At 47.8% G+C, this 57671-nt stretch carries 53 protein-coding genes, 1 tRNA gene and 1 pseudogene (2 of these 55 cut by a window edge); 29 read left to right on the top strand and 26 right to left on the bottom strand.

Annotation, left to right across the window (positions count from 1 at the left end):
• Positions 1 to 362, top strand: partial view of a U-box domain-containing protein gene (locus V4534_08425; GenBank protein ID MES2504886.1) — the end only. Its footprint begins 613 nt before the window's first position; the window shows 362 of its 975 coding nt (coding positions 614-975); its start codon lies beyond the left edge, outside the window; it ends in the stop codon at positions 360 to 362.
• A 70-nt stretch (positions 363 to 432) separates the two neighbouring features.
• Positions 433 to 1644 (top strand): histidine--tRNA ligase, encoded by a 1212-nt coding sequence (gene hisS / locus V4534_08420; GenBank protein ID MES2504885.1) that lies wholly within the window; start codon positions 433 to 435, stop codon positions 1642 to 1644.
• On the opposite strand, the gene V4534_08415 is transcribed toward hisS, so the two are convergent.
• Together V4534_08415 and V4534_08410 are read right to left on the bottom strand one after the other, a co-directional pair.
• Entirely contained in the window at positions 1639 to 3453 is a 1815-nt protein-coding gene (locus tag V4534_08415) for a hypothetical protein (GenBank protein MES2504884.1), read from the bottom strand. The two genes, hisS and V4534_08415, sit on opposite strands and share 6 nt — an antisense overlap.
• Positions 3454 to 3489: 36 nt before the next feature.
• A complete protein-coding gene (locus tag V4534_08410; GenBank protein ID MES2504883.1) occupies positions 3490 to 4497 on the bottom strand; it encodes a phosphodiester glycosidase family protein in 1008 nt (335 codons plus the stop codon).
• Between the two features lie 156 nt (positions 4498 to 4653).
• Here V4534_08410 and V4534_08405 point away from each other — a divergent pair, with 156 nt between their 5' ends.
• Positions 4654 to 5787, top strand: a complete 1134-nt coding sequence (locus tag V4534_08405) for an ATP-binding protein (GenBank protein ID MES2504882.1) — start codon at positions 4654 to 4656, stop codon at positions 5785 to 5787.
• Here the strand turns inward: V4534_08405 and V4534_08400 are convergent.
• From V4534_08400 to V4534_08370, 7 genes are read right to left on the bottom strand one after another with little or no spacing between them, the layout of a single operon-like run.
• Positions 5758 to 6885: a citrate/2-methylcitrate synthase gene (locus tag V4534_08400; GenBank protein ID MES2504881.1), complete on the bottom strand. Its 1128-nt coding sequence runs from the start codon at positions 6883 to 6885 to the stop codon at positions 5758 to 5760. The genes V4534_08405 and V4534_08400 overlap by 30 nt on opposite strands.
• Positions 6886 to 6937: 52 nt before the next feature.
• Positions 6938 to 7486 (bottom strand): hypothetical protein, encoded by a 549-nt coding sequence (locus V4534_08395; GenBank protein MES2504880.1) that lies wholly within the window; start codon positions 7484 to 7486, stop codon positions 6938 to 6940.
• A gap of 22 nt (positions 7487 to 7508) precedes the next feature.
• On the bottom strand, positions 7509 to 9035 hold the full coding sequence (locus tag V4534_08390) for a YifB family Mg chelatase-like AAA ATPase (protein MES2504879.1): 1527 nt from the start codon (positions 9033 to 9035) through the stop codon (positions 7509 to 7511).
• A 20-nt stretch (positions 9036 to 9055) separates the two neighbouring features.
• The gene (gene recJ, locus V4534_08385; GenBank protein MES2504878.1) at positions 9056 to 10756 is read right to left on the bottom strand and encodes a single-stranded-DNA-specific exonuclease RecJ; all 1701 of its coding nucleotides are present in this window, start codon (positions 10754 to 10756) and stop codon (positions 9056 to 9058) included.
• The gene (locus tag V4534_08380) at positions 10740 to 11213 is read right to left on the bottom strand and encodes a methylated-DNA--[protein]-cysteine S-methyltransferase (GenBank protein ID MES2504877.1); all 474 of its coding nucleotides are present in this window, start codon (positions 11211 to 11213) and stop codon (positions 10740 to 10742) included. Before V4534_08380 ends, recJ begins: the two co-directional genes overlap by 17 nt.
• A complete protein-coding gene (locus V4534_08375) occupies positions 11210 to 12565 on the bottom strand; it encodes an NAD(P)/FAD-dependent oxidoreductase (GenBank protein ID MES2504876.1) in 1356 nt (451 codons plus the stop codon). The genes V4534_08380 and V4534_08375 overlap by 4 nt, the downstream gene beginning before the upstream one ends.
• Before the next feature lie 13 nt (positions 12566 to 12578).
• The gene (locus V4534_08370; protein MES2504875.1) at positions 12579 to 13094 is read right to left on the bottom strand and encodes a DUF507 family protein; all 516 of its coding nucleotides are present in this window, start codon (positions 13092 to 13094) and stop codon (positions 12579 to 12581) included.
• A gap of 125 nt (positions 13095 to 13219) precedes the next feature.
• Between V4534_08370 and V4534_08365 the strand changes: the two genes are divergently transcribed.
• A complete protein-coding gene (locus V4534_08365) occupies positions 13220 to 13690 on the top strand; it encodes a hypothetical protein (protein MES2504874.1) in 471 nt (156 codons plus the stop codon).
• Here the strand turns inward: V4534_08365 and V4534_08360 are convergent.
• Positions 13663 to 13736 (bottom strand) — tRNA-Gln (locus V4534_08360). The two genes, V4534_08365 and V4534_08360, sit on opposite strands and share 28 nt — an antisense overlap.
• A gap of 35 nt (positions 13737 to 13771) precedes the next feature.
• On the opposite strand from V4534_08360, the gene V4534_08355 reads away from it, so the two are divergent.
• Genes V4534_08355 through V4534_08335 form a run of 5 tightly spaced genes read left to right on the top strand, consistent with a single transcriptional unit; the run spans position 13772 to position 17914 of the window.
• On the top strand, positions 13772 to 14494 hold the full coding sequence (locus V4534_08355; GenBank protein MES2504873.1) for a hypothetical protein: 723 nt from the start codon (positions 13772 to 13774) through the stop codon (positions 14492 to 14494).
• Positions 14495 to 14500: 6 nt separating this feature from the next.
• On the top strand, positions 14501 to 15640 hold the full coding sequence (locus tag V4534_08350) for an aspartate kinase (protein ID MES2504872.1): 1140 nt from the start codon (positions 14501 to 14503) through the stop codon (positions 15638 to 15640).
• Entirely contained in the window at positions 15637 to 16686 is a 1050-nt protein-coding gene (locus V4534_08345) for a diacylglycerol kinase family protein (protein MES2504871.1), read from the top strand. Before V4534_08350 ends, V4534_08345 begins: the two co-directional genes overlap by 4 nt.
• Entirely contained in the window at positions 16683 to 17156 is a 474-nt protein-coding gene (locus V4534_08340; GenBank protein MES2504870.1) for a hypothetical protein, read from the top strand. The genes V4534_08345 and V4534_08340 overlap by 4 nt, the downstream gene beginning before the upstream one ends.
• Positions 17153 to 17914 (top strand): ABC transporter permease, encoded by a 762-nt coding sequence (locus tag V4534_08335; GenBank protein MES2504869.1) that lies wholly within the window; start codon positions 17153 to 17155, stop codon positions 17912 to 17914. Before V4534_08340 ends, V4534_08335 begins: the two co-directional genes overlap by 4 nt.
• Before the next feature lie 67 nt (positions 17915 to 17981).
• Here V4534_08335 and V4534_08330 read toward each other — a convergent pair whose 3' ends face one another.
• From V4534_08330 to V4534_08320, 3 genes are all read right to left on the bottom strand, one after another.
• Positions 17982 to 19073 (bottom strand): ATP-binding protein, encoded by a 1092-nt coding sequence (locus V4534_08330; protein MES2504868.1) that lies wholly within the window; start codon positions 19071 to 19073, stop codon positions 17982 to 17984.
• A gap of 137 nt (positions 19074 to 19210) precedes the next feature.
• Positions 19211 to 20455: a S8 family peptidase gene (locus V4534_08325; GenBank protein ID MES2504867.1), complete on the bottom strand. Its 1245-nt coding sequence runs from the start codon at positions 20453 to 20455 to the stop codon at positions 19211 to 19213.
• Positions 20456 to 20578: 123 nt separating this feature from the next.
• The gene (locus V4534_08320; GenBank protein ID MES2504866.1) at positions 20579 to 21634 is read right to left on the bottom strand and encodes a SpoIID/LytB domain-containing protein; all 1056 of its coding nucleotides are present in this window, start codon (positions 21632 to 21634) and stop codon (positions 20579 to 20581) included.
• Between the two features lie 89 nt (positions 21635 to 21723).
• Here V4534_08320 and V4534_08315 point away from each other — a divergent pair, with 89 nt between their 5' ends.
• Genes V4534_08315 through V4534_08295 form a run of 5 tightly spaced genes read left to right on the top strand, consistent with a single transcriptional unit; the run spans position 21724 to position 29853 of the window.
• Positions 21724 to 22626 (top strand): glycine--tRNA ligase subunit alpha, encoded by a 903-nt coding sequence (locus V4534_08315; protein ID MES2504865.1) that lies wholly within the window; start codon positions 21724 to 21726, stop codon positions 22624 to 22626.
• Complete coding sequence (gene glyS, locus V4534_08310) at positions 22627 to 24531, top strand: glycine--tRNA ligase subunit beta (protein ID MES2504864.1); 1905 nt, start codon at positions 22627 to 22629, stop codon at positions 24529 to 24531.
• A gap of 36 nt (positions 24532 to 24567) precedes the next feature.
• The gene (locus V4534_08305) at positions 24568 to 27663 is read left to right on the top strand and encodes a CusA/CzcA family heavy metal efflux RND transporter (GenBank protein ID MES2504863.1); all 3096 of its coding nucleotides are present in this window, start codon (positions 24568 to 24570) and stop codon (positions 27661 to 27663) included.
• A complete protein-coding gene (locus V4534_08300) occupies positions 27660 to 28892 on the top strand; it encodes a TolC family protein (protein MES2504862.1) in 1233 nt (410 codons plus the stop codon). The genes V4534_08305 and V4534_08300 overlap by 4 nt, the downstream gene beginning before the upstream one ends.
• Positions 28876 to 29853, top strand: coding sequence for an efflux RND transporter periplasmic adaptor subunit (locus V4534_08295; GenBank protein ID MES2504861.1), 978 nt, complete (start codon positions 28876 to 28878; stop codon positions 29851 to 29853). The genes V4534_08300 and V4534_08295 overlap by 17 nt, the downstream gene beginning before the upstream one ends.
• An 8-nt stretch (positions 29854 to 29861) precedes the next feature.
• Here V4534_08295 and nuoC read toward each other — a convergent pair whose 3' ends face one another.
• The 3 genes and pseudogenes from nuoC to ndhC form a co-directional block, all read right to left on the bottom strand.
• The gene (gene nuoC / locus V4534_08290) at positions 29862 to 31472 is read right to left on the bottom strand and encodes an NADH-quinone oxidoreductase subunit C/D (GenBank protein ID MES2504860.1); all 1611 of its coding nucleotides are present in this window, start codon (positions 31470 to 31472) and stop codon (positions 29862 to 29864) included.
• Positions 31453 to 31995 (bottom strand): annotated as a pseudogene (locus tag V4534_08285) (NADH-quinone oxidoreductase subunit B family protein). The gene nuoC and the pseudogene V4534_08285 overlap by 20 nt, the downstream one beginning before the upstream one ends.
• A gap of 16 nt (positions 31996 to 32011) precedes the next feature.
• Positions 32012 to 32386 carry an NADH-quinone oxidoreductase subunit A gene (gene ndhC, locus V4534_08280; protein ID MES2504859.1) on the bottom strand — a complete coding sequence of 125 codons (375 nt, stop codon included), beginning with the start codon at positions 32384 to 32386 and terminating at the stop codon, positions 32012 to 32014.
• 86 nt (positions 32387 to 32472) lie between these two features.
• Here ndhC and V4534_08275 point away from each other — a divergent pair, with 86 nt between their 5' ends.
• The 6 genes from V4534_08275 to V4534_08250 are packed head-to-tail and all read left to right on the top strand — an operon-like array spanning position 32473 to position 38171.
• Positions 32473 to 33756: a TolC family protein gene (locus V4534_08275; GenBank protein MES2504858.1), complete on the top strand. Its 1284-nt coding sequence runs from the start codon at positions 32473 to 32475 to the stop codon at positions 33754 to 33756.
• Entirely contained in the window at positions 33749 to 34483 is a 735-nt protein-coding gene (locus V4534_08270) for an efflux RND transporter periplasmic adaptor subunit (GenBank protein ID MES2504857.1), read from the top strand. Before V4534_08275 ends, V4534_08270 begins: the two co-directional genes overlap by 8 nt.
• Positions 34476 to 35210 (top strand): ABC transporter ATP-binding protein, encoded by a 735-nt coding sequence (locus V4534_08265; GenBank protein MES2504856.1) that lies wholly within the window; start codon positions 34476 to 34478, stop codon positions 35208 to 35210. Before V4534_08270 ends, V4534_08265 begins: the two co-directional genes overlap by 8 nt.
• Positions 35207 to 35959 (top strand): ABC transporter ATP-binding protein, encoded by a 753-nt coding sequence (locus V4534_08260; GenBank protein ID MES2504855.1) that lies wholly within the window; start codon positions 35207 to 35209, stop codon positions 35957 to 35959. The genes V4534_08265 and V4534_08260 overlap by 4 nt, the downstream gene beginning before the upstream one ends.
• Positions 35956 to 37065, top strand: coding sequence for an ABC transporter permease (locus tag V4534_08255; GenBank protein ID MES2504854.1), 1110 nt, complete (start codon positions 35956 to 35958; stop codon positions 37063 to 37065). The genes V4534_08260 and V4534_08255 overlap by 4 nt, the downstream gene beginning before the upstream one ends.
• Positions 37062 to 38171 (top strand): ABC transporter permease, encoded by a 1110-nt coding sequence (locus tag V4534_08250; GenBank protein MES2504853.1) that lies wholly within the window; start codon positions 37062 to 37064, stop codon positions 38169 to 38171. Before V4534_08255 ends, V4534_08250 begins: the two co-directional genes overlap by 4 nt.
• Here the strand turns inward: V4534_08250 and V4534_08245 are convergent.
• Positions 38168 to 39463 (bottom strand): alkaline phosphatase D family protein, encoded by a 1296-nt coding sequence (locus tag V4534_08245; protein MES2504852.1) that lies wholly within the window; start codon positions 39461 to 39463, stop codon positions 38168 to 38170. The two genes, V4534_08250 and V4534_08245, sit on opposite strands and share 4 nt — an antisense overlap.
• Positions 39464 to 39521: 58 nt before the next feature.
• Here V4534_08245 and V4534_08240 point away from each other — a divergent pair, with 58 nt between their 5' ends.
• Positions 39522 to 40769, top strand: a complete 1248-nt coding sequence (locus V4534_08240; GenBank protein MES2504851.1) for an APC family permease — start codon at positions 39522 to 39524, stop codon at positions 40767 to 40769.
• A 275-nt stretch (positions 40770 to 41044) separates the two neighbouring features.
• Here the strand turns inward: V4534_08240 and V4534_08235 are convergent, their stop codons facing one another.
• A complete protein-coding gene (locus tag V4534_08235) occupies positions 41045 to 42736 on the bottom strand; it encodes a long-chain fatty acid--CoA ligase (protein ID MES2504850.1) in 1692 nt (563 codons plus the stop codon).
• 62 nt (positions 42737 to 42798) lie between these two features.
• Here V4534_08235 and V4534_08230 point away from each other — a divergent pair, with 62 nt between their 5' ends.
• Genes V4534_08230 through V4534_08210 form a run of 5 tightly spaced genes read left to right on the top strand, consistent with a single transcriptional unit; the run spans position 42799 to position 47696 of the window.
• Positions 42799 to 43374 carry a hypothetical protein gene (locus V4534_08230; GenBank protein MES2504849.1) on the top strand — a complete coding sequence of 192 codons (576 nt, stop codon included), beginning with the start codon at positions 42799 to 42801 and terminating at the stop codon, positions 43372 to 43374.
• Positions 43375 to 43400: 26 nt separating this feature from the next.
• Positions 43401 to 43850, top strand: a complete 450-nt coding sequence (gene rpsF / locus V4534_08225; protein MES2504848.1) for a 30S ribosomal protein S6 — start codon at positions 43401 to 43403, stop codon at positions 43848 to 43850.
• A gap of 3 nt (positions 43851 to 43853) precedes the next feature.
• Positions 43854 to 44363 (top strand): 50S ribosomal protein L9, encoded by a 510-nt coding sequence (gene rplI, locus V4534_08220; protein ID MES2504847.1) that lies wholly within the window; start codon positions 43854 to 43856, stop codon positions 44361 to 44363.
• A complete protein-coding gene (locus tag V4534_08215; GenBank protein ID MES2504846.1) occupies positions 44338 to 46200 on the top strand; it encodes an aldehyde dehydrogenase family protein in 1863 nt (620 codons plus the stop codon). Before rplI ends, V4534_08215 begins: the two co-directional genes overlap by 26 nt.
• A complete protein-coding gene (locus V4534_08210; GenBank protein ID MES2504845.1) occupies positions 46197 to 47696 on the top strand; it encodes a GMC family oxidoreductase in 1500 nt (499 codons plus the stop codon). The genes V4534_08215 and V4534_08210 overlap by 4 nt, the downstream gene beginning before the upstream one ends.
• Before the next feature lie 15 nt (positions 47697 to 47711).
• Here the strand turns inward: V4534_08210 and V4534_08205 are convergent, their stop codons facing one another.
• The 7 genes from V4534_08205 to V4534_08175 form a co-directional block, all read right to left on the bottom strand.
• On the bottom strand, positions 47712 to 48614 hold the full coding sequence (locus V4534_08205; protein MES2504844.1) for an SPFH domain-containing protein: 903 nt from the start codon (positions 48612 to 48614) through the stop codon (positions 47712 to 47714).
• 56 nt (positions 48615 to 48670) lie between these two features.
• On the bottom strand, positions 48671 to 49372 hold the full coding sequence (locus V4534_08200; protein ID MES2504843.1) for a hypothetical protein: 702 nt from the start codon (positions 49370 to 49372) through the stop codon (positions 48671 to 48673).
• A gap of 6 nt (positions 49373 to 49378) precedes the next feature.
• Complete coding sequence (locus tag V4534_08195) at positions 49379 to 50179, bottom strand: trypsin-like serine protease (GenBank protein ID MES2504842.1); 801 nt, start codon at positions 50177 to 50179, stop codon at positions 49379 to 49381.
• 100 nt (positions 50180 to 50279) lie between these two features.
• Positions 50280 to 51854, bottom strand: a complete 1575-nt coding sequence (locus tag V4534_08190; protein ID MES2504841.1) for a S8 family peptidase — start codon at positions 51852 to 51854, stop codon at positions 50280 to 50282.
• A gap of 112 nt (positions 51855 to 51966) precedes the next feature.
• Positions 51967 to 52863 carry an EF-P lysine aminoacylase EpmA gene (gene epmA / locus V4534_08185; GenBank protein MES2504840.1) on the bottom strand — a complete coding sequence of 299 codons (897 nt, stop codon included), beginning with the start codon at positions 52861 to 52863 and terminating at the stop codon, positions 51967 to 51969.
• On the bottom strand, positions 52850 to 54076 hold the full coding sequence (locus tag V4534_08180; GenBank protein MES2504839.1) for a peptidoglycan DD-metalloendopeptidase family protein: 1227 nt from the start codon (positions 54074 to 54076) through the stop codon (positions 52850 to 52852). Before V4534_08180 ends, epmA begins: the two co-directional genes overlap by 14 nt.
• A gap of 82 nt (positions 54077 to 54158) precedes the next feature.
• Positions 54159 to 54482, bottom strand: a complete 324-nt coding sequence (locus V4534_08175) for an SCP2 sterol-binding domain-containing protein (protein ID MES2504838.1) — start codon at positions 54480 to 54482, stop codon at positions 54159 to 54161.
• 86 nt (positions 54483 to 54568) lie between these two features.
• Here V4534_08175 and V4534_08170 point away from each other — a divergent pair, with 86 nt between their 5' ends.
• Genes V4534_08170 through V4534_08160 form a run of 3 tightly spaced genes read left to right on the top strand, consistent with a single transcriptional unit; the run spans position 54569 to position 57127 of the window.
• On the top strand, positions 54569 to 55234 hold the full coding sequence (locus tag V4534_08170) for a hypothetical protein (protein ID MES2504837.1): 666 nt from the start codon (positions 54569 to 54571) through the stop codon (positions 55232 to 55234).
• On the top strand, positions 55212 to 56174 hold the full coding sequence (locus V4534_08165) for an ABC transporter ATP-binding protein (GenBank protein ID MES2504836.1): 963 nt from the start codon (positions 55212 to 55214) through the stop codon (positions 56172 to 56174). Before V4534_08170 ends, V4534_08165 begins: the two co-directional genes overlap by 23 nt.
• A 14-nt stretch (positions 56175 to 56188) precedes the next feature.
• Complete coding sequence (locus tag V4534_08160) at positions 56189 to 57127, top strand: dipeptide ABC transporter ATP-binding protein (protein ID MES2504835.1); 939 nt, start codon at positions 56189 to 56191, stop codon at positions 57125 to 57127.
• 12 nt (positions 57128 to 57139) lie between these two features.
• Here the strand turns inward: V4534_08160 and V4534_08155 are convergent, their stop codons facing one another.
• A protein-coding gene (locus V4534_08155) for a tetratricopeptide repeat protein (protein MES2504834.1) crosses the window boundary here: on the bottom strand, positions 57140 to 57671 show its 3' portion. It continues 173 nt past the right edge of the window; only the last 532 of its 705 coding nucleotides appear in the window; its start codon lies beyond the right edge, outside the window; it ends in the stop codon at positions 57140 to 57142.

Below are 57671 nucleotides of genomic sequence, written 5' to 3'. Positions count from 1 at the left end.
TCATCTCTTTCCCAAATATTACACTCAGACAAATGATAGCCGACCTGCTAGATGGCACGCCTGGAGAAACAATTCTGCAGAATTATCACTGTGCTATCTCTTTAGAGCCTTTCCAGTATCCAGCGGTTGCAAGTGACGGTCACACTTACGAACGCAATGAAATAACGCTCTGGATAGCCCAATTTCCATTTGGTCATGCGATTCGAAGTCCCATTCAGGGCTTGCCGTTAAGCGCGCGAACACTAATCAATAACTACTCCTTCGGCCAGCTCCTTAAACAGTTAAAGGCACATTATTTGGCCACAATTTCGGTCGCAGAAAATGACCGTTCAGATCCCATAATTGTCTACTCACCTGAATGAACTTAAGAGCCGCCGGAGCCTCCCTTTTCCAAAAGACGAGAGCATGCCATTCTTGCCATGTATGAAAGGCATGCCTGATTTATTTTCGACCGAATTGCAAACGAGACGCTTTATTATTGGCAAAGCGATTCACGTCTTTGAAAATTATGGCTTATCCGAAATTCAGACCCCCATTTTAGAAGAGTTAAGCCTTTTTGTTCGAAGCGTCGGCGAGTCCTCGGACATTGTTACGAAAGAAATGTACGCGCTCGAAGACCGTGATGGGACGATGATTTGCATGCGCCCAGAAGGTACCGCTGGTGCGGTGCGGGCGTTGGTACAAAACAACCTGCTGTCTGCAGAACAAGAAGCAAAGATTTTCTACACAGGCTCGATGTTTAGACGCGAACGCCCCCAAAAAGGCCGTTTGCGAGAGTTTTGCCAGGTTGGCGCTGAATTTCTAGGCTGTGCCAGCGCAAGCGCAGACATTGAGTTTTTGGCGATGGTGCATGACTGGCTGGCTTCTCTTCCCATTGGTCCAATCAAATTAGCGATCAACAGTCTGGGCGAGCCTGAAGAGCGCCAAGTTTTCATGCAAGCTCTACGCGCGTATTTCGAGCCTCTAACCGAACAGCTTTGTGCCGATTGCCAAAGACGCATGACGCAAAACACGCTTCGTATCTTGGATTGCAAAAACCCTAGCTGCATCTCTTTGGTTGAAAAAGCGCCTCGCATCTTGGATTTTTTTGGCGCTGACTCCAAAGGGCATTTTGAAGAAGTTTTGAATGGGTTATCTAAACTAGGCGTAGCCTACGAAGTGTCGCACAAATTGGTACGGGGGCTGGATTATTATACCCGCACCGTATTTGAATTCATCGCCGAATCGGGGCTTGGTGCTCAAAACACCGTGGCCGGCGGTGGTCGTTATGACGGTTTAGTCGAAGAACTCGGCGGCCCAAAAACCCCTGCCATCGGCATGGCAGCCGGCGTCGAACGCTTAGCAATTCTAATGCAAGAAAGCGGCTTCGCGCTTGCTGAGAAACGGCCTGATCTAAGCCTGGTCTATGCCGATGACATCGGCCGAGCGAAGGCTCTAGAGCTCTTATTCGCATTGCGACGCAAAGGTATGACGGTTGATTTCGAGCACAAACCTAAAAGCGTCAAAGCCCAAATGCGCAGAGCAGACAGGCTACGCGCCAAAGAAGTATTAGTGCTAGGCCAACGCGAAGTCGAAAGCGACAGCGCGAAGATTAAATCATTAGATTCCGGCGAAATGAGAGATGTAACCCTCTCCGCTCTATAACCGAAGGCTCTCGACGAGAGATTTAATAGCATCATATTTATAAACCGATTGTCCTGCGGGTTGCATATAGAATGGTCGTTCTGCTAGGTTGTAAGGTATTTTGACGCGTGAGGGCAAAAAGAATCGGCCTTCCAATTTATAAGGTTGAAAAGGACTAAAGAAAACATTCAGATTTCTACCGCTTTTGGGATCGATCTGAGGGACAACCTCAATCACTTTTGTCCAATCTCTCGACGTTATTCTTTCTCGCTTTCCAAAATTTGCTGGATTGAAAACCCCAATATCTGCCAGCAGCCTGCTAATCATATCCAAGTCTTCATCTGTCCAGACAATTCTAGCGTAAAGTTCTTGAAGAGCTTGCTGTTCGTGCAGACAGGTTTCATCTTGGCCGCAGCTGACAAGATGATGATGACGAAAATTACCTTTGACAGTTCGATCCTCAAGGCCGACCAAGATAGTTTGAAGCAACAAACCCATGCTCGATTTCGTGTTTCTCAGAATGATCGCGCCTGTATTAAGTGTGGCCCACGCCTCTGGATCCATGGCCACAATGAAATCTTTGTCAGGGTAAGCCTTTAAAAATTGTTCGATCATATCGCTGTTAGGACTGGCTACACCATCATCGTCAAGCCAAACAATGACTTTGTTTTCTGAGTCCTGCATGCGATCGAGCAACATCCAGATTTTGTTCCAATACGGAACCCAGGGCGCAGAAAGGCTGGAGCTAAAATACTCAAAGCGATAGCCGTTATTTCGAGCAAGGCTTGCAAATACTGGACTGGTTAGCAAAGGGAAACGCCTTTTAGGGTTGAGATCGCCCGCCGTAATAACCAAAATATTTTTTGCCTCAAGGCCAGGCATCACCTCCCGTTCAGAACCTTTTTTCACCATGCTGTGAAAGTGAAGACGGAGTTTTGTAGCGAATTGGTCGTATGCCCTCTGAATGTTTTCTCTTTGGTTTTCAGTTAGCCCAGGAAACAACGTTGACAACCTGCTAATTTCAGCTTGGGATAACTCTCCGTCATTGTCAGTATCCGCGAACAGTCCCCTTCTCTGCTCTTGTGTCAATTGGTGAGTCATTCGAATATGATAAAGTTTGGCAGCTATATCGCCTCTTGTTGCTGAGCCCAAGAATTGCTGCAGCTTTGGAACTTCAGCATCACTAATTTTAGCATCATGGTTCAGATCGAATTGCTTCCATGGATAGATAAATGGCTGCCAGCGTTCATACTTACCGGGTTTTCCTCCGGGAGGAAAATACTCACCCGAAAACAATCGCTGCAGTCGCTGGTTTTCATAGTCAATATGGCCCTGGGCTTCTGGTTGAGGAATACCATGCAAGTCGAGTCCTTTATCGAAATCTGTCAAATAGAACCTGGGGGCTTCAGGATTATCGTATAGGATATTGCCAAGATGAATGTCGCCCTGAGTGATGTTATGCTCATGCAATGTATTGAGGGCCGACAGCATCTGCTGCTCAAATTCTTGAGGAAATGCTTCAATGATACGGAGGTCAACCGGATGGAGTTCGGGCGTGATTTTATAGGAAATTAGCTGCCCATCTCGCTCACATACCCCACTGCTATAGATTGGCGGTGCCACGCCAAGCGTCCTGGCCTTTTCGGTCAGTTCAGTGTCATGACTCAAGTCTTGACCAACAACCTCTTTAACAACAGCAGAATAATTATGAAACTTGACCCGATAAACCTTCCCGGTGCCGCCCTGTGCAATTAATGACCCTCTTTTGTAGTAGAGATCACAGGAATTCTGTTCTGAGGATGAATGTTGCTGACAAGAAGCCAAAATCAACAGAAGGATTGGCACTAGGATTAGATTGCTCATTTTCTACCTCTCGCCTTTGGGAACAACGATAATCGCGTTGTGAATAGACCTGCCCTGGTAACCTAACGGGTAATCCGAGAAGAAACGATTTTCGTAAAACAGCGTCGTTGAAGGCCCACCATCGAGATTAATTGCAAATTGGCAGGCCTTGTTTTGTAGAAATTCGGCAAATTGTTTGATATTGGAATTTACAGAAATTGCTAACAGCAAACGTCCATATTTGTTTAGACACAAGCCTGTCCGCGGGGAAGAGTCTTCCCCCCTTATTGGGTTGAGTTGCCAAGGTTCAAAGCGAGCAACCTTTCCCTCCACAACGAGCGCAAGGTTACCTGCAATTGCAAAATCAAGATCTTTCCAAGCACTATCCGGCCGGTTAACATCGAAATTAATAAAGCGGAATCGAGGTTCCGCCCGATGACCAATATATTGATCCAGGTTTTCACTAAACCTCGGATCTATCTTGAACCGATGTCCATGTGGTTGAACTTTACCACCATCAACAAAAATCTTCCTTAAAATGCCATCAGGCACAGCATCGTCATCTAGTAGAGGGACTTGAACACTCGCTGATCCATTCATCTTTATGTCAAGATAGTGCTGAATGGCCACGTATCCGTAGACGGCTCCAAGACTATTCCATCCGATGGTAGGAGCCGGCAACAAGGAATCACCGAGCAAGCTCCCATGAGCAACCACAATGCTATCAGGACCCGCGAAAGGACTGAACAGCGAAGAGGCGTTCCAGAAACCTCCATTAATCCCAGCTATGCCATGATTTCTTTTGATGAGCTCTAAAGTAGTAAGTGACGTTCTGTTATCCTCTGGCGCAGCAACCTCGACATCGAAACTTTTTAAGTCGACCTCAATAACTTCGAACCGACCTTCGGAATAATAAACCATCCCGGCGGGCAAACTTGGTCCGTGCTCGTACTGAAACCCCAGCTTTTTAGGCGGATAAACCCATGGCTGAATCTCTCCTCTCAGTTCAAGAGATAACAAAACTGAAAACATAAATATACATATTAAATACGATATTTTCCGCACAATTTAACCGTAAATCAATATTATCTTTAAAGTCAAACAACTCTTTCCGAGTATTTTAGACACCTGTCAAAATTATTCGCGAGTATTTTTGACAGGTGTCTAAAATACTCGTATGCTCACCTAATGCATGATCGTTATTTAATGCCCCAAATCAAGAAAGACCTTTCGAAAAAAATGGTTTTTGTGGGCGGTCCGCGGCAGGTCGGAAAGACCACCCTGGCGAGAAAACTATTGCCCAAATCGGGTGTAGGATATTTGAATTGGGATATACCTGATCATCGTTCACAAATTCTAAAAGGCGAGCTTCCTAACTCAGGTTTATGGATATTTGATGAATTACATAAATACCGACAATGGAGAAATTTGCTAAAAGGGCTTTATGATGGGCGTCCAACTGGGCAGCAAATTCTGGTAACCGGGAGCGCGAGGCTTGACTATTACCGCTACTCAGGTGACTCGTTGCAAGGCCGTTACCACTACCTACGGCTCCATCCTCTCTCTTTGTCGGAGCTTGCACCCACGCAAGAAACTCTCATGGATTTAATGGAGTTAGGCGGATTTCCTGAACCATTTTTTGGCGGGAGCCAGGTAGAAGCTCGGAGATGGTCGAGGGAATATCGCTCGCGCCTGATTCAGGAGGATTTGAGCCAGCTAGAACAAGTCAAAGACTTAGGGACTCTAGAACTATTGGCAATGCGTTTACCTGAACTGGTAGGAAGCCCGCTCTCTATTAACGGGCTGCGCGAGGATTTGAAGGTGGCTCACAAGACGGCGAGCAACTGGGTAACTATCCTGGAACGTTTGTATGCAATTTTTCGTCTAAGTCCCCTGGGCTCTCCCAAGATTCGGGCGGTTAAAAAAGAGCAGAAACATTATCAGTTTGATTGGACCTTGGTTACGGAAATAGGCCTTCGGTTCGAAAACTTGGTGGCCTGTCATTTGCTCAAATGGGTACACTATCGCCAAGACTGTTTCGGAGAAGACTACGACTTGCGCTATTTTAGAGACATAGATGGGCGTGAAGTTGATTTCGTCGTTCTAAAAAACCGCGTCCCAGTTTGGTTGGTGGAATGCAAATGGAACAATGCAGAAGTTTCTCCTGCGCTGCTCTATCTAAAAGCTAAATTCCCAATGGCTGAGGCCTATCAGATATCAGGAATTGGAACGAAAGATTACGTGACCCCGACCGGCGTTAGGGTCTGCCCCGCTCTCGCATTTCTTTCTCAGCTATCTCTTATCGATGGGCAGCCATTTTAGGTCTTGAACTCCCGTGTACTGCGCTTCTGGTCTCACCAGCCGGTTTTCAGCTAGCTGTTCCATCACATGAGCAGTCCAGCCTGCCATGCGGGCGATGGCGAAGATGACGGTGTACATTTCAGGAGGGATGCCCATGGCGTAGTAAGTCGATGCTGAATAGAAATCCACGTTCGCGTTGAGCTTTTTGCGTTCCATCATCATATCTTCTAAGCGCTGGCTCATGGCGAACCATTTCACCTGGCCTACCCGCTTGCCCCAGGCTTCCGACATGAGTTTTAGATGCTTGGCGCGAGGATCAATGGTTTTGTAAACACGATGTCCGAAGCCCGGAATCTTTTGTTTCTCCTGCATCGCTTTATCAACAAAGGCATCGACCTGATCCAGCTCGCCTATTTTCAGCAACATTTCCATGACCGCTGTATTGGCGCCACCATGCAGAGGACCTTTCAGGGAGCCAATCGCCGCAACCACCGCCGACACGATATCAGTTAGCGTAGAGGCCGTCACCCTTGCGGTGAATGTGCTGGCATTGAACCCATGGTCCACATGGAGCACCAGCGCGGTATCCAAAGTTTTGGAAACGACTTCATCCACCCGCTCTCCGCGAGACATATAAAGAAAGTTTGCCGCATGGCTCAAAGTTAAATCGGGCTCAATGGCTTTTTGGTCGCGTTTGGCTCGCGCAATGGCGGCTGCCAAAGTGGTGGTTTTAGCAATGAGGGCAATAGCATTTTCTTGCAATGAGGCAGGCGAATTATCTTCTACCCCAGGTAAATAGGCCGACAACATGGACACTGCGGTGCGCAATAAGGCCATCGGTTGCTCGTTTTTAGGTGCGTTAAAAACGTAGTCCAACACCAGCTGCTCTACCGCGCGTTTTGCTTTAAGCCGCTTATCAAATTTTTCAAGTTCTGCTTGATTAGGCAAATGTCCAAATAAAAACAGGTGGCAAACCTCTTCAAACGAGCATTTCGCCATTTCATCGATGTGATAGCCTCGATAAATGAGCAAACCCTGCTGGCCATCTACCAGCGACAAGGCGGTTTTATCAACAATGATATTTTCGAGACCTTTTTGCGCAACGATGAAATCAGTCATAGGCATTTTCCAGTAGCAAAACTAACCATCGTCGCCAACGAGAAATTTTGCCTTAACGCGTTATATAATCGACAAGCCTAGCTGGAAATGACAATGCCGGCCAATTAGTATTAAAGCTACCACCAGATCCGTCTGCATTGAAGAACTGAATCGCAAATCCCAAGGATTCTGCGCTATCAGTCTGTTCCAATGCAAATTTAACTTGTTTCAAATCCATCTCAAAGCTCAGACTTTTAACCGAAACAGGCTGAATGACTTCAACCATGTTTAATATGTCTTGCAACTCCTCGCCCTTAAAAAATGGAATTCGCTTATCTTGTCTTGGCAGTTCTTTAGAACATGTCATGGACCTAAATTGCCTATTTGCATCTCTCAAAACTTGGCAATCTTGTTTATCAAAATAGACATAGTACCTGCAGCTGAAGCTTTCGCAGTCCGTAAACTTCCAGTGGAGGCCAATTTCAAAACGGTTCTGCTTTTCTGCCACATGAACTGTTTTATAAGCAAAGCTTCCATCCCAACCGGCCACATTAATCAAGCCCGTGTCAGGCTCAGCCATTAGCGCAAATCCCGCTAAAGCAAATAACATGAAATAACGCATTACTATATCCTCCTAAAAATTATTAAGCAGCCTGCAATATTTTTTCATCGCCTCGATACTGCAAAGCTTCTCCAACATGAGGCGAGTCAACAACCGGCGAATTGGCCAAATCGGCAATGGTGCGCGCCACGCGAAGCACTCGATCGTAACCCCTGGCGCTTAATCCCAACCGATCGATAGCAAGTCCGATCAGCTTTTGGCCTGCCGCGGTGGGCGTGCCTGTCTCAACCAATTGCGACTTAGTCATATTTGAATTGAGCTTGAGCGGCCCTAGACGCGCTTTTTGCAGTTCGCGAGCCGCACAAACCCGTGCCCTGACGCTGGCTGAGCTTTCTCCGAGCGAACTACTTTGCAGCGCCACCAAATCTACAGGCGGCACTTCCACATGCAAATCGATGCGGTCAAGCAACGGACCACTTAAGCGAGATTTATACCTGCCAATGTCAATCGGCGAGCAGCGGCATTTCTTACGCGGTGTACCATAATTACCACAAGGGCAAGGATTCATGGCTGCGAGCAACATAATCTTGGCCGGATAGCGCAGCGTGGCGTTGGCCCGACTTAACACGACTTCACCGGACTCTAGAGGCTGGCGCAGTACCTCCAATACGTTTCTGGAAAACTCAGGTAATTCATCCAAAAATAGGACGCCGTTATTTGCCAAGCTCAACTCGCCCGGACGCGGAATGCCCGTCCCCCCTCCGACCAAACCTGCCCTGGTCATCGAGTGATGCGGCGCTCTGAATGGCCTTTCATCTATCATTCCGCTGCCCAAGGTAAGACCAGCAGCCGAATGTATGCGCGTCACCTCTAAAGCCTCGGTCGTATTCATAGGCGGCAAGATTGTGGGCAGACACCTAGCCATCATGGTTTTGCCCGCACCGGGTCCACCAATCATGATTAGGTTATGCCCACCAGCGGCAGCGATTTCCAAAGAGCGCCTGGCTTGATACTGTCCGCGCACATCACTAAAATCTGTTTCATAACTTTTAAGACCGATGTCTAAACTCGGCACCGCAACAGGCAACTTGTCGGTTTCACCTGTCACCAAGAAATGTGCAGCATCGCGAAAATTTCCTACCATGCGGACTTCAAGACCCGCCACCAAAGCTGCTTCTGCGCCATTTTCTTTGGCCACCAGCATGCATTGAAAGCCCTGTTCAAAAGCCAGCTGCGCAACCGCCAACACACCTCGAACCGGCCTGACCTGCCCCGATAAAGATAGCTCGCCTACAACGAAAGTCTTCGCCAAACGCTCGAGCGGGATCAATCCTTGAGCTGCTAAAATGCCAAGTGCAATGGGAAAATCAAAGCCGGTGCCTTCTTTCCTAAGATGAGCAGGCGCCAAATTAACCGTGATACGGCCCGCCGGAAACAAATAATCTGAGTTTGCTATCGCAGCCTGTACCCGGACCCGAGCCTCTTTGACGGTATTTTCAGGAAGTCCAACCGTGGCAAAGCCAGGCAAACCATTAGCAATATCCACTTCCACCTGAATCGGAATCGCCTCAATACCAAGAACGGTGGCAGAACTAACAACAGCAAGCATGCAGCTTGATATCGCTTCACCTACGATTTTGGCAAAGCTAAGTCTTTAACGCGCAGCTGCAGCGTACGCCTGCCCATCCATTCATTGATTTCAGGGGTGACGAGCAAATCGACCGGTTTGGCGATCAACTCCAATTTATCGGCCATGCCAAAGGCGATGAACTCGATGTTCTTATCGCTTACCAACTGGCCTTTAAGATGGCCGCCTTTAAGTTCGCGAGCGTCTTTTATTTGAACGCCTCGCAAACAGAACACTGGCTCCGGATTTGAACGCCCAAAGGGTGCCGCCAAGGCCAGTAGTTCTACCAACTTTTCACTCAGGTCGTCCAAAGCAATATCGCCATCATGATAGACCAAAGGCACAAGATCTTCGGCCGTCAACTTTTGGCCTGCATAGTCTCTAAAAGCATCTTGGAACAAATTGAAATCTTCTAGATCCACATGCACGCCAACCGCATGAGCATGCCCGCCGAATCCGAGCATAGTCTCTTCGATGGCACATAAGGCTTCATGCAAATGAAATCCAGGAATGCTACGCCCCGAGCCTTTACCGTTTTGACCGATAACAATGGCGGGCTTGCCCGTTTTTTCCACAAGCCGGCTAGCAACGATGCCAACAACGCCCGGATGCCAAGTATCTCTTGCGACAACAATGGCAAAAGCCTCTTGATGCTCCGAAGAAAGGGCAATTTCTGCAAGCGCTTCTTCGACAATCTGCTTTTCAAGTTCTCTGCGTTCTTGGTTGCTGGCATCGAGTTGTTCAGCGATCAAAAACGCCGGCATATAATCGGATGATTTGAGTAGCTCTACCGCGCTCATCGCGCTTTCTAACCGGCCTGCTGCGTTGATACGCGGCCCCAAGTGAAAACCTAAAGTGCCCGCAGTGGCTTTTTGCGGCTCAATTTTTGAAGCACCAAGCAAAGCTTTGATGCCTGGCCGCTGCGCTTTCTTGATGAGATCTAAACCTTTTTGAACAAAAATCCGATTGTCTTCTATCAGCGGGACAACGTCCGCAACGGTTCCGAGTGCAACCAAATCGAGCAGTTTCGAGAGATTAGGCTCAGCGCGAGTCGCAAAAAAGCCTCGTTCTCTCAAAGCTTTGCGCAAAGCCATACAGAGATTAAAAGTCACACCGGCAGCACATAGGTGATGCGCACTGCGCGTGCAGTCGTTTCGGTGCGGGTTAATCACCGCTACCGCTTTTGGTAGGACAACCGGGACCGTGTGGTGATCAATGACAATGACATCAATGTTTCGAGCAATGGCCGCGTCGATTTCTTCATGAGCGGTAACACCGCAGTCAACCGTGACGATTAATCGCACACCCTGCTTTTCCAGGCGTTCTAGGCCGGCCAGACTTAGCCCATAGCCTTCCGTTAAGCGATTTGGCAACGTGACCACCACGTCTGCCCCGACGCTTTCGAGAAACTCGGATAAAATAACCGTCGACGTCACGCCATCGACATCGTAATCACCAAAGACGCCGATTTTTTCACCTTCTAAAATCGCTTTAACCATTCGAAGGCAAGCATCCTGCATCCCCGCTAGGGCGTCTGGATTAGGCAGATCTGCCAAGCTGGGGTTTAGATAGCGCTGCGCCTTCGCTGGGTCATCGATACCACGAGCGACCAATATTCGGGCCAGCAAACGCGAAATATCGAGTTCGATGATCAGGCGATTCACCGCGCCTAAATCCACAGGTCTTTCAAGCCAACGACGCATTTTCCAACTTTAGTAAATATTCTTTGTTAGGAAGGCCCCCGGCGTAGCCAGTGAGCTTTTTATTCGAGCCAATCACGCGATGGCATGCGGCAATAATCGAAATGGGGTTTTTGGAGTTGGCGAGTCCAACAGCCCTCACAGCCTTTGGCGATCCAACCTGCACAGCAATCTGGGCATAAGAACGTGTTTCGCCGTAAGGAATTTGTAAGAGCGCCTGCCAAACTCGTTTTTGAAAATCAGTTCCCTGAAATTCCAGTGGTAGATCAAAATGCTGGCGTTTGCAGGCGAAATATTCGACGAGTTGTGCTTTGGCTTGTTTAAGCACCGGCGTCTCAGTGTCTCTCAGCATATCCAAACTTTTCGGTAATCGATAGAATATACCCGTTAATGCGCTGTCATTTGCAGTTAATATTAGCTCACCAATGGGAGTGGTTAATTTTTGAGAAAAAAGTGTCATAGCAAACCAGCTAATCTTCTCTCGTATGCTAAGGCCTTTGGCAAGTCGGGCTCCGAAGGATATTGCTTGCTGGCCCACAGGATTTTGGGCAACTTTGAAAAAGCCCACATAACACGCATGCTTAGCCCAGGCGCTCTGACCAAAGCTTTCATTTGGTTAGAAGTCTCGCGCCAGCTGATTTCAGGCCGTTGTTGCATCAAAGAACTGCGCAAAATCCCCGCGCTCAAAAGACCGCTGGCAATAATTTGATGGACTTCATAGGGCGACAGCGTTTGGGAAAAGCGCCTGTTTAAATCGGACATGGCCAAAAGCGGCCCATAAGTGTCATGAAATTCGTGTGCATAACCCCATAGAACCGAAAGCGAACCGATATCATCTCCCCGAGTGGCACCTTGAATCAAATGCTTCGCCAAAATTTTCGCTGCCAAAAGGCCCATAGCGATGCCGCTGCCATGGCTAGCATAGACTTGCCCCGCGCTGTCACCGACCAAAGCCACTCCGGGCGCGACCAAATGTGCGTAGGGACGACCTAAGGGAATGGCTCGCTGTCCTCCAAAAATTTTGTCGCCCACCCAAGGGTGCGTGGCAATGAAATTTTGGATAATCTTAGCGCCGGAAGGAACGCCAAACAGCGCTCTTGAACCAGTTAAAAAGGCCATGGTCCGAAGGTCGGACGCTATCTGAATGCGCAGAACTGAATAGCCTCCGGCTACGCCAACCCAAGATAGGATCTCACCACTTTGGCAATTCTGCTTTTCCAGAAAATTTAAAGCACCATGCGGATCTTTAATAGCCCGAACTTCTTGAGCTGCTCGGCATAAATCTTTGGGTTCAATGGGCGGACATAGTTCTTTTAAAAAAGGTGTCCCCTTTCGAATGATGGCGGAAAGGCCAGACACATCGACCATTAACTCCGCTTCAAAACTGTCCGTTTGCGAAAAAGCTCTTAAAGGGCGGCCGTGATGATCAAACTCAAAACCTTTAATCGCCTTGCCAAGCATCACGCGCACGCCCGGAGACGCCTGAGCACGGCTCACCAACCGATCGCCAAAGCTGCGCATATCGACATCGAGCAGAAAAGGCACAGAAATCGATACCCGTGCTTGATGCGTCGGGTCGATCAGCGTAAATCTTGAACCAGCTGTATGAACTTCGTGGATTTCGGGTTTTTCAAGGCCTGCTTCAGCAAAAACCCATAAAGGGATACCATTAACCCATCGGGCGCCTGTTTCACCTTCTAAGTTTTTGTCTACCAGAATAACCGAAAAGCCGGCACGGCCTAATAAAGATGCTAAGTGAGCGCCCGCCGGACCGGCTCCCACAATTAAAACATCGCAGCGATGAGTTCGCATGCTTTAAAAAGACTTAAAGTCCTTTCTGTCTTTTCAGTTGAGCAACAACGCGAGGGTATTCAATTTCCCAATCAGGAGAGCCTTCGCGGAGGTTTTTCAGTCTACTACGGGCTTCTTTATCCAAATCTTCTGGAATCGAAGCATACTTATCCATCGCTTGGCGAATGGTTTTGCGAAGTTCAGGATCATCAGCAAACACTTCTTCGATATTCTTGGAGGCAAGCAAGGCTTCGGAGAGTTGACCCAGGATATAATCCAAAGCCTCATCACCAATTTTGAAATTTTTGGCATCTGCCAAGGATTTTTTGGCCTGAGAAAAACGATCTGCTCCCAAACCTCTACGGCTCAGCAAGTCACGCGCTTGTTCAGTCAAACGGTCATCATTGTCTAGGTATTCGACCATCACCGCGGCTAAATCTAATTCTGCCTCTTCGATTTTGTCTTCTTCTACCTCAATATGCCCAGCAGTCGTGAGAAGCCGGATACTGTCTTTGGCGATTTTTGGAATGATTTTACGATAGAGCCGCATACCTACTCATTAGCCGTATCGGATAAATTGTCAAGTGATTCTGAGCCTAAGGCCCGGAAAAAGCGCGAATATTCCTAGCGCTTAAGCGATCCACCAAAATTGATTTCTCGCGCGTATCATTAAACATGAAACCACTTTTACTCACAGCTATCTTGATATCCATTGCAACTTCCCCCGTGTCGGCCACCGCGAACGAGTATTTTCTGAACAAACAACCCGTGGTGAAGCTTGAAACGATTGCAGGCAGCAGCGCCTATTTTGTTGTGGAAGCCCCCGGCAAAGACTTTTCAGGAATCTGCGCCATATCAATTAGATCGTCTGAACCCACTGACTATCGCCTATCAGCCCTAATCGTCCGTCTGGGCTTATTTGGCTTATTGGGAGACAACAAGGTGTTTAACATGACGCATGCCGGAGACGTGCGCATTCTAATGCCGCAAAACTACATAGACGGCGTTGAAATCTGGACTTTGGACGGCAAAAGCTTCGCAGACAACATCCACACCCTGTATGGCACTGAAGGGTCAATCACTGTTCAAGCAGAACCTTGCCAGAGAGAGGGGGGGGGTGGCTGGGGAACTAGGATTCGAACCTAGATTAGCGGAGTCAGAGTCCGCCGTCCTGCCGTTGGACGATTCCCCATTGGCCTTTTATAAAAGACCATATATGTTCACGCAATGGGATTTTTCGGATTATTTGGGAAAAGTAAACCCACTGAGAAGCAAATTGAAAAACAGGTGACCCACCTGAAAGAGCAATATGCCAAACCTGAATATCGTCAAATGGCGATGGACAAGCTCTTTGATTGGGGCACCCGGGAATGCCTGGTTGGCTTGTTAAACCGCTTCAAAGTCGTGGTTCAATCTCCCCATTGGGACGAGCAAGAAAAACGCTGGCTGGTTGATCAAATGGTCGAACGCGGTGATCTGGCCAAAGACGTTTTGAAAGACTTTGTCATGCATGAAGACGAAGTAACCTACCCCATTCAAGCACTGAAACGCTTAATGACCCAAGACGAGCTTATAAACTTACTGAAAAACGCTTTAAAAACCAGAAGCCCAGAAGATTACCGAGTTTCCGAAGGCAAAATGGAGTTGATTGCCGCTTTAGAAGAGTACGACATCCCTGAAATATCTGATTTAATTACACCCTATTTAGAAGATCAACACGATGATATTAAATGCATGGCACTGGACGTATTGGTCCATCACCGTGCAAAAAACGCTTATTCACAAATTATTAGTATGTTAGCCAATGAATCGCATTCCGCCCGTGTATTAAGACACGCTGCGGCCAAAGTAAGCGAACTTTCGCTGGAGCTCCCTGAAGGCCAGCACTTAGCCCCCGAAGTCGCCGAAGATTTCGAAGTTAAAGCCGCTAAGTTAGTTCGTCGCGCCTAAAACTGCATGAATATTATCGTCCAAAAATACGGAGGCTCGTCATTGGCGACGCCTTCGCATATTCGTGAGGTAGCCCTACTCATTCAAAAGCGCCATGAAAGTGGCGTTAAGCTTTGTGTGGTGGTCTCTGCGATGGGCAAAAACACCAACGAACTTTTGGCCTTGGCTCAAGAAATCTCGCCTCATCCGATTCGGCGAGAACTAGATATGCTGCTAACTTGCGGCGAGCGCTCTTCAATGGCTCTACTGGCCATGGCTTTAGGCGAGCTTGGCATCCCCAGCATGAGCCTCACAGGCAGCCAATCCGGCATTATTACCGATGACGTTCATTCAGGCGCTCGTATTATTGAAGTTAGACCTCACCGTGTGCAACAAGGGCTCGATGAAGGCAAAGTGGTCATCATTGCTGGTTTTCAAGGTGTGTCTCAAAGCAAAGAGATTACGACTTTAGGCCGCGGTGGCTCTGATACCACGGCCGTTGCCATGGCAGCAGCACTTGGGGCAGAAGCCTGTGAGATCTATTCAGATGTAGCCGGTGTTTATAGCGCAGACCCGCGCGTGATCACAGACCCAGCGCATATTTCCGAGCTCTCCTATGATGAGATGCTTAAGCTTGCGTCCTCTGGCGCAAAAGTCCTAAACGCAGAAGCAGTTGCTTTTGCAAAACTCAAAAATATCACCATTAAGGCTCGAAAAGCCGGATTCGATAGCCATGAGACGATTATAAAAGAAGTGGCAAGCACAACCGAAGTCAGTGTCAAAGCCATTACCTGCCAAGAAAATCTGATTTGCTACCGGTTTGAAACATTGACCGAACTGACCAATCTTTTACGAGCTCTGGCTGCAATCAACATCAAACCGAACCAAATCATCGGCTCTCCTGCCGGTTTTTGCCTGATTAGTCCTGAAGATGCACACGGACAGCTGCCAATAATAGGCCGAATGGCTGATTGTGCTAGCATCTCATTAATTGGTAACCACATTGGAGATAATATGCCTCTTCTCAGTAGGACGCTTAGCAAAATGCAGGCTTTAGAAATTCCAATCCTCGGCTTGGTTAGTTCCAAGCTCAGACTATATTTTTTGATAGCTAGGCCCACCGTTGGCGAGGCTGTCCAAGCTATCTATGCGGAGAATCTTAAATGAGTTATTCTGAACGAAGCGCCTTCGTATTGAATGCGAATGCCAAAAGCGTCACAGACCGAGTCGTTGCAGGCCTGGTGAAGCTCGTCCCAGCGGGCGATCTTTTCTACTCAAAATCGATGCAAGATTCCGAAAACTACTACCGAACCATTTTGGACAGAGGTTACGGCATGGTATTTAACGGTGGCGGAGACGGCACGGTGGTAAATGCCATCAACACCATGCACCGCATCGCAAAAACCGAAAAGATGCAGCTCCCTAAAATCGGGATTCTTAAGCTCGGAACAGGCAACGCGATGGCTCAGGTGGTCAAAGCACAAAAAGCCTATTGGGACGTAAGCCATATCGTTCAAGGCGGCGCGATCCAGGAAAAGCCATTGCACTTAGTCGAATGTGAAGACGGTACCCTCACCCCTTTTGCTGGTATCGGGTATGACGGCGAAATCCTAAACGACTACATGTATGTGAAGGAAAAACAAGGCTTAACTTCAATCCCAGCTTATCTGTGGGCTGCTTTTTCGAGAACTCTACCAAGACATATCTATAATCCAGATCCCATTATCAAAATTTACTCACATAAGATCGCCTACCAAATGGTCAATATCGATGGCGAGGACCAAGAAATCGAAATCCCGCCCAATACCCTTCTTTACGAAGGCCCAGCATCTATCGCCTCTGTAGGAAGTATCCCCTGGTATGGATTTGGATTCGCGATGTTCCCATTTGCAGATCGCAAAGAAGGCTTTTTAAATCTGCGCATTAGCACGATGAGTCTTAGCACCATTGTAACCCATCTCTATCCTGGCATCTGGAAAGGCACTTACCGTCATCCAAAACTAAACGACTTTTTGGTGCAAGATATTTTAATCGAAAGCAAACAGCCGTTGCCCTACCAAATCGGCGGTGACGCCAAAGGATACCGAAATCGCCTGCGCTTTAAAGCCGCTAAAACGCCTATCCAAGTTGCTGAACTATCTCCTGCACGTATCGGGCTCGCAGAGCGACCGATCCTAGGGCTATTGCCAGCTTTTAATGGGGTTATCAGTTGAGACTTTTTTTACTAATTTTGCTCATCAGTGCGAGTTTCGGCTGCGGCAAACGCAAATTGGTAGATCCGATCAGAACCCTAGGTCCTGAATGGATGCCAGTGCAAATTAAGGATGCCGAGCAAGCTTGGATCGTCCCAGGCGAAGGCTCATCTCTGCTCATCGATTCTCAGTGCAAAAAGCGCGACCAAGATATCCCACTCAACGCTTTGACCGCTCAATTGCTTATTGGCATGACCGACCAAACTTTGGTTGAGCAAAAAGCCGTCACTTTTCAAGATCGAGAGGCGCTGCTCAGCACCTTTTCGTTGAAAATCGACGGCGCCAAACAAATGATGCGCATTTTGGTGCTTAAAAAAGAAGGCTGCGTCTTTGACGTTGTCCTATCCACGCCTGATACCGCATTCGACAAGCGCCTTCCTGATTTTGACAAAGTTGTAGCCATGTTCAGCTTGGAGCCTTCTAAAAAATGAACCTTGTTCTAGAGCAAGTTCGCTACATAGGGCAAATCACTCAGCTGGTAGGGCAATTTTTCAAAGAGTTATTCACACACCCTCTGGATTGGCATGAAATCAAGATCCAATGCCAGCAGATTGGTTTGCTATCGATGCCGATTGCTGGCTTTACAATGCTCTTTGTGGGCTTTGTCTTCGCATTCCAATTCGGCCTATCCATGGTCACTCTAGGCGCAACGCCATATATCGGAAAACTGGTCAGTCTTTCAATTATCAGGGAACTAGGCCCTGCGTTCACCGCCCTGGTCGTAGGCGGCCGCATCGGCGCCGGCATGGCAGCTGAGATCGGCTCCATGCAAGTCACCGAGCAAATCGACGCCATCTTGGCCTTAGGCGCAAGCCCCACGCAAAAACTGGTGGTACCACGTGTACTGGCTGCAACCTTCATGCTGCCCATCGTTTCTCTAATCGCCAGCATTATCGGTATTTGCGGCGGCATGTTGATTGCTTGGCTAGAGTTTAACTTAACGCCATTAGCCTTTTACGAATCATCCCTACACACCATCAGCTTTAACGATTTTTGGTCCGGATTTTTCAAGCCGTTCTTCTTCGGCTTCGGAACAGCCTTAATCGGCTGCCATCACGGCTTCAGATGTGAAACCGGTACTGTGGGCGTGGGCAAAGCAACAACCGCAGCCGTAGTGAACATATCCTTAATGGTCGTGTTTGTGGACTTCCTACTAACCCGCTTATTTGCTCAAATCTGGCCGCACTAAGGCTAGAAGTGTTTCAGCAGCAGATAAGTTCTGCCCCTCGCCGTTTGGCGGGCTACACTTGAGATGCTCAAACCGCGACCGGAAGAGAAAAAGAAAAAATCGAACCCTTTCCTCTCTGGCTCTCTTTCCACCAAACTTCGCCTCCGTGAGCGCGGACAATTTTTTGGACAATAGACAAACCTAGTCCGGTACTCTTCTCGCCCGCTGAGCCTTTAGAGCTTCCGCTAGCGAATGCTTTAAACAGATTTTTACGCTCGTCTTCGGGGATACCCGGGCCGTCGTCAGCGATAGAGACTACGATCGAGCTGTCATCCCCTGTCTCTAATGAGACTATAATCGTGGACCCTAGGGGTGAAAACTTAATCGCATTTCCAATAAGGTTGTTAATTACTTGCGTTATGCCGGAAGGATCTATGTTCCCCTCCATGGATTCAGCTGCAAATCGAGTCGTTAACCTTATGTCTTTTTCTGCTGCGAGCAATGCATTAGGCTCCAAAACTTCTATTAAAAACTTTGCAATATTTCTTCGCTCAAACAACAGTGAAAGCGTTCCAGCTTCGATTTTGCTGTAGTCAAGAAAATCATCTACCAATCGTCTAATAAGCGCATTTCCTGTACGGATATTATCGATATATCCGAGCAGTTTCGGGTCGGAAATCTGGTTCGACAAAAGCTCACAATATACATTACAAGCTGTTAGCGGATTTCGTATGTCATGAGATGCCATTCCAAGGAAATTGTTTTTTTCGATGTTCATCTCATATAGCCGCTGGTTACTCGTTTTTAGCTCTGTGATATTAGATTGAATACCGACAAAATGTGTTAATTCCCCAGTTTTATCAAAAAGGGGCACCATCGACACTCGGTTCCAAAAGGACGACCCGTCTTTGCGATAGTTGAGGAGTTCGAAGATACCCGCATTCTGCTTTTCAATGCACTGTCTGAGAAGATCTACTTGCGAACGATCTGTATCTGGACCTTGAAGAAAGCGGCAGTTTTTCCCGAGAACCTCGCCTGCGGAGAACCCAGACATCTCAACAAAGCCTTTGTTGACATATATGAGAGGTTGACCAGATAGCCGCATGTCGGAAATCGAAATTCCTTCCTCCGTTGATTCTGCAGCACGGGCAATTAGGCCGGTCAGATCCCTTAACATCATTTACGAATAATAGATCTCATAGCCTGCCTAAAGCAAAGAATTTTGTTTCTTTGAGTACGAGCGTGGGCAGGTATCAAGCACAACGTGTTTAGCCATTATTGCCTGGAGATAGTGACATGTCTTTTCTCGCTGCTGGTTTACAGTACTACTTTGATAGTAAGTGTGTCATCTGCAAAAATAGGCAGATAATAGACCCCAGCCGAAGTCGGTTTGAAATAGCCGCTGTAAACACCATCACCAGCGACATCACCATCCTTGCCGATATCGTTAACGTATCGCAAAGCCAGTGGAAGGGGAGGAACTGATTTTGCACAATTGTGGCTGCGGAAAACAAGCCGCAATGAGGTGCCGAGTTTCATTGTCACCGGGTTTGTTTTCGGCTGGATTCGACGCGTGACAATTTGATTGTGACATGAGAGAGCCCCTATTCCGTTAGAGTCTATTAACCGCACCCGCCGCCCGGAAATCGTAGTCAAAGACGCAGAAGGGGTTTGCTCTCCCCCCGCTAAAATCAGATTTTTGATCGTAGCATAATCCCGGGTGGGATCGTTCGCTTTTAAATAGGCGGCCATTCCAACCACAATCGCCGCTGCCGCGGAGGCATCGGTCAAATTTCTATATTCTCCACTCAAAAAAGTCGTCAGGATATCTTCCCCAGGTGCTAACACATGAACTGAATGCTTTCCGAAATTCGAGAAGGGTGCCAAAGCGCCAAAACGATCGGTCGCGCCTACAATGAGACTGTTGGGTTCGATAGGATAGTCGGGGAGACCAGGAATTTTATCGATATCAAAACCGCCGCTGCCCGCACCAGCAACAAGCAAAATGCCATATTTCAGACATTCCTCTACGACACGAGAAGGTAACCGTGGGTCTGCTAGTCTCACTGAGGTATAAATCGCTGCGAAGGTGACCGGATCTTTGCTCCTGGCTGCAAGATCTAGGAAATATCCCAAACATTCTATAGACTGGGCGAGCTTGCCTTTTCCTTGAGCATCCAAAGCTTTACAGGGGACGATTGCAATTTTGGGAACGATTCCGGCAATGCCAATACCATTATTGGCCACGGCACCGATAATTCCTGCCACTTGAGTCCCGTGACCTTGGTCATCCATCGGATTACCCGACCAAACAAGTGGCCTAATTCCGTGGATATCATCTATGTATCCATTTTTATCATCGTCAATGTTGTTACCCGGAATCTCAAGAGAATTTGTCCAGATATTATCCTTCAGATCGGGATGGTTATAATCGACACCAGTGTCAATAATACCAATCGCTACCGTAGTTTTGATAGGCTTTTTTTTCACAGCCTCAACAAGATTAATGCCATTCAATCCCAGAGACCACTGGTGTGTTAACAACGGATCGTTAGGAATCATTACCTCAAAGGCCGCCAAGGAAAGCGAGAAAGCAACGAGTGTAAGCAGAGCTATATTAACCACCCTTACTAATTTATCATGAACTCAGACTCAGAACCATTCAGCAGCGCACCTAATACAATCCTAATAGAACTTTCTGATTTCCGTGCCAGGATAATAGTGCTCTAGAATCTGCTCGGATGTCTTTCCCAGCTTGGCCATTTTAAGCGCCCCCCATTGGCACATGCCTACGCCGTGACCGTGGCCGCGGCCGGCGAACTCGGCTTTGGACCAGCCGATAGAATGTTTGGTGATAAGCGTTGAGCGGAACTTGTCATAGCCCAGGGCTTTTCGAACTTCGACAGCTTTCATGTCGGCCAGTTTGGGTTTGCTTTTGAATCTGAAACTTATCACACGGCTGGAGGCCGATTCGCCTAAGGGCTCCATGTTATCGATTTTGGCTCCCAGTTTGCGATTTAGATCTTGGCGAGAAAGTTCATATTTCCAGCGATACGTTGGCGCGTCATGGCAGTATGAGCAGGAAACGCCCTTTAGGTATGGCTCGCTGCCGCCAAAGGCTTCTGTTGAGCTTGCGGTGTGCCCTCCGCAGGCTGCGTGGAAATAGGTGTGGGCTGGCTTGGAATCGAAAGTTAGAACTTGGCCGTCAGTTTCTTCTACAGCTTGTTTAGCTAAGGGGTGCTCTCTTTGGACCCCGTGGTACACCTGGTCCATGACTGACGATTCAAGCTGCTCTTTGACAGACCTTTGCCAAACGGCGTAGGTACGGGCGGCGATTGCTTGGGCTTTTAGCACTTCCAAAGGCCATGAACTGGGCAGCTCGCTGGAGATAACGCCGATGATGTACGATTCCATGCCTAAAGTATGAATCAGGGACAGCTTACCGGCGGCTTGTTTTACTTCGATAACTTTTCGAAACTTTCTGGACCCAACTTCAATCAAATCGGGGCTGGTGATTTTGATGAGGTTTGCATTGGTCTTTTGACCGTTCAGGCTAATGCCTGATTTATCTGCTTTCAAATCAAACTGTTTGCCTGAGACAATCACGGCTCCTTGGCTTGTGGACGCGGTAAGCTCGCCTTTTAAAGTAAAATTTGCAGCTGGAGGCGCTATATTGAGTCGAACATCCAAGTTTGCCAACAATATATTTGAAATCACGCTCAACAATATAAATGCTTTCATTGAATGGTCAGTAAACCAGCAAAGTCCTTCTAAGTCAAATCGTCGCAAATTTCATTGAAACAATAGCCGAAACACGGCATAAGCCCATCATGCCTAACGCGCCGACTTTTCAAGAAATCATCTTACGCCTGCAGAGATTTTGGGCGGATAGAGGATGTATTATTGTTCAGCCAACCGATGTGGAAGTTGGCGCAGGGACTTTGAATAAGCATACTTTTCTGCGCGTTCTCGGGCCTGAGCCTTGGAATGTGGCTTATGTGGAACCATCTAGACGACCAACCGATGGGCGTTATGGAGAAAATCCGAATCGCTTGCAGCACTATTATCAGTTTCAAGTGATACTAAAACCTGCCCCCAATAACCCTCAAGAACAATATCTGGATTCATTGCGAGCCATCGAGTTAGATCCAGTCGAAAATGATATCCGTTTCGTGGAAGACGACTGGGAACATCCGGGACTTGGTGCTGCCGGGCTTGGTTGGGAAGTTTGGGCGCAGGGCATGGAAGTCACGCAGTTTACCTACTTTCAACAGTGCGGCGGGCTTGAGCTGGATGAAGTCGCTTGCGAGCTGACTTACGGTCTCGAGCGATTGGCCATGTGCATTCAAGGGGTAGATAACGTTTACGATTTGGTTTGGGCAGTTTTGCCTTCAGGTCAAATCGTTAAGTACGGCGATGTTCACCAACAAGATGAACGCGAATGGTCGCACCATAATTTTAGCCATGCAGACATAGAGATGTATTTCAGACATTTCAAAGATTATCAGGCCCAAGCGTTAAGCTTGCTTGAGCAAAAACTGGTTCTGCCGGCTTATGATTACACGCTTAAATGCAGCCACGCGTTTAACATCCTGGACGCAAGAGGCGCGGTGAAAGCGACCGACAGACCCGAATTCATCGGCAAGATTAGAGACTTAGCCAAAAGATGTGCAGAGGATTATTTAGAATCACGCAAAGAACTAGGCTTTCCTATGCTCATGAGGGCTGTTTAAATGAATCTACTCCTCGAAATCGGTACCGAAGAACTCCCCAGCTCAGCGCTGCAAATCGCTTTGGAATTTCTACCAAAGCAGCTTCAAGTTGAACTCGAAGCATCCAGGTTAACTGCCACCGCCATCGAAGCTTTTGGAACACCGAGACGCATTATCTTGCTCGCCCAAAACTTGGATGCCAAACAAGCAGACTTAGACTCTGAAGTTTTAGGTCCCAAAGTTGAAATCGCATTCGATGCATCCGGCAATCTTACCCCTGCGGGCGGCGGCTTTATTAAATCCAGAGGCTTAGACCCCAGCGCCGCTTATCAAAAGCAAACGGACAAAGGCACCGTTTTAGCGGCAAAATTGCATGAAAAGGGTGCGCCTACTGCAGACGTATTGGCCAAAATATTACCCGCGCTCATCGGCAAAATACCTTTCGCCAAAACCATGCGATGGGATCAAACCAAAACACGTTTTTCCAGGCCCATTCGGTGGCTTTTATGCCTGCTGGATTCTCAAATCGTCAGTTTCGAAATCGCGGGCGTTCAAAGCTCTGATAAAACTTGCGGCCATCGATTGATGAACCCTGGCTTTGAAACGGTAACTCAAGATTCTTATTTTGCCTTCCTGCAAAACAGTCATGTCGTTTTTGACACTGAAAAGCGTATAGCGCTAATTTTGGCAGAGGCCCAAAGACTGGCGAAGTCGGTTGGCGGTGAATTACTGCCGGATCCTGAGCTCTTAAAGACCGTCGCCAATTTGGTTGAATGCCCCTGGCCTATTTTGGGTCATTTCGATGGGCGTTATCTTGAAATCCCGCAAGAAATCTTGATTTCTGAAATGCGTGAGCATCAAAAATACTTCGCGATTTTAAACCCAGCGGGCGGGCTCATGCCTAATTTCGTGGTGGTCTCGGGCTCCGAGCCGGTGAATGCCGAGCGCTTGGCTGCAGGAAACGCGCGCGTTTTGAAAGCGCGTTTTGAAGATGGCGCGTTTTACTACTCAGAAGATTTAAAGAAGCCGCTGGAAGCTTATGTTTCGGCGGCGCCTACTGAATTAATTGCGTGGGCTAAAAAATTCGATCAGTCCGCCGAAATCGAGCGAGCAGCTCTTTTATGCAAGGCGGATCTCAACACGGGTGTGGTGGGTGAGTTCCCTGAACTGCAGGGTATTATTGGCGGCATCTATGCGACCAAATCAGGTGAGAAAGCTGAAGTCGCTCAGGCCATTGCTCAGCATTATCAACCTCGTTTCGCCACAGACCAACTTCCGAGCTCGTGGCATGGGGCGGTTTTAAGCCTGGCGGACCGCTTAAATACTCTGCATACCCGCAAATTGCCTAAAGGCAGTGCGGACCCCTACGGCCTTAGACGTGCAGCCATTGGCTTGGTTCGTATTATTCTTGGATACAATCTCAAAGTTAATCTTCGGGAGTTGATTGCCAAAGAAGACATCTTGGAATTCGTCATGATGCGAGCTCGTGGCGTTTTTCTAGAAGATCACCCTGTTTTGGTGGTGGATGCCACCCAAAAAGCGGCTGCTTACGACCTCTGCGCTTGGCAAGCGCGAATCCAAGCACTTGAGCAATTCGATTACACCGCCGTTTCTGCCGTTTTTAAACGCGTCAGCAATTTGGTTTCAAAGGCTGTTGTTGAAAAAACCGACACAAGTTTTCTGAAAGAGACCAGTGAGATTGAGTTGGCCAAAGCCATCCAGGCGGTCAAATTGAGCGATAATCACCTGGAAACCCTCGCTCAGCTGGGAAATATCAAACCAATATTGGATCAATTCTTCGAAGACGTGATGGTGATGGTCGATGATATCGATCTTAGAAATGCTCGGTTAGGCCTTTTGACCCAAGTGCAGCAAAAGGCTTCTCACATTGCTGATTTTTCAAAACTATCCGAAAAGCAAACATGAGAATACCTATGCCCTTGCCAAACGTTTGGCTTAGGCATGCTTGCTCAAATAATCGAAAGTGCCATCAACCGCCGCTGGCTTACCATCTCTTTAACCGTGATTATGGCCGGCTTAGGCATTTGGTCATGGGATACTCTGAAAAAGGAAGCTTACCCTGATGTCGGTGACACTCAAGTAACGATTATCACGCCCTTTGCTGGCAAAGCTGCGGAAGAAGTTGAGCGGCAAGTGACCAGGCCTTTGGAGCGTGTTTTAAACAGCGTACCGCGCGTATTGGTCAGGCGCTCTAAGACCATTTTCGGACTTTCATGGATCCAGCTCACATTCGAAGATGGCGTAGATGACTACTTTGCCAGACAGCAGGTGCTGGAAAAGATCAAATCGGCTGCTTTGCCAGAGGGCGCTGAGTCTGAACTGGCGCCATTAAGCGGCCCGGTGGGCGAAATCTTGCGTTATGTGGTCGAAGGCCCTGTCGATATGACACCGATGGATCTTCGAACCCTCCAGGACTGGGTCATTATACCCAAACTGTTGCAAGCCTCAGGCGTAGCCGATGTGATTACTTTCGGGGGTTTGGTTAAGCAATTTCATGTGGTCACAACTTTGGAACAACTGGCTGCCTATCAGCTGTCGATTGATCAAGTCATAGACGCCATCCAGGCAAATAACAAAAACTCGGGCGGCAGCTTAATGTCTCGAGGCGGACAAAGCATTGCTATTCGAGGCATCGGGGCCATTCGAAATACCTCAGACATTGAAAACATCGTTTTAAGTTCAAGAAACGGCGTGCCTATATTTATTAAGAACATTGGCAGTGTTGAAATCTCTCCGATGCCGCCGTCCGGCATTTTGGGCTATTCGATGGACAACCATGAAACGCCTGTAGGCGTACAGGGTGTCATTGCCATGCGGCGCGGCGAAAATCCGTCCGAGGTAATTGCTGGCATTAAAGAGAAGATTCGAGAACTTCAGGAAAATGATTTGCCCAAAGGCGTGCAGCTTAAGCTCACGTATGACCGATCCGAACTGGTGAACTATACGATTCGCACGGTATCCACCACCATCTTTGAAGGCGTTTCGCTGGTAATTATTCTGCTTATCTTCTTTTTGGGCAGCGTTCGAACCGCGATCGTGGTCGCGCTTACCATTCCTCTGTCATTGCTTTTTGCCTTTCTCATGATGCGTTTGACCGGTATTCCTGCGAATCTGCTATCCCTTGGGGCGATCGATTTCGGTATTATCGTTGATGGCGCTGTGGTGATGGCCGAAAACATTCTCAGGCATTATAAAAATCGGCACGAAGAACCTGAGGGGCATAAAAGCAGCATTGTCTTAAGCACCATTTTGGCCACCCGAGAGGTTAGTAAGGAAATCTTTTTTTCGATTGCCATTATCATCTCGGCCTATTTCCCAATTTTTACTTTTCAACGCGTGGAAGGAAAGCTGTTTTCTCCGATGGCTTACACGCTGGCATTCGCTTTGCTAGGCTCGCTCATACTCGCTTTAACGCTGATCCCCGTGTTAATGTCTTTGCTATTTAAAGACTATCGAGAATGGGAAAACCCAGTCTATCGCTGGCTCGAAAGAGGCTATGGCAGGTTAACGGTTTCGCTAACGGCTTCATATAAGAAGACGGTGATTATCTCGTTAACGTTGGTAGCACTGGTGCTAATTTTGGGCGGCTCTCGCATTGGAACGGAGTTTTTGCCCAACTTGGATGAAGGCGCTTTAAATATCCGATGTATCTTTCCGGCCAGTACCTCTTTGGCGGAAACCAATTCGTACACAAGCCAGATGCGGCAGATTATTCGCCAATATAAGCCGGTCAACTTTATTATCACGCAAGCAGGCCGAAACGAAGATGGCACGGATCCTTATAACCCCAACCGGCTTGAGATCTTGGTGGCGCTCAAAGATTACAAGCTTTGGAAGCACGACATTACCAAAGACGAATTGTTAAAGCAGATTAAACAAAGTCTAAAAGACCACTTCCCTGGCGTTATCTTTTCCTTTTCACAGCCGATTTTAGATAATGTCACCGAAGCAGTAACTGGCAGCGTGGCCGATTTAGCCATTCAGATTAACGGTGAAGATTTAAATCTGATGCGCCAAAAAGCTCATCAAATACTCGATGTTATTAAAACCATCCCAGGCGCCAGCGAATACGGCATTGAACAAGAAGGTCAGCAGGCTCAACTGGTGATCGATATCAACCGCAATATGGCCGCCAGATACGGCATTAACGTGGATGACATCCAGACCGTCATAGAAGCCGCCATTGGGGGAACACCCATTGGAACGATGTATGAAGATGCCAAGCAATTCGGCATCATCGTGCGCTATCCCACTCAGCAAAAATCATCGATCGATGCCATTTCAGGGGTTCGCATCAAATCCATCACAGGCGCCCAAGTACCACTGGCAGATATAGCCTCGATTAAAATATTGGACGGCGAAACCATCATCCAAAGGCAAGATGGTCATCGGCAGATCTCGGTCAGGACCAACATCCGAAACCGCGACCAAGGCGGATTTGTGGAGGAAGCCCAGAGAAAAATAGCCAGTCAGATTAAGATGCAGGAAGGCTATTCCATCAGCTGGGGCGGCCAATTCGAAAACCTAAGCAGGGCCGCTAAAAGGCTTAAAATCGTCGTTCCTTTCACCTTAATGATGATATTTTTAATCTTATTCGCGCTTTATCGAGATGGTCGAAACGTCATGATGGCGCTGTCATGCATTCCATTTGCGTTATGCGGCGGACTCGCAGGACTGCTCATTCGTGGCTATCACCTCAATGTCTCTGCAGGTGTAGGTTTTATCTCTCTGTTTGGCATTTCGACCATGGCAGGGGTGCTGTTTGCATCCCGGGTGAACCATATTCGAAAAGACTATCCATCGTTAAGCCTGCTGGAGCAAATCCGACTTACGGCTAAGATTCAGCTCAGGCCTTGTCTGACCACGGTACTACCCGCCTTATTTGGCTTAGTCCCAGCAGCTCTCGCTTCAGGCATTGGGTCTGATGTGCAAAGGCCGATGGCAACCGTCATCGTTGGCGGTCTAGCCTCAGGCCTGTTGTTGACCCTAATCACCTTGCCCAGCCTGTGCCTTTGGATTGAGGAAAAGCGAAAATGAGAGTCTTTTTAGTACTAACCTTAATTTGTTCAAGCATATTGGCTGACCAGATTTCGCTTAGCGAAGCTGAGCGGCTTTTTAGGGAAAACAACTTAGAAATCCAGGCCCAAAATTTAGAATTCCAAGCTTCCAAGGAGCTTATTCGCCACGAACGAACTTGGTCAAACCCCAACTTTGCCATTCAAGAAAGCGTCAACCCACTGATTGATTGGGACAAGTCGGAGATTAACAATCAATTTCAACTGTCCCAGCTTTTCGTCTTAGGAAAACGGAAAAAACGTGTTGGCATGGCAAAAGCTTCAGCACAAATGGCTGAACTGGCTATCAAAGAAACGGAGAGAACGCTTAAGTTTGAACTCAGACGCTCATTCTTTTCGCTCTATTACTTGAATCAAAATAAGATTTTCTACGAAAAGAGCATCGCTTCGCTGCAACAAACCACACTCACGGCAGAACATCTTTTTGAAAAACGGTTGTTACTATTGTCAGAGGTTATGCGGCTGCGCGCCTTGCTCTTAATACTCGAAAGTGAATATCTGGACCTATTACATGAACTAACTGAAGAACAAGCTACTTTCCTTATACTTATCGGCGCCAAGAACATGAGCGTTGATTCAGTGGTTCCGGCTTTTGACAGCGGCCTGCTTTACCAAGTCGACTTAAAAGCTGATACGCAGTCCCTCGTTCAAAAAGCGATGAGCACAAGGCCAGATTTTCAAACTTCCCAGGTTCAAGTTAAACAAGAAGCGTTAAACCTATCCCTTCAAAAATCCATCTGGATTCCGGATCTGACGCTGCAAGCATCATATCAACAGCAGGGAAACTCGGTCCCCAATTATTTTGGGCTGCAACTTTCTTTTGATCTCCCACTGTGGAACCAAAATCGTGCCTTGGTGAAAAACTCCCAAAACTTGCTGGCGGCCAAGCAAAAACGGGAAGAACAGTTTCAGCTCAGCGTTTTCAGAGATGTGCAAGTTGCCATTGAAAAGGCCAAGCAAAGCTCGAAATTACTGCAACGAACTAAACTGGATCACATTCACCAGTACGATGAGCTGGTTAAGAACATGACTTTGAACTACCAACGCGGCAACGTCAGCATCATTGCTTTTGCCGATTTCTACGAAAGCTATCGCGACAGCGTGGTGAAGATGAACCAAACTCTGATGAACTGCGCTATAGCATTTGAAGAATTAAACTTCGTGGTGGGAAGCGATGAAATCAACCTATAAAAAAGCTCTTATTGGCATAGGCGGTCTGGCCGTTATCGCACTTGCTGCTATCGGCTTCAGTCTCAACTCTCACCCATCAAAATCGGAAGAGCCTACACACCAGGCCTCAGTGCAAGTTTCCAAAAATGGCGCAGAGATTATTTTCACCGAGCATCACCCAGGCCTTGAGCAGTTTAAAATCGAAACGGTCACCAAACAAAGCTCTGTCTTGCGCATCAAAGCACCTGCACAAGTGGTCGCTTCCTTTCAAAATCAAGGCATCCTATTTTCGCAGCCCGAAGCAAGTTCTCTGTATTCTGAATATTTGCAAAGCCTAGCCAACTTCGAAAAGTCGCAAAAAAACGAGGCGCGTTCAAACGAAATGTTTAAGTATCAAGCAGCCACAGCAAAAGATCTGGGCGAAGCCAAAACAGAAGCCTTAAACGCCAGATCCATCAAATCTGACTTAGAAGCCCGTCTAAAATCATTAGGCCTTGATCCAATCGAACTTAAAAAAGAAAAAAGCGGCAAGATTTGGCTGCTCGCTGAAGTCCCAGAAAACCAACTGCACGAAGTCGAAAAAGGCGAAGAGGTCAAAACCACCCTGATTTCCTACCCCGGACAAACTTTCCTGGGCCACGTGGCCGCCATCGGTGAAGTCATTGATCCCGGCACAAGAACGGTCAAAGTACGCGTGACTTTAGATGGTGCGAAAGACTTGCTCAAACCAGGCATGTTCGCCGAATGCGATTTCGGCGTACCTGAGCAAGACGCCATCGTCCTGCCCTCCACCGCCATTGTTACGGTGGAAGAAAAGAACTTCATTTTCGTTAAAAAATCTGACCACCAATTCGAACGCCGCCCAGTCTCTATCGCTAATTCCACCGAACAAGCCAGCGTCATCTCCAGCGGATTGGCGCCTGGGGAACAAGTGGTAACAACCGGCGCGATCTTCTTAAAGGGCCTAAGCTTCGGATATTAGGCATCCACTCATCTATCCAAATCCGCCAACACAAAATCGATGCTTCCCAATACTGCCATTAAGTCTGAAATGGTGCTGCCTTCTGCAAGCAGAGGTAACATTTGCATATGCGGGAAAGATGGCGTTCTGATGCGCGTTCGGTAGGAGTGCGTACCGCCATCGCTTACCAAATAATATGAGTTAATGCCCTTAGCATTTTCAATGGCATGGAAAGAATCCCCTGCTGGCATTACCGGGCCCCAGGTTGCGTTGAGGAAGTGGTTAATTAAGGTCTCAATGTGAACCAATGTTCGATCTTTATTAGGCGGCGTAGTCAAAGGGTGGTCTGATTTATAAGCGCCGGATGGCATGTTGTTCATACATTGTTTGATGATCCGCAGACTTTGACGCATTTCTTCTATGCGGACCAATGCCCTGTCATAGCAATCGCCGTTTTGAGCGGTTGGAATTTCGAAATCGAAGTTTTCGTAGCCTGAATAGGGTTTTGCTTTGCGTAAATCGAAAGCAAGTCCGGTCGCTCTCAGTCCAGCGCCTGTGACACCCCAGCTGATAGCCTCTTTTTGGCTATAAGCTCCAACGCCTACGGTTCTGGCTTTGAAAATGGGGTTTTTCATCACCAAGCTATCGTATTCATCTAAGCGTTTAGGCAAGTAATCTAAGAAGCCTTGCATGGCAGCTTCCCAGCCTTCGGGTAAATCATGCGCCACGCCGCCGATTCTAAACCAGCTCGGGTGCATCCGCCCGCCTGTGATACCTTCAATGATTTGCAAGGCCTTTTCCCGGTCGCTGAACATGTAGAAAACGGGCGACATTGCGCCGATGTCTTGAACGAAGGTGCCGTACCAGACCAGGTGGCTGATGATTCTAAAGAGCTCGCAGAGCATAACTCGAATCACTTGTGCACGCGGCGGAACTACAAGGCCAGCCAACTGCTCAACCGATAGTAAATACGCCAGATTGTTCAAAACGCCGCTTAAATAATCCACGCGGTCCGTGTACGGAATATAGGTGTGCCAGGTCTGGCGCTCACCCATTTTTTCCGCGCCGCGATGATGGTAGCCGATGTCAGGGATGCATTCCAGGATGGTTTCGCCTTCCATCTTTAAAATCAAGCGGAGCACACCATGTGTGCCAGGATGCTGAGGGCCTAGATTTAAGTAGAGGTACTCGCCACCTTGATCGGCAGGTTTATAACGCATGACGCTCTGCAAATAATCTTGCTTGTCATTAGGCAGCGTGTAGGGGCCCATTTCTGTGGCACGTGCCGGGTGCGTTTTTAAAAGCGGGTGGCCACTCCAGTATTCTGGCATCAAAATACGCCTTAAATCAGGATGCCCCGAAAACTGCAGGCCAAACATGTCGAACACTTCGCGTTCATACCAGTTCGCGTTTTTAAACACGGCTGTCAAAGATGGAATGACGCTCAAGGCATTTAGAACCGGAACTTTAACTTGCGTAAACTCAGCGGTCTTTAACGACAAAAAGTAATAGACCAGCGTGAAATCGCCCGCATGCTCCCTAGGGCCTTTGCGCATGGTCTCATCGATCGCTGTAATATCGTAAAGCATATCGAAACCTTTGGCGGTTTCGAGCAAATTTTCAGAATCGATTAGGTTCATCGAGTAAGGTCGCCTTCATGCGTGATGGAGTTTTAATATCTCTCATGTTGAGAGGCTCGGGTTGGACAATTTCCTGCGAGCCGAAAGCCCAGGAAACAGGCCTTCTCTCTTTACCAATCGAGTCTTTGAGCAAAAGTAGGCCTTCCATAAAAGCTTCAGGTCTCGGAGGACACCCGGAGACATACATATCCACAGGTAAAATCTTATCGACGCCTTGGACCACACTATAAATGTCGTACATACCGCCCGAATTAGAGCAAGATCCCATAGAGATTACCCATTTAGGCTCCAACATCTGGTCATAAAGATGTCTGACAATCGGAGCCATTTTCACAAAGACTGTTCCAGCAACGATCATGACGTCCGCTTCTCTGGGTGTTGCCCGGATAACTTCAGAGCCAAAACGCGCTAAATCATACTTACTCGTCAAACTGGTGGCCATCTCTACGAAGCAGCAGCTGAGGCCAAAGTTAAAAGGCCAAACCGAGTTTTTATGGCCCCAAGAAATTAAGTCTTGGAGCTTGGCAAACATGAAATTATCAGATGTCACGGGCATCCCCTTCAGGCTTTCGCAACTTAGGCCCGATATCCAGCGCCCCTTGGCGAATTAAGTAAACGAGGGCAATTAACAGCACCCCGATAAAAACCGATATTTGCCCGAATCCGCGCCAGCCCAACTCTCGGATCGAGACGCTCCAAGCATAAATAAAAATGGACTCGAGATCGAAGATAACAAATAAAACCGCTATCAAATAAAAGTGCACTGGAAAACGCACGCGTGCAGATCCAGTACTGACAATCCCAGATTCGTAAGGCACTTTGGTGGCCTTTTTCATACTTTGAGGACCTAAAAAGTAGCCTCCCAGCATGCTTAGGACAACGAACAAAACGCCGCCGACAAAAATCCAAACCATTGTTGATGGCTTAGAGCGCTTCACCTAAAAAAACAAGCGTTTAGGTGATACCACCAAAACCTCGATCAGAGCGCTAGAGCATTCAAATGAAACTCGTTTCTCTCTTATTCATGGCGGCTGCGTTCACGCGTCCAGCTTGGTCTGAATCCTTGAATGAAGCTCTTGAAAGAGCAAACTCGTTCTCGCCCGCCCTAAAAGCGCTTTCGACTAATGTTGAGGCCGCGCGGCTTTCGCAAAAGGCATCTTTTACAAGGCTATTGCCCACCTTATCGCTTGAAGGAAATTACTTTTATCAAACCAATGTGCCGACCATCAAAATGCCTGGGCTTGGTTCCTTCAGCGCTGGTGCTCATCACAATTACACCATCGGACCAGTATTAAGGTACACGCTATTCGATGGCCTTGCGGCCCGTAAAAACTACCAAGGCGCTGATTTGACCGCCTTAAGCAAGATAGAAAGCCTGAAATCATCTAAGCGAGAACTGCAGCTGGCAGTTCAACTGGCCTATTTCAAATCGCAGCTCGCTTTAAAAAGCATACAGGCGACCGGGGACGTCCTAAAGCTCGCCCAAGCTCAAAGTCGAGACATCGACCTCAGACTGAACGCAGGGGCATCGAGCAAACTTGACCAATATTCGGCCCGCAGAAATGTGATGACCTACCAGCTTAAATACGAGCAAAGCCAAGCCGCTCTACAAACGACGCTGAGAGACTTGGCTGCGCTTTTAGGCAATGTGACAACCGACAAGTTAACCCTTGAACCCCAAGAGCAGACTTTAAGCCGCATGTTGGCAGATACCAAGCCCGTGCCACCAGACGCAGAGCAACCAGCCATCAAATCCATCATGCTATCGCTCAAAGCATCCGAGTTATCTGTTTCAGCATCCAAAGGCAGCTTGTGGCCCAAAATAGACCTCCTGGCGAAAAGCCAGTGGCTGTATCCGAACTTAATCGTGCCGGCTCAGGCCTGGAACAATGTATTCATGGTGAACCTGTATTTGCCGCTATGGCTTGGAGATAGCAATTGGAACACGAGCCAGCAAAGAGCACGCGAAGCTTCAGCCATTCGCTATCAAAAAGATCAAAAGCTACTCGATTTATTGAGGGACTATCAAAAAGCGCTGGATCTGGTTCAAAGTCTCAAACTTCAGCAAGAAACTAACGCCCAGCTCATCGAACAAACACAGCAAATCGCCAAACTTACCTTTCAATCTTATAAGGCCGGCAGTTCTAAATATCTCGATGTCGAAACCAGTAACACCAGACTTTTAGAAGCTCAGCTTGGCGCTGCCCAAACGGACGAACAACTATTAGCGCAACTTGCAACCCTTCAATATCTTTCATCGCCAGGAGAAACGGCCCGTGAGTAAAAAAATCGTCGTATTTGCCTTAATTCTTATCGGAGCCATCACGGCCTTAGCGCTGAAGCTAACCGTTTTCAAACAGGAATTTACTTTCGCTGGCACCATCGAAGCGACCAAAGTGGATATCTCCTCGCGCGTTACTTCCGTCATAGCCAAAATGAATGTCCAAGCAGGCGATGACATCACACAGGGTCAAGCTTTATTAAGCCTAACCTGCGAAGACATCTCGCTCAAAGCTAGATTGGCGGAGTCCAATTTCAAGAGAGCACAAAACCTATTTGCCCAAGGCTCATCGTCCAAGGAAGCTTACGATTTAAGCCTCAACAACCGCGATGAGGCATCTTTGATGAGAAGCTGGTGTCAAATCACTGCCCCACTCACCGGAACGGTGCTGGCCAAATATCATGAGCCAGGCGAAATGGTGACCCCAGGGATTAAGTTGTTAACCTTGGCCAATTTAGCCGAGCTGTATACCTATATCTACGTGCCGCAGCCAGATGTCGCCAAGCTTAAGTTGGGTCAAAAAATCATCGGCCACCTACCTGAACTGGATATGAAACCATTTGAAGGCAAGATTATCGAAATCAGCGAACAAGCTGAATTTACCCCGAAAAACGTCCAGACACGCGAAGAAAGGCAGCGCCTGGTTTACGCGGTTAAAGTGCTATTTGCCAACGCAGCAAAAACGTTAAAGCCCGGTATGACGGTTGAAGTGAGACAGGATTATGACTGAGGTTCCCGCCATTTCGATTGAGGTTGCTGGCCTTTCGAAAAAGCTACGAGAGACTCAAGCTTTACGAGATATCACCTTAAAGTTCGAGTCAGGTGTCATGCACGGCATCATTGGTCCCGAAGGTGCAGGTAAAACTACTTTGCTGCGGCATTTGGTGGGGCTTCTACATGCCAACCAGGGCGAGGTTTGCTACTTTCAAAATGGTCAAAAAGCGCCTTTCGCTCATATTCGCGACCACATCGCCTACATGCCCCAGCAGCAAAGTTTGTACGCCGACTTATCAATTTCCGAGCACCTAAACTTCTTTAGGGAGCTTTATGCCATCGAACATCAGGACTATCAAAAAAGGCGTGAAGAACTCCTGCATATAACGCAGCTTACCCGCTTTGTAGACAGGCCAGCGGGCAAGCTTTCCGGTGGCATGTACAAAAAGCTTGGCCTAATCTGTGCGCTACTGAGATCCCCCTGGGCAGTTTTGCTCGACGAGCCCACCAATGGTGTAGATCCCATTAGCCGTCAAGAATTTTGGGAGTTACTTACGGCGTTTAATCAACGAGGCGTGCTGATTTTGATTACCACGGCCTACATGGATGAAGCAGAACGTTGCAGCAAAGCGCATGTTTTAGATAACGGCCGCGTGATTGCCCAGGGCAGCCCAAAAGAAATCTTACAAAAAGAAGGCGTTGAAGGCTTTGGCGCTCTCTTCATCAAATATGAGTCCGCATGAATACAGTTGTCGAGACTAAAGCACTGACGGTTCAATTCGGCGATTTCAAAGCCGTTCAAGGAATTTCCTTTGCAGTCGAAAAAGGCGAGATTTTTGGCTTTTTAGGCGCCAACGGCGCGGGCAAAACCACCACCATTCGAGTATTATGCGGCTTATTAACACCAACCAGCGGTGAAGCAGAAGTCTTTGGCAAAAAAGTGACCGAAAGCAACTTTGAGTACATCAAAAGCAAAGTTGGCTACATGTCGCAGAAATTCACGCTGTATAACGATTTGACGGTTGAGGAGAATCTGTCGTTTGCCGCAGACCTACGTAAAATCCCCAAAGGTGTTTATCTAAAGCAAAAAAAATCGCTTTTGGAGCTCATCTCGTTCGAAAAGCCACTAAACACGTTCGTTGTCGACTTGCCAGGCGGCATGAAACAGAAAGTCTCGCTTGCAGCCTCCATGGTGCACGATCCCGAGATTATCTTTCTGGATGAGCCAACAGCAGGTGTAAGTCCAACTTCCAGGGCGCTCTTTTGGGACTTAATTCGCCAGCTAGCCAAAAACGGCAAGACCATCTTTGTTACATCACATTACATGGACGAAGTGGAGCAATGCCATCGCATCGCTTTGATGAAAGATGGCGAAATTATCGCGCTGGATACGCCTGACACCTTAAGAACCATCGCATTTCCTGGCTGGCAGGGCAAAAGGCCGTCTTTGGAAGATGTGTTTATTTCGTTGGTGAAGGGAAACAAAAAATGAGGATTAGACGGGCTTTCAGTATTGCAGAAAAAGAAGCCATGCATATTCTCAGGGACCCGTTCACCCTAGGGATAGCACTGCTATTGCCGTTCATGATGGTGATGTGCTTTGGCCTTTGCATTGAGTTTAACGTCAAAAACATACCCATCGCCGTGTACGACGCGGATCATACCGTCGCTTCGCAAAAATTCGTGGAAATCATGGGCAGTTCTGGCTATTTCGTGCCTGAATATGCGCAGGGACAAAAAGGGGCGGTATCTTTGATCGACGGCAACAAAGCACGAGCCGCGTTGATTATACCTTTCAATTTCCAAAAAGACTTAATAGCTCATCATCGCGCAGATGCACAAGTGCTGCTGGATGGCTCGGACAGCTCCACCGTTGGCTTAATTTCAGGCTATTTAAATGCCATGTCTTTGGTTGCAGCCGAGAAAATAGCGAAGATTTCGCCACCTCAGGGTGTTCAGATTAAAACTCGATATTTATATAACGCTGAATTAAACAGCAGGTGGTTTAGTATCCCCGGGCTTTTGGTGATTATTTTGGCGATGCTTTCCATCTTGCTCACGGCGCTGACAGTCGCACGCGAATGGGAGAATGGATCCATGGAACTGCTGCTTTCAACGCCAGCCAAGCCCATTGAGATTATCTTAGGCAAACTTGCGCCGTATTTGGTTTTAGGTCTCGGGGCTGTCGGACTGGTCTATTGGCTAGCACGCGTCGTTTTCAATATCCCGTTCAGAGGCAGCCACTGGGTTTTTTTGCTGGGCTGTGGGTTGTTTTTGATTGGTAGCTTGGCGCAGGGCCTGTTGATTTCAGTGGTTACGCGCAAGCAACAGCTCGCCATGCAATTATCCATGCAGACAGGATTTATGCCATCGCTTCTGCTTTCGGGCTTTATCTTTCCCATTGAAAGTATGCCACAGTTTTTTCAGTACTTTACGATGATCTTTCCGGCGCGCTGGTTCATGGAAATTTCGCGTTCCAGCTTTTTGGAAGGTGCCGGTTTAATCGACTTACAGGTGCCGTTTATCGCGCTTGCCATTCAAGCCCTCATCTTGGTCACTTTGGCCTCCAGAAAATTTAAAACGGACTTAGAACCATGAGATTTGTCAATCAAACCATTTTAGGGTTCATCAAAAAAGAACTGCGTCAAGCACTGAGGGACCCTAGAATGCGGGCCTTGCTGATTATGATGCCCATCATGCAGCTGGTTTTGTTCGGCTTTGCACTGTCTACAGACGTTCATAACATCAGACTATCTATCGTTGGTATTGAAGGTGATGCGGTGCTGCAGCAGATCGGCGAGCATGCCTACGCGTCCGGCTGGCTCGTTCCAGCCGTGGTGAAACACACAGACCCAATGGCTCAGATCCAAGCGAACGAAGCAGACGTCGTATTAATCCCTCCACCCGAGGGCTTTACCCAGTCGGTAGGGCGGGGCGAAGGTCAACTGCAGCTGTTAATCAACGCATCCAACGTTATTAGAGCTCAAAGCGCCGAGAATTACTTGCGAGAGATTATCCGAAACGTGACTGCTAAAGAGATGAAAATAGGAGCAACGCCTGCGCCCATCAATCTTAAGATGCGCATTCTGTATAATCCTTCCATGAGAACGGCTGTTTTCCAAGTGCCAGCGGTGATGGGCATGCTGGTTTTGATGACCACTTTATTTTTCACGGCCCTAGCGGTTTCTAGAGAAAAAGAGCTGGGTACTTTTGAGATGCTTTTATCTTCACCAGCCACTCCGATGGAGATTCTGCTGGGTAAGGCGATTCCGTTCGTGTTGATTGGGCTATTTAACTTGCCGCTGATTTTGGCAGTGGCCATGTTTGGCTTTAATGTCCCAATGCATGGCTCCTTTTTGGTGTTATTTCTGGCAGTGCTTATCTTTGTCTGCTCGTCGGTCGCCATGGGGATTTTGATTTCAACCATTTCAAAAACGCAGCAACAAGCGATGCTTGCCGGATTTTTATGTCTTTATCCCATGCAAATGTTGTCAGGACTGCTTTTTCCCGTTGAAAATATCCCGGCATTTATGAAGGTGCTGACTTATATCAATCCGCTGACGTACTTTTTGGAATTGCTCAGAAATATCATGCTTAAAGGCGGAGATGCACAGTTGGTTATTCACCATCTATGCATCTTATCCGCTATGGCTATTTTCTTAATGGCGTTAAGCTATAACCGATTCAAAACCACCTTAGGCTAGTCTCCGAAGATGGGTTCGATTTTGATGCTTTGGGTTTTAACGTCGCAATCAATGACCAAGTAGCTATTCTTCACGTGAACCCAGTCGAATTGAGAGGATGTCTTTAAGGCATACCCTGCTACGTTTGGGAGTTGCGCGCCGGGGCCGGCTAGAACTTCTATTTGATTAGCGCCGAAGCCTTTTTTGGATACTCGGCCTTTGCTGGTGAAATGAAAATCGCCTGATACCCACAGGATGCCGGGGATTCGGAATTCATCGATGAAGCCTAATATCTCTTGTCTTTGGACGGGATATCCCTCCCATCGGTCGCTTGCCATGGGAAAAGGGAATTCGCTAATTGGCACTGAGTTCATAATAATTTTGAACATGGCACCTGATTCGAATAAGCCCTGTTTGAGCCAGTCCATTTGTGCTCTGGACATATAGCGCCCGAACGATGGCCGCCTTTCGGTGCGGCAATCTAAAACGAAAATATCGGCCGTGGCACCGAATGAAAATTTCCGCCAAATCTGGTCAGGTTTGGTCTCATTGCGCCTTAGCGGCATATGTTCAAAAAATGCTTTTTTAGCAGCCTGAAGCTTCAGAGGATTAATCGTTTCTGGGTCGAAATTATCTTCTATTTCGTGATCATCGATGGTGCCAATCAAGCTGGTGGAACGTCTCAGCATCTGGCAGCCTCTTGAGCTCAAGGTTTTCAGCCATGCTTGCTGGTAACCATATAGGCTTTGCACGCTATCGTTGTAAGAGCTATCGCCATTACATAGGAAAAAGTCTAAATCGTCTCTCGCGCCTGCGTGCTCTAAAACTGTAGATCCACCAGTATTTTTGATACAACTAATAGCGCCAAATTTAAGCGAAACCAAATCGCCGGGCGCAGGCGCGGTTTTAAAACTTCCGATAATACTTCGAGATAGTGAAACGCCGTTTAGAGTCTCATAGAAAGCGTAACGATATCGCTTAAAGGGCGATAAACCTGAAACTTCGAGGTGTGTATAACCCCATGGGGTGGGCTCTGCGTCTTGCCAAATAGGCTCTACATCGCTCGCCCAAACACAAACCCGCAAACGATAAATGCCCCGATAGCAGGTCCATAAAATGACGCTGTCATGATGAACATCCGCAGAAGCCACGCCCATCGGGAAAAACCCACTGAGTCTGAGCGAAACAAACTGCGCTGCTTGAAGCAAACCAGGGGAAAGTACACCGCCAGCGGTGAGCAAACTTGCCCTCTTGAGCCAATTTCTACGGGTGAGCATATGGAAGCTAATAACAAGCAAGACTAGATAGCGCATTCCTTGAAGCAGCCCACCCCTCATTGACTTGGGCCTAGATGGCACCTAAGGAAATCCGATGATTGAACAAGCAAAGATACCATTTTGGACCGCTGTTTTAATGAGTATTAATATTATTGTAGGCGGTGGAATTTTCGCCGGACCTAAGACCATCACGGCCATTGCCGGGTCTTTAAGTTTTAGTTCTTGGTTGTTTGCAGCCATTTTGATGTTCCCTGTGGCTTGGGGGCTATCCAGGGCCGCCGTTTTATTTCCCGGTGCTGGTGGCTTTTATAATTACTGCAAAACAGGTTTAAATAGAGATTTTGGTTTCTTGGCTCATTGGTTTTATCTGCTTGGATACGTCATGGGCACGACATCGGCGATTACAACGCTTTTGCGCATCAATATGTCCACCACTTTGGGCTTATCCTTTGCATCAGAGCACCCATATCTCACCAACGCGCTGATTCTGTTGGCGTTTTCGGCTTTGAATTTATTGCCCTTGGGTTTGGTAAGCCGCATGCAAGCTGGTGCTACTTTGCTTAAGCTCATTCCGCTTTTCCTCGTGACCGTTTTGACGCTTTGGTACATCAACCCGAGTCTCGAATATGATTTGACGCTGATTGATAAATTGCCGATGACACTGCCGACAGTTATTTTCGGCTACTTGGGTTTTGAAGCTTGCTGTTCATTGAGTCATTTGCTCAAAGATGGGCCATCGTCTGTTGGTAAAGTGGTCTTGACGGCATTTTTCATTACTGCTGTTTTGTATATGATTTTCCATTTTGGCTTGTTGCAAATCATGGGACCAGAGCAGCTTGCGGCAGAAGGTGCGATTGCGTTCCCAGGCTATTTAGGGCTCAGCTCGCCGGTTATGATGGCTTTGGGTGGAATTATCATTGCAGCCATTCTGTTGAGCTATGCCAACAGCTTATTTGGCTTGGCGCTTGGCAATATCACCAACATCGTTGCACTTTCACATGGAAGCAAGCTTCGGGCGGCGGTGATTCATGGGGCTGTGGTTTGGTTATTACTTTGCTTTATGTCTGACATTGGCAATCTTTTTGCGTTCACCGTGGTTGGCGTCGGGATGGCTTACTTTCTAACTCTAATCGCTGTTTTGCGTGTCAGTTTGGCTTCTAAGCACTATTTCCAGGCGGGTATTATGGTGCTTGGGTTTTTCACTTGCGCCATTTTGTTCTACTTCTGCTGGATTGATTTAGGTGGCAGCACGGTAGATCGCGTTCTGAATATTAGCCCGATTATCGTAGCAGTGATTCTCGGTTATGGTTTGTATCGTAAGAAAGTTCTGCACTTAGAGTAATCTGTCCAAAAATCCATGCAGCCAGCTATCATTCACATGAGACTGGCTGCTTTTTTTATGATTTTCTTAATCTTATCGGGAGCTACTTCGGCACAAGCTTTTCGAGACCCGAGGCCCTTTATCTATCGCACCGCTGCGCTCTCAGCAGGCGCTGGTTTTGTTGCCAGCAGTCTTTTTGATGAGTCATTTATAACCAGTTTAATAGTTGGAGTCAGCACTGGCTGCGCCGTCGGAATTGCAGCATGGAGCTTCATCGCTTATGCGCTTCGGAATGTTTAAGCCGGGGATTGCGGTTGGTACAATGACTCGATTTCGGATGCATACTTCTGGATGCAATAGGTGCGCTTTACTTTAAGTGTTGGGGTCAGCTGATCCCCTACCACGAAATCGTGATCTAAGATTTTAAATTTCTTGAGCTGTTCGAAAGAAGGTAGACCTTTATTTAAACTTTCGATGGCTGTGGCGATTTTCTTTTTGACCGCTTCGTTTTGAGTCAGCTGACCGTAAGATCCTTTGACTTTTTGGCGTTTCGCAAAATCTTTGACGCCTTGCTCATCCAGCGTGATAAGCGCGACCAGATAGTTTTTTTGATCGCCTGAAACAATTACTTGGGAAATCATAGAAGTTTTTGATTTGGCCAGGTTTTCCAATTTTTGGGGCGCAATCTTTTTACCGCCAGCGGTTACGATCAAATCTTTTTTGCGATCGGTAATGCGCAGCAAACCGCCGGATTCGATTACCCCGATGTCGCCGGTTTTAAACCAGCCATCGGTGGATAACACTTCAGCGGTTTGCTCGGGGCGATCCCAATAGCCTTGGAACACACCCCTGCCCCGAACCCAAATCTCGCCATCTTCGGCGATTTTTAGCTCCATGCCAGGTAACGGCTTCCCGACAGTTCCAATGCGATTTTGACCGGGCAGATTAACGCAGGTTGCTGCGGTGGTTTCAGTTAAGCCATAGCCTTCCAAAATGGTCACGCCAGCATGATCAAAAAAGTGTGCGATCTCCGGGTTAAGCGGCGCGCCGCCAGAGATGAAAAACCGGAGTTCGCCACCGAAGGTTTCGTTAAGACCTTTACCTATCTTGCTAAAAATTAATCTTTTGGCGACTTCCCACCGGATGCCGCGCGGGTGCTGCTGCAAGCCGAGCGCCCAGTTGGAGATCCATTTTTTGACCGTCCCGCCGCTGCGGGCTTTGGCTAGAATACGGGCGTAAACTTTTTCGTAAATTCGCGGCACCGCGGCCATGAAAGTCGGCTTTACTTCCTTCATGTTTTCTACGGCTTTTTCGATGCTTTCCGCAAAACATAGGACATGAGCAGTTTTGAGCCAGGCGATTTCCATCACACGGGCGAAAACGTGAGCCAACGGCAAAAACAGCAATTGAATATCATCGCTTGATATGAGGCCGATCTTCTCAATGGCTTGGGCCTCATACAGGAAGTTGTCATGCGTTAAACAGGCGCCTTTAGCTTCTCCCGTTGTACCCGAAGTATAAATAATCGTGGCAATATCGGAAGGCTTCAGAGCCCCAGCTCTGTTTTCGATTTCGCTGGAATTAATCTTGTTGGAGAAAATATCGCCTATCGATAAAAGCTGAGCTTTGGGAATCTTGGCAGCTTGCTCATCATCTTCCACAATCGCCAGTTTGGCGCCTGAATTGGCATAGATATAAGCGGCGTCTTTGGCAATGTTCGATTGATAGATTGGCACAGCGCAGGCACCTACCGCCATAATACCTAGATCGGCTAAAACCCATTCGAGTCTGGTTTTGGACAGGATTACGACCCGATCGCCCGGTTCGATCCCCAATTCTATCAATTTGGATGCAACTTGGTTAACTTTTTGGCCTAATTGCTCCCAACTAAGCTCTCGCCAAGTTCCGGACGCCTTATAGCGTATCGCCGGCGAATTACCTCGTTTTTGTATACTTTCCTGCAGAAGTCCATAAACCGAATTGGCCATAGTGCTTATTCTTAACTGTAGTTCGGATTCTAAGCAACTATCTAAGGTGCTATAATGTAAATATGTTGATTGTTGGCGGCAACATGCAGGCATATTTCAAGGAAGCCCTCGAAATCGCCCTCAAGCGCTCTGGCAACACGTTGAGCGAAGAAGTGCAAATCTATTTGGTGTATCTTCTATCGGATTTTGCACGAGCAGATCGGGTCTATGCTGGCATTAATCCAGGCGAAGAGCCTGTTTTAGTGCTTTTATTAGAACGCGCTTTAGAAGCCAGTGCGGGCGAAGCTAATCGAATCTTCAAGCAAATCGGAGATAGCACGCTCTATCTTTCGGGGTTTTTCGGGGAAAAAACCCAAGCCACTGGGGTTAGCAGCAACTATTATATTTCGATGGGTGAAGGGGCGTATCAAAGGCTTGCTCAAAGTACCGGTCAGAAGGTCTATCATGAGCTCTCGGATGCCTTTGAACGGCTGGTTTTCCTGCTCAGGCAAATGAGTTTGCAAGATAAAAAGGCTAATTCTGAACAAATATTAAGCTGGATTGAGGAATATCAGATCTCAAAAAGTCCTGAATTAAAGGCATTATTGGTACAAAATGGTGTCTTTCCTCAGAGTACTAATCCCCACTTGCTTGTTTAACTAGGGCATGCTCTAAGCGAAGTCCTATGCGCGAATACGAAAGCATCTACGTTTTAAATCCAGAAATGACCGATTCAGCGGCCAAGGATTTCATGCTCAAAATGAAAGACCTGGTTACCCGTGAGGGCGGCAAGAACATTAAAGTTGATTGTTGGGGTCGACGCAAGCTGGCATGGGAACGTGGAAAGCATCAGCGCGGTATCTATGTCCACCACAATTACTTAGGCCTTCCAGGTCTGGTAACTGAGTTTGAAAGAACCTTGGCAATCGAAGAAGCTGTTATCTTGCGTCAAAGTATTTTGCTCGCCAAAGATGTTGATGCTTCAACTCGTGAAGAGCAAGCAGATCAACTCGAAGTGCCAGTCGTTAGAGAACGCAAAGAGCCACAACGCTATGCGTCCGATATGGATCGCTTCGATGAAGGCATGATGGATGCTGGCATGGAAGGCAATTTCGACGAAATGCAGGAGTTTTAATCAATGGCTACGCATCTTAATGTAATTTTAGCACGCGATGTCCAACACCTTGGACACCTTGGTGAAATCGTTCGAGTGAGACCAGGTTTTGCTCGCAACTACCTTTTCCCAAAACTTCTCGCTTTGCCTGTTTCAGCTTCGCGCCTTAGCCAGCTAGAACATCAAAAGCGTTTAATCGAACATCAACGACAAAGATTGAAAGTTCAATCCGAAGGCCTCAAAGGCACTTTGGCTCAAACTCAAATCACTTTGACCGTCAAAGCTGGCGATCAAGGCAAGTTGTTTGGTTCAATCGGTACCAGAGACATTGAAAAAGCTTTGAATGAACAAGGTTTTTCGATCACGCACCGAGATATCAAACTAGAAAACCCTATTAAAACCATCGGTCTTCATAACATTGAAGTTCGTTTGGAAGCAGATGTCAAAGCGACCGTTCATGTGGTGGTCGTTCCCGAAGTAGCCCAGGATACCTCTCCAGTAGCTACCCATGAATCTGCATCAGAAGCTGCTTAACGCGAAGCACTCGCAGCCTTCTTTCGAAGCTCTAGGCTTTCAGTCTAGGGCTATTCTTTTAAAGAAAGCAGGTTTTGAGATGCTCAGGCGCCACCAAGAAGTGGCGCAGCTTCTTCATGAAGAAGCCTATAAAATCTACCCAGAAATACTGTTATCGGAAGCCATCGGCCCACTCCAGTTTATTAAAGATTGGATTAAGGTGGCGAGGCCTTTCTTGAAAACGCAGCGCGTGCCGATATCTGCCCTTGCCTTTCCAGGCAAAAAAGCTTGGCGCACGCAGGTGCCTAGAGGCGTGGTTGGCATCATTACGCCATTTAATTACCCTTTCGGCAACTTCTTCAAACCTGTGTTTGCGGCTTTACTTTCTGGCAATGCAGTGATTATTAAGCCGAGCGAATATACGCCGAACACAGCCGATTGGTTTGTTGAGATCATGAATCAGTTTTTGCCAGCGGGTGTTTTAAGCCTGCACCACGGAGGCGGTGCGGCTGGCGAAGAGCTGATCTTATCAGGCATCGACGCAATCACTTTCACGGGATCATTTCAAACTGGTCAGAAAGTGGCGCTTTTGGCCGCACAAAAAATGATCCCGTGTAGCTTTGAGTTGGGTGGCAAAGATGCGGCTGTGGTTTTGGCTGATTGCGATTTGGACCGAACGGTTGCCGGCATCTTGCATTGGGCATTTCATAATGCGGGGCAGTCATGTGGGGCGGTTGATCGGGTTTATGTGGAAGATGCGATCGCGGATGTGTTTATTGCGCGGTTAACAGCGGCTGCCCATAGACTTCAAGGTCAGGTGTCAAAAGTTGTGCCACCGCATCACCCAGCTTTTCTTTCCGAGTTAATAGAAGATGCGATCAATAAGGGCGCCACTTGCCATCCCGGCCTCGAGCCGGGATCCAGCCCCCTGCACAACGCTGGATCCCGGGTCAAGCCCGGGATGACGGTGATCTTAGATCGCTGCGATCACAGCATGCGCATTATGCGTGAGCCGACTTTTGGCCCCTTACTGCCCATCATGCGGGTGCAAAGCGCGGCGCAGGCTATCTCTCTGGTGAATGATAACGACTATGGCTTAAACGCCTCTGTCTGGTCACGCAACATCAAAAAAGCTACCGCCATCGCCGAGCGATTCCAAGTCGGCACCGCCTACGTCAACAACCACTCCTTCACTGGAGCTGTCCCAGCCGCACCTTGGACGGGTACCAAACAAAGCGGCTACGGCATCGCCAACAGCGAGTTCTCCCTCGCCCACTACACGCGGCCAAGAACATTGGTCATCGATCGCAAAAAGACCGCTGACGCCTGGTGGTTTCCCATGAACCGACTCGCAGCCAGACTCGGCGAATGCTTGGCCAAAGCCCAGCTGGGTGATCTCAAAGCAGCCATTCAAATCCCAATGCTGATTTTCAGACGCCAGCGTGAAGTCCTCGCATTTGTTAAGCCAAAAAAAACACTGTTTGCCTTTGAAGCAGCCTGGGGCCAAGCAGCAACCGAAGCTTTATTTTTTGCGCCCGAAAAAAATAGCGAATTCACCACGGTAGGTAGCGCCGAATCGCAAGCATTTGTAGACGACATGCATGCCAGCATGACTTTCCCCGGCAACTTTGGACTCAGAGCTTCGCTTTGGTTGATCGGACTATCACCCCTGTGGAAGTTCAGAGCTTTAAAGACTTTAGGCGGCGTAACCATCGAAAAGCGGGCAGCGATCTTAGAAGAACTCTTCCAAAGCAACTCTTACCTACAGAGGCAATTGGCCCTGATGATCAAAATGAATGGCACTTTCTTGCATACCAGTACCACCAGAGTTCACCAAATTTTGGCAAACAAGAAATGAGGTTCGCAGACCACCCATCCCACTTCCCGGAAGGCAGTATTGTGGATGGAGGCGCGCTGTTTAAACCCCATCAAGATAGTGCTGACTATGTAATTATTGGCTCAGGCGCGGCGGGTGGTACGGCCGCTCAGATGCTGTCTAGCGCTGGCTTTTCCGTCATTATTTTGGAAGAAGGTCGCTGGGTCCAGACCAAAGATTTTGGCGTCGATGTTTTTCCGGCTATGAAAACGCTGTTTCGAGACACTGGCGGTCAAGTTGCCAACGGCCGAGCGGTATTTCCAGTCATCCAAGGCAGATGTGTAGGCGGCAGCACCACGGTGAACTCAGCCATCGCTTGGCGAGCACCAGAAGCGGTTTTCGATGAATGGGAACGAGATTTCGGGCTCAAAGGCATTTTGAGTTCCAAGCAACTTGAGCCACATTTTGATGCATTAGATAAAGCGCTCACGGTGACCCCTGTCGGCGAAAATCTGGGTAAACATAATAGTCTGTTCGGCCTCGCGGCCGACAAGCTTGATTTCGGTGCGCAACGCATCAGACGTTACGACTCAGGCTGTGATGCAACCGCGAGCTGCCTAACCGGCTGTCGCAGCGGCAAAAAAATGACCATGAACATCACGTTCATTCCTGAGTCACTGAAAAATGGCGCCCGCATTTATACTTCTACCAAAGCGCTTCGAATCACCAAAGACCGCGTGGTCGAAGCGACAAACTTACGCGTTCACGCAAAACGTGGCGTGATCGTAGCGGCTAGTGCCATTCAAACGCCTGGCATATTAAGGCGCAGTGGCGTTAAACTCGCAGCTTTAGGCAATCACTTTCAGGTACATCCCGGAAGCTCGATCATTGGTCGTTTTGACCATGATATCTCCATGCAAACCGGTGCAACTCAGGGGTATAACAGCACTCATTTTGTTCAGAGCCACGGATTTAAACTCGAAGCGCTGTCCCTGCCTCCCGAGTTGCTGGCTGCCCGCCTACCCTACGTCGGCCAGAGATTGGTCGATGCCCTGATGGATTATAAAAAGATTCTCAACTGGGCAGTGATCGTGAAAGCAAAGGCCAAAGGCAGCGTCAAAAGCGTGTTTGGCAAGGACTTTATTCGATACACACCGGCGCTCGAAGATATGCGTGCCATGCGAGATGGCTATAAAAAGCTAAGTGAAATGATGTTTGCTGTGGGCGCCAAAGAAGTCTGGCCCTGCGTGCATGGCATGCCACCTCTCAAATCATCAGACGATCTTCGCCATTGGGACACGGCATCCTTAGATCCAAGGCATTATAGCATGATGGCTTCACACCTATTCGGCACCGCCCGAATGGGGCCGAATCCTACAACAAGTGTTGTGAATACCAACTTCGAAGTACACGGCTGTCCGGGCGTCTACGTGCTGGATAGCAGCATCTTTCCGACCAACTTGGGCGTGAATCCTCAACACACCATCATGGCCGTAGCGCGATTAGGCGCAACTCACCTACTGTCATCCCGCACTTGATGCGGGATCCAGTCTTCATGCGACCTTGTTCGCAGACATCACTGCCGTGCTAATTTGTTGCATCAAATCGGTGAGGCCGCCTGGGGAGTGCGGCAAAAATACCGTACTCGACTTTCCGCTGGAGCCGATGTCTTTGAGCGTATCAAGATATTGGATCATCAACACCAGTTTCATCACATCATCTGCAGTGGTTCCTGGTATGGCTTTTTGGAAAATATCAACGGACTGCTGCAAGCCTTCGATAATCGCCTTTCGTTGATTCGCAATGCCTTGACCTTGTAGCGCTTTGCTTTGCGCATCGCCTTCGGCGCGTTTAACAACCAAAATACGCTCTGCTTCGCCGCGTTCGTTGGCTGCGATACGCTCGCGTTGAGCCGCATTAATATCGTTCATGGCGGATTTCACTTTTTGATCCGGATCAATTTCTGTCACCAAGGTTGTTTGAATGCCATAGCCGAATTCCGTCATGGATTCAGTTAACTCTTCCTTGACGGCAATCGCGATGGAATCTTTATTTTCAAAAACATGGTCCAGATCCATTTTCGGCACCTGGCCGCGAACGATATCCAGCACGTGGGATTCAATCTGAGAGCCCGGATCGCTGAGCTTATAGAAAGCATCAACCAAACGGCTTTGCAGGACAAAGTACTGAACCGCAATGTGAACGCGTACAAATACGTTGTCTTTGGTCTTGGTTTCAACTTCTACGACCATCTGCTGGATCCGCAAATCGATGGTGCGAGCGATGTTCTCGATTAAAGGAATTTTGACGTTCAAGCCTGGGCCAGCGAATCGAACAAAACGGCCGAAACGCTCAATCGCAGAGGATTTTTGCTGGCGGACGGTGAAGAAAGTAAGCGGAAGAAGAATAAAACAAACAACAAATGCGGCAACGTATAATGGCCAGAATTCAATCATGTTTATATTTAGACTTGAATGGGCGAATGCGTCAACGTTAACAATGCAAATCTTGGTTAGAAATCACCGATATGGCCCCTGGGGGCAATTTTCTCCAGTTCAGGCCAGAGTTTTTGCCTCGTTTTTACTTTGCCAGCCTGTTCTCTAAAGCCTTCTCTGATGACATCTGCTCGCATTTTAGCTGGAAAGTATTCTGGATGAGGACCTTCTTCCATGTCTTTTAGGAAAGTAATCATCGGCTCGCAGCTCATGCCTAACTCAGCGAGCGCGCGACCGGCAAATAAGTCGGCGCGGGTCTCCTCGTAGCGGCACAGTTTTTGAAGCTCAGCGACATTGAGCGGCTTTTGTTGCTTATACTCTGCCCATCGCTGAGGCCTATGGCCGATTTCATGGCCGATGGCCCCAACCAGGACTTCCATTCTGTCTTTGAACTTCATCAAAAAACGAATGCCAATCATAATGGTGCCATGAGCGTCAATCATGGCAATGGTGCCATCCGCCAGCTGCAATCTATAATCTTCTTCGACATCGCCCATGAGATGGACGATTTTGCGGCGATATTTGTCAAGCTTAGCGAGCACTTGGGCGGCATCGGGGAACTCGTCTTCATCTAAAAGCGGGGGCTTTTTCTTACCAAATAAAGAATCTTCGACCTGGTCTCCCAAGGATGTAGCCTGGGAGCCGCTTACCGGTCCTGACCAGTCTGGCCCGAAAGGGTTTAACTGGGTCGACATTCCTGAAGAGATTTTATAACCCATGATTTATTATATCATATTAATTTGTTTCTGAAGCCATTGGTCGTAAGCGTCAATTCGAGTATCAACGCCACCTTCGGCACAGCCAATTGCCCCGTAAGATCGCGATGTTACGCCAACCAACCGATAGCTGCCGTCTTTAACCTTAATGTAGGTCGCACCACCTGAATCACCATGACATTTTCTAGGTGTATCTTCCCCCGCACCAATCTGCAGTTCAAATTCGCCCAGTTCATGGATGTTGCTCACCGCACACATCTTATTTGATATTGTGGCAGGGTCTTGGCTATCGGTGTCTACATTTTGCTGGCCCCAGCCAACGATGTAGGCAGGCATTTCCAAGGTCAGCAAATCTTTCTCATCATGCTTTAGCCAAGGCGTAACGGGCAATTTCATGTGCTCTGATAAAATTAAAACGCCAATATCATCGCCTTTTTTAAGGCCTTTTTCAACTTTCTCATTTGGATAACCCTCATGCGCTGTCCAGTCTTTAGCCCAAACAATATCCAGGGAAGGCTTTTTCAAACGCTTGGCCTCACGCAGATCTAGATCGGTCACAATGCCATAGCGAATATACTGCACCGTACCCATGCCTCGAGTGAGCGACGATTCTAAAAGGCAGTGAGCCGCTGTCACCACCACATTCGATTTGACTAAAGTACCACCGCATAAAAAGCTTGAGATGTGCCTTGTGCCGATGGGCGGCATGTCAACGATCGCTTCTGCCCAAATTTCAACTGAGCTTGGAAACTCATCTTCCAAGCACTTTTTACCAAGAATAATGGCGGCTTGGCTTGTGGCCGTATCCATAGCCGGAGCGTTCAAATTTCCACAAGCAGACAGCAAAAAAGCCAATATAATCAGCATGTGTTTCATGCGGAATATATTGGCCCACGTACAAAATTGGCTGTTAGTCTCTAACTTCTACGTCAACCTTATCGCCTGCACCAAGGTCGAAAGTATAGCTACCGGGCGCATCTGCCGTCCAAACAGCGGAATAGTTGCCTGTTCCTTGACGATCAACAAACTCGACTGTGCGGCCCATGTTGACAGCCATGCTTGGTTTGGATTCAACGCCAGCGCATTTAATATCGATAACGAAGAAATCAACGTTTTCACCAACTTTCACGGAAACTTTATCGCTTGCGGGCAAGATTCGAGCGCGAGCACGTTGATTGACGCAAGTTAAAGATCCGATGCCGTGACTGTCGGCTGAACGAATGCGTCGGCCGGTGATGGTCTTGTCTTTCAAACTATCTAAAGGTGTTCCACCAGTCAAAACCAAGTTGCGTAATTGCTTCCAGTCTAAGCTTGGGTCTTTAGATTTTAGCAAACCCACTAAGCCAGTGACATAAGGTGTTGCCATCGAAGTGCCACTGAAGATCTTATATTGATCATCAAGATAGGTACTCAAAATATCCATGCCAGGAGCACCTACGTGGACGGTGTGTTTGCCATAGTTCGAAAAGTAAGCAAGTTCGTCTTTATTGTTGGTTGCAGCCACAGATATAATATTGTCCAATTTGTAATCAGCAGGATAGCTGTCAACTTCATCGTTATTTTCTCTATCGTTACCAGAAGCAGCAATAAACAAGACGCCTAAATCGCGTAGCTTTTTAATGGCATCGAGCATGGCTTCAGAATAACGACCGCCGCCCCAGGAAGCGTTTACGGCTACTAAGTTAACAGGATCTTTTTTGCGAGCTTTTAATTTGGCGAAATAATCCAAGCAAATAAGTGCATCACTCATTCTGCCGCCACCATCGCCATCTAAAAATTTGCAACCCGCAATGGAGATTTTCTGATTAACGCCAAAAGTCCCGTCATCTGCTTTTCCTGATGCGCCAATAACGCCCGCACAGTGGGTACCATGTCCGTTGTCATCTAGAGGATCGCCTGAGCGTTCCACGGTATTGATACCATGGATATCGTCTTTGAAACCGTTGTTATCATCGTCAATGCCGTTGCCCGCAATTTCGCCTGGGTTTACCCAGATGTTATCTTTCAAGTTCGGATGAGTATAGAAAATACCTGTGTCGATAACACCTACCACCACATCTTTGTCGCCCTTGGTGAGCTCCCATGACTCGGGGGCATTGATATCAGCATCTTGTATACCAACATATTTGCCGACCTTTTGGCCATCATTTTGCAAAGCCCATTGTTTGGCGTATTGCACTTCCGAGCGCGTCAGAGTCGCGCCTTCAACGGGGTCAACACGGATATGGTAATCTGGCTCAGCGTATAAAATGTTTGGATTCATTTTATATAGCTTCACGGCATTTTGAGCAGAAATGTCGCTGGGCAGTTCGAGTACTTCAATTGAATTAATATTGGATAATTTTTTTGCCGATTTTATTCCTAGATTTCTATGGATTTCATCCGAAGCAAACGGTGTAATTCCTTGCTTGAATCGAACGATAATTCTTTCAGTATTTGAGTGAGAAAAAGCAGGTAGGCTCAAAGAAGAAATGACTAGCATCATAGAGCCTGTCCACGTTTTTACGCGCATTCGTACCCCCAAGTAAATGTCACCCTGTTGTGACATCTTGTACAGTTACGGATACCCCGAAAGGCTATTTCGATTCAACTTTTTTTTAAAATTGGCAGATCTGGGAAATGTTGCTGGCATCGCACGCAAACATCATTAAGCGGTCAAAACCGACTGCAATACCTGCTGCAGGCGGCATAGAGTCTAGATCTTTCAAAAAATCCTCATCTAACTCAGACGCCTTTTTACCGAGCTGAATACGTGTTTGCTGTTCTGACTCAAATCTGTTCCTTTGCTCCAGGGAATCAGTAAGCTCCAAAAACGCATTGGCAAGCTCAACACCTCGAAAATAAATCTCAAACCGCTCCGCAAAGCGATTATCATCTTCACAAAGCCTAGAGAGAGCGGCCATTTCCTTAGGCCAGCGTGTCACCACACAAGGTGCGTCTAAACCAATGCAAGGCTCAATGGCCACCATCATCACATGATGGAAAGCATCTGCAAAATCCGCCTGCTCTCTTAAAACGAATCCAGCGCCCAAGACAACCTCAACCAAGTTGTCGTTACTAAGCGCCAGCGCCAAATCGATTTTTGCATGTTGCAGCCAAAGCTCTTGCAAGCTTTGAACTTCAAATGGCCGATTAAACAGATTCGGCGCAACGGCAAAAAACAACTTTTGGCAATCCTCAATCAAATCTATGAGTTCAGCATCAGCCCGATACCATTCCAGCAGGCTAAACTCGCGCAAGTGAATACGCCCTTCAGCCTCATCTCTGAAGACATGGCCTAGCTCGTAGATCCTCTTATAACCCCGAGCAAGTAAACGTTTGTGATAGAGCTCAGGACTGGTTCTGAGTTCCTGAGCGCCCACCCAAATGGGGTCAATAAAGGCTTCAACGGCATTTGATCTTATCAAAATAGGCGAGTCTATTTCGATAAAGCCTTCGGCATCAAAATAACGCCTGACAGCTTGCTTAGCTAAATGCCTTTCAAGAAACTTCAATTTTTTTGAGCTCTTCAATCAAAGGCTTAATATGAGCCTTGTATCTGTTAACCAACACAGGTGGCAAAGCCTGACCTGCCGGGAAGCGCTGCCTACCTGGATCGACATACTGCTTGTTCAGCATCATGCCAAAATGAAGGTGAGGGCCGGTGCTTCTGCCAGTCGTTCCTACATATCCTACAACTTGCTTTTGCTTCACCATCACACCAGGGCGAATGCCTGGTGCGATTCGAGAGGCATGGAAGTATTCGGTTACATAGCCACCACGGTGTTTAATGCGCACCATGCGGCCAGCTGTTGGAGAATACCTGGCTTCAAGCACCACACCATCGGCGATGGCCCAAAACGGCGTACCAGTTGGCGCGCCATAATCAACGCCATTATGCTTTTTGGCGCGCATTAACACCGGATGAAACCGTTGCCCGTAGCGCGAAGTGATTCGAGTCAAAGACATTGGGTTTTTCAAAAAACCCTTTTCAATGGATGCGCCGAGTTCATCAAAAAATCCTTGAAACTGCGCGTCTGCTGCTTCAAAGCGAAAACCTCGATATGTTCTACCGGAATTGGTGTATTCCGCTGCGAGCACACGCCCGAAACCCACACGCCGGCCGTCTGCATAACGACTCTCCACGATCATTTTAAAAACATCGCCTTTTTGGGCTTCACGATAGAAATCGAGCTGCCAGCCAAAAAGATCTGAAAAGCGGTTTACCAGGGCCGGATCGCCGCCAGCAGAGATAATACTTTCATACAAGCTAGAGGAAATTCGGCCGCTTAAAACGGTCTTGGATTGCGTCACCGGAATTTCAATGCGGCCCGCACGCAGGCGGCCAAATTCATTACGGTCCACGCGATAACGCACGGGCAGACCATGAGCTTCCTGCCTGACTAATTCAAAAGATGCATAGGCCATTGCGGCTTGAGCATATTGAACAGTTTTCTCAGTAATCAATACGTCGCCAGCCCGAATGGCTTTTAGATTGAGTTGCTCACCTAAAACACTAACCAATTCAGCAATTTGTTGGCCAGAGAAACCCTGGCGCGACAATGCATCAGATAATGTCTCTCTTGGATTGACCTTATCAGTCAACCGTATCCCAAATGGCACTTCCATTGATGGACCATTCTGAGACAACTCAGCCTGCTTTAAACTTAGACCCTGTTCCTGCCAAACAAAATACAATCCTAAACCGAGCGAACAGATGAATAACACAAGGCCTAAGGGTAAAAAGAAGCGGTTTTTTTTCACTTGAATCCCCTTAAGTTAAGCCTAGCACTATATATGCTTCTTAAGTTTAGGCAAGGAGGGCCTGGAGTTTCAAGGCTAAGCCCATATCTCCCTTCACTTTTATTTTGCCCTGCATGAATGCCATGGTCGGGTTCATCTTACCTGAAGCAATAGAAACCCAATCTTCGCCTTTGGGAACACTGATGACACACTGCGCAGCAGCGTCATCTGGAGTATTTACAATCCAGTCAGACTTTTTGGTCAAGTCGACATGCCACTTGCCACCGCCTTCACCACCAATGTCAAACAAATAGCTCGCATTGATCTTCTGTGCTTTTTCCGGGGTCAGGCGTTGTTTCATCTCTTCGAAAACTTGTGATACCGTCGACATGATAATCCTCCGTAGACCACATTTCTAGCATGGGTTTAGGGATTGCTCAAGGGCTCTGGCCATGCGACACTTGCCTGATGCGCCCCATGTTTACACTCATTCTAATTGTTGTAACGATAGGATGTCATCACCGAATGCCAAACAAACACCTCCCCACAGACCCTTATGAGATTTTGACTGGTGCACAAGCTGCTTGCGCGCAAACTAAGCAAGTCATTGGACACTACAAACTACGCGGCAGCGGCTTTAAACGTATGTTAGGCAGCGTTGACCTTGATATCATCGCCAAAAAACCTGCATATCTTTACCTCTCGATTGCTTCGTTCTTTGGTCAACCCGCCCGCGTGGTGACCTACGATGGCAAAAAACTATACGGTGCTTCTGATTACAGCTTGGACGAAATCTTGAACATGGCACTATCGCCCGAAGATTTGGCCGATGTATTGCTGCGTTCTATCTCAGTCAAAAAATCGGACATAAGAACTGTCAGCAGCGAAAATGGCAGTTTACAACTGGCATACCGAGCCGGTCAAACGCTTAGTTTAACGATTGATCCAGTAACTTTTGAAATCCTAACCCGCGAATTCAGGGACGCCGAAGGCGAATTAATCTATCGAGTCGAATATAAAGATTTCCCAAAACGCTTTGATATTACTGCTCGTTATAAAGGCAGCGAACATTCCATGACTCTCACCAGCCAGGACGCGCAAATTAACCAAGGGAACTTCGATGAGCAATTGTTCCGTAGATAATCTCACCATTGAATTTAAGACCGACAAAGGCGTTGTGCGCGCGGTCGATGGTGTGAGTTTCGAAATCCCTGAAGGCAAAACCGTGGGCCTTGTAGGAGAGTCCGGCTGCGGCAAGAGCGTCACCGCTTTAAGCATTATGCGGCTTATCAAAACGCCGCCTGGAAAATATGCTGCCGGCAAAATTGTTTATGGCGAAACAAATCTATTAGATCTTCCCGAAGAAGCCATGAGGCAGCTTCGCGGCAATCGCATCTCTATGATTTTTCAAGAGCCGATGACCTCGCTCAATCCCGTGTTCACCATCGGCAATCAAATCGCAGAAGCCATTTGCCTGCATGAAAAGCTCAAGTATCAAGATGCCTTAGCCAAAGCCATCGAGCTGCTCGCATTGGTTGGTATCCCCTCGCCTAAAGAACGGGCTGCCGCTTATCCGCATCAACTGTCAGGCGGCATGCGACAACGTGTCATGATTGCTATGGCACTCGCCTGCAAACCAGATTTATTAATAGCGGACGAACCAACGACCGCATTAGATGTCACCATCCAAGCGCAGATCATGGAACTTATGCTCAAGCTACAAAAAGAAATGGGCATGAGCATTTTGCTCATTACCCACGATCTCGGCGTAGTCGCAGAAACCTGCGAGCAGGTGGTGGTCATGTACGCTGGGCGCGTCGTCGAAAAGACAGATGCGAAAACGATTTTTGCCACACCAAAACACCCCTACACTGTTGGCCTGCTGAGTTCAGTCCCTGGCAGTCACCATGAAGGCGGCCGCTTGCAGACCATTCCGGGCTTGGTACCAAATCTGCTAAACCTGCCTCAGGGTTGTCGCTTTCAAGATCGGTGCCCTCATATGTTGGCAGTCTGCAAAGAGAAAGAACCTGAATTGACCGAGCAAGCGCCTAATCATTGGCTTCGTTGCTATAACCCATACTAGGACTAAAAAGGCGCATGCTGAATATCACAGATCTTAAAATGCACTTTCCCAGCGGCGACAATGTTGTCAAAGCTGTAGATGGCGTTAGCTTCGAGATTTCCAAAGGCGAAACCTTGGGTTTGGTTGGTGAGTCCGGTTGCGGCAAATCAACCCTCGGACGCTGTATTTTAAGACTTTACCAACCCACGGCTGGCAAAATCGAGTTCGAAGGACAAGATATTACGCACCTAGGCTCCGGTGCATTAAGGCCAATCCGGCGCAACTTGCAGATTATTTTTCAAGATCCGTACGCGTCTTTGAATCCTCGCCTATCCATTGGCAATATCATTGGAGAAGCGCTCCAAATCCATGGCCTGTTTCCTGAAAAGAAAGCGCGCGAGGAGCGCATTGCTGAACTTGTATCATTGGTCGGCCTCAGACCTGAAGTCTTGCAGCGCTACCCCCACGAGTTTTCCGGCGGTCAAAGGCAACGCATCGGCATTGCCAGAGCCCTAGCCGTTGAGCCGAGATTTATTGTTTGCGACGAGCCTGTCTCTGCACTCGATGTTTCGATCCAAGCTCAGATTGTGAACTTGCTTCAAGATTTGCAAGAAAAGCTCGGTCTAACCTATCTGTTTATCGCTCACGATTTAATGATCGTGAAACATATTTCAACGCGAATCGCTGTCATGTATTTAGGCAACCTTGCAGAGATAGCGCCTTCCAAAGAGCTTTTCGATGAGCCCAAACATCCTTATACTAAAGCTCTATTGAGCGCTGTTCCCAGTATTCACCCAGGGCAAGCGAAAGAACGTATCCGCCTAACTGGCGAAATCCCAAGCCCCATCAATCCGCCTTCAGGATGCAAATTTCACACGCGCTGTCCTTACGTCATGCCCGTATGCTCACAGAAAGAGCCCGAGCTCATCTCAATCGGCACCAATCGAAAAGTGGCCTGCTTTCTTTACCAGTAAATAGTCCACCAACTAACCCTGTTCAGTTTGCAGCTTTTTCAATCGGTTGCGCACTTGACGTACAATCGGGGATTTGCGGTCTTTTGAGAGTGCCAAGAAAGTCTCGTAGGAGCCGATGGCTGATTCAGTATCGACCATTTTTTCATACAATACGCCCAAGTTAAAATGTGGGTCTGCGTAGTTTGGATCTGATTTCGTTGCTTTTTGATAATACAGCTCAGCATCGTCTAATGAGCCGCGGCGCATCTCTAAATCGCCCAAGTTATTATAGCAAGAACTGCAGCCACTGTCTGAAGCGACGGCTTTAAAGAAAGACGACTCGGCCTCTGGGAGTTGGCCGTTTTTTACAAACGCCAGGCCCAAATTGTTTAGCAAAGTCGCGTCTTCAGGTGATTTAATCAGAGCTTGCTTGAAGAGCTCAATGCTTGTCTTGTAGTCCGCACGTTCAAAAGCTTGGCTGGCTTCCTGTTCGAAATTTCGCTCGATCGGTTTCACCTGCGGCGTTGGTGCGACAGCAGTTTTAATAACTACGGGGCGTTTAGAC

The sequence above is a fragment of the Myxococcota bacterium genome (genome assembly GCA_040387835.1).
In the GTDB taxonomy this organism is placed as follows: domain Bacteria; phylum Myxococcota; class UBA727; order UBA727; family JABDBI01; genus JAZKCZ01.
The sequence above is the reverse complement of the archived record's forward strand: the minus strand, read 5'-3'. Positions and strand labels throughout refer to the sequence as shown.

Bases quoted from the DNA above. Each gene is read 5' to 3' on its own strand.
- hisS (MES2504885.1), top strand. From the start codon at position 433: ATGCCTGATTTATTTTCGACCGAATTGCAAACGAGACGCTTTATTATT.
- V4534_08410 (MES2504883.1), bottom strand. From the start codon at position 4,497: ATGTTTTCAGTTTTGTTATCTCTTGAACTGAGAGGAGAGATTCAGCCA.
- V4534_08405 (MES2504882.1), top strand. From the start codon at position 4,654: ATGCATGATCGTTATTTAATGCCCCAAATCAAGAAAGACCTTTCGAAA.
- V4534_08400 (MES2504881.1), bottom strand. From the start codon at position 6,885: ATGACTGATTTCATCGTTGCGCAAAAAGGTCTCGAAAATATCATTGTT.
- V4534_08395 (MES2504880.1), bottom strand. From the start codon at position 7,486: ATGCGTTATTTCATGTTATTTGCTTTAGCGGGATTTGCGCTAATGGCT.
- V4534_08390 (MES2504879.1), bottom strand. From the start codon at position 9,035: ATGCTTGCTGTTGTTAGTTCTGCCACCGTTCTTGGTATTGAGGCGATT.
- recJ (MES2504878.1), bottom strand. From the start codon at position 10,756: ATGCGTCGTTGGCTTGAAAGACCTGTGGATTTAGGCGCGGTGAATCGC.
- V4534_08380 (MES2504877.1), bottom strand. From the start codon at position 11,213: ATGACACTTTTTTCTCAAAAATTAACCACTCCCATTGGTGAGCTAATA.
- V4534_08375 (MES2504876.1), bottom strand. From the start codon at position 12,565: ATGCGAACTCATCGCTGCGATGTTTTAATTGTGGGAGCCGGTCCGGCG.
- V4534_08370 (MES2504875.1), bottom strand. From the start codon at position 13,094: ATGCGGCTCTATCGTAAAATCATTCCAAAAATCGCCAAAGACAGTATC.
- V4534_08365 (MES2504874.1), top strand. From the start codon at position 13,220: ATGAAACCACTTTTACTCACAGCTATCTTGATATCCATTGCAACTTCC.
- V4534_08355 (MES2504873.1), top strand. From the start codon at position 13,772: ATGGGATTTTTCGGATTATTTGGGAAAAGTAAACCCACTGAGAAGCAA.
- V4534_08350 (MES2504872.1), top strand. From the start codon at position 14,501: ATGAATATTATCGTCCAAAAATACGGAGGCTCGTCATTGGCGACGCCT.
- V4534_08345 (MES2504871.1), top strand. From the start codon at position 15,637: ATGAGTTATTCTGAACGAAGCGCCTTCGTATTGAATGCGAATGCCAAA.
- V4534_08335 (MES2504869.1), top strand. From the start codon at position 17,153: ATGAACCTTGTTCTAGAGCAAGTTCGCTACATAGGGCAAATCACTCAG.
- V4534_08330 (MES2504868.1), bottom strand. From the start codon at position 19,073: ATGATGTTAAGGGATCTGACCGGCCTAATTGCCCGTGCTGCAGAATCA.
- V4534_08325 (MES2504867.1), bottom strand. From the start codon at position 20,455: ATGATTCCTAACGATCCGTTGTTAACACACCAGTGGTCTCTGGGATTG.
- V4534_08320 (MES2504866.1), bottom strand. From the start codon at position 21,634: ATGAAAGCATTTATATTGTTGAGCGTGATTTCAAATATATTGTTGGCA.
- V4534_08315 (MES2504865.1), top strand. From the start codon at position 21,724: ATGCCTAACGCGCCGACTTTTCAAGAAATCATCTTACGCCTGCAGAGA.
- glyS (MES2504864.1), top strand. From the start codon at position 22,627: ATGAATCTACTCCTCGAAATCGGTACCGAAGAACTCCCCAGCTCAGCG.
- V4534_08305 (MES2504863.1), top strand. From the start codon at position 24,568: ATGCTTGCTCAAATAATCGAAAGTGCCATCAACCGCCGCTGGCTTACC.
- V4534_08300 (MES2504862.1), top strand. From the start codon at position 27,660: ATGAGAGTCTTTTTAGTACTAACCTTAATTTGTTCAAGCATATTGGCT.
- V4534_08295 (MES2504861.1), top strand. From the start codon at position 28,876: ATGAAATCAACCTATAAAAAAGCTCTTATTGGCATAGGCGGTCTGGCC.
- nuoC (MES2504860.1), bottom strand. From the start codon at position 31,472: ATGAACCTAATCGATTCTGAAAATTTGCTCGAAACCGCCAAAGGTTTC.
- ndhC (MES2504859.1), bottom strand. From the start codon at position 32,386: ATGGTTTGGATTTTTGTCGGCGGCGTTTTGTTCGTTGTCCTAAGCATG.
- V4534_08275 (MES2504858.1), top strand. From the start codon at position 32,473: ATGAAACTCGTTTCTCTCTTATTCATGGCGGCTGCGTTCACGCGTCCA.
- V4534_08265 (MES2504856.1), top strand. From the start codon at position 34,476: ATGACTGAGGTTCCCGCCATTTCGATTGAGGTTGCTGGCCTTTCGAAA.
- V4534_08260 (MES2504855.1), top strand. From the start codon at position 35,207: ATGAATACAGTTGTCGAGACTAAAGCACTGACGGTTCAATTCGGCGAT.
- V4534_08255 (MES2504854.1), top strand. From the start codon at position 35,956: ATGAGGATTAGACGGGCTTTCAGTATTGCAGAAAAAGAAGCCATGCAT.
- V4534_08250 (MES2504853.1), top strand. From the start codon at position 37,062: ATGAGATTTGTCAATCAAACCATTTTAGGGTTCATCAAAAAAGAACTG.
- V4534_08245 (MES2504852.1), bottom strand. From the start codon at position 39,463: ATGCGCTATCTAGTCTTGCTTGTTATTAGCTTCCATATGCTCACCCGT.
- V4534_08240 (MES2504851.1), top strand. From the start codon at position 39,522: ATGATTGAACAAGCAAAGATACCATTTTGGACCGCTGTTTTAATGAGT.
- V4534_08235 (MES2504850.1), bottom strand. From the start codon at position 42,736: ATGGCCAATTCGGTTTATGGACTTCTGCAGGAAAGTATACAAAAACGA.
- V4534_08230 (MES2504849.1), top strand. From the start codon at position 42,799: ATGTTGATTGTTGGCGGCAACATGCAGGCATATTTCAAGGAAGCCCTC.
- rpsF (MES2504848.1), top strand. From the start codon at position 43,401: ATGCGCGAATACGAAAGCATCTACGTTTTAAATCCAGAAATGACCGAT.
- rplI (MES2504847.1), top strand. From the start codon at position 43,854: ATGGCTACGCATCTTAATGTAATTTTAGCACGCGATGTCCAACACCTT.
- V4534_08215 (MES2504846.1), top strand. From the start codon at position 44,338: ATGAATCTGCATCAGAAGCTGCTTAACGCGAAGCACTCGCAGCCTTCT.
- V4534_08210 (MES2504845.1), top strand. From the start codon at position 46,197: ATGAGGTTCGCAGACCACCCATCCCACTTCCCGGAAGGCAGTATTGTG.
- V4534_08205 (MES2504844.1), bottom strand. From the start codon at position 48,614: ATGATTGAATTCTGGCCATTATACGTTGCCGCATTTGTTGTTTGTTTT.
- V4534_08200 (MES2504843.1), bottom strand. From the start codon at position 49,372: ATGGGTTATAAAATCTCTTCAGGAATGTCGACCCAGTTAAACCCTTTC.
- V4534_08195 (MES2504842.1), bottom strand. From the start codon at position 50,179: ATGGATACGGCCACAAGCCAAGCCGCCATTATTCTTGGTAAAAAGTGC.
- V4534_08190 (MES2504841.1), bottom strand. From the start codon at position 51,854: ATGATGCTAGTCATTTCTTCTTTGAGCCTACCTGCTTTTTCTCACTCA.
- V4534_08175 (MES2504838.1), bottom strand. From the start codon at position 54,482: ATGTCGACGGTATCACAAGTTTTCGAAGAGATGAAACAACGCCTGACC.
- V4534_08170 (MES2504837.1), top strand. From the start codon at position 54,569: ATGTTTACACTCATTCTAATTGTTGTAACGATAGGATGTCATCACCGA.
- V4534_08165 (MES2504836.1), top strand. From the start codon at position 55,212: ATGAGCAATTGTTCCGTAGATAATCTCACCATTGAATTTAAGACCGAC.
- V4534_08160 (MES2504835.1), top strand. From the start codon at position 56,189: ATGCTGAATATCACAGATCTTAAAATGCACTTTCCCAGCGGCGACAAT.